Source organism: Microbacterium sp. ZW T5_45, assembly GCF_044987415.1.
In the GTDB taxonomy this organism is placed as follows: domain Bacteria; phylum Actinomycetota; class Actinomycetes; order Actinomycetales; family Microbacteriaceae; genus Microbacterium.
This window is the reverse complement of sequence record NZ_JBJDRJ010000003.1, coordinates 54,279-110,609: the sequence shown is the minus strand read 5'-3', so window position 1 is coordinate 110,609 and position 56,331 is coordinate 54,279. Positions and strand designations below refer to the sequence as shown.

Sequence of the window (56,331 nt, the reverse complement as noted above, 5' to 3'; positions counted from 1 at the left end):
GTCGTCGTGCCGCGGGTGATCGAGGTCGAGATCGCCGTGCTCAAGGGCATCATGGGGCAGGCGATCGTCACGATAGACGCCCGCAAGGGCGTCTATAAGGAGCAGCGTCGAGTCCTCACCCGCCTCGCCGATGCGCTGTGGTCGACCGACGCGATGTGGTCGGCCGGTGCCGATGTGCTCGAGCCCGCCTTCGCCGCCGACTTCGTCGCGTCCGAGACGGATGCCGAGCGCGCCAGGGTCGTCGTCGATCAGATCGCCAGCCTCACAGACCAGAGCGCCATCGACTGGCACAACCGCCTCGTCGGGGAGATCGATCCGGCAGAGGTCGGCATCTGGACGCCGCGCCATGCTCGTCCCGGTGCCCGCCGCGCCGTCGGCGCGGATCGGCAGGCGGCCGCCGTCGAGGTGGGCTGAATGCCCCGCATCCGTCAGGCCGATGTCGATGAGGTCAAGGCGCGAACGAACATCGCCGACATCGTGGGAGAGCGCGTCGCGCTGAAGTCCGCCGGCGTCGGATCGTTGAAGGGCCTCTGCCCCTTCCATGACGAGAAGAGCCCGAGCTTCCACGTCCGGCCGCAGGTCGGTTACTACCACTGCTTCGGCTGCGGCGAGTCCGGCGACGTGTACTCGTTCCTCCGCGAGATGGACCACGTGAGCTTCACCGAGGCCGTCGAACGCCTCGCCGGCCGCATCGGCTACACACTGCACTACGAAGACGGGGGAGCAGCGCCGGAGACCAGCGGACGCACCCGCCTGTACGCCGCGAACACCGCTGCGGCCGAGTTCTTCCGTTCGCAGCTGCTCTCGCCGGATGCGGAGATCGGCCGACGCTTCCTCGGCGAGCGGGGCTTCGATGCGGGGGCCGCAGCGCATTTCGGTGTGGGGTTCGCGCCCCGCGGCTGGGACGGCATGCTCAAGGCGCTGACCGCACAGGGCTTCACCCGGGAGGAGCTCGCCACCGCCGGACTCGTGTCCACGGGGCAGCGCGGCGTCTACGACCGCTTCCGCGGACGTCTCGTGTGGCCGATCCGTGACGTCTCCGGTCAGACGATCGGCTTCGGCGCCCGCAAGCTCTTCGACGAAGATCAGGGCCCCAAATACCTGAACACCCCGGAGACGCCGATCTACAAGAAGGCGCAGGTGCTGTACGGCCTCGACCTCGCGAAGAAGGACATCGCGCGCGGGGACCCCCGTCGCGTCGTCGTGGTCGAGGGGTACACCGACGTCATGGCGTGCCACCTGGCAGGGCTCACGACCGCGATCGCGACCTGCGGCACCGCATTCGGCACCGACCACATCAAGGTGCTCCGCCGGGTCATGGGCGACGACAACGCCTCCGGCGAGGTCGTGTTCACCTTCGACGGCGATGAAGCCGGGCAGAAGGCCGCGCTGCGGGCGTTCACGGAGGACGATCGCTTCAACGCGCAGACATTCGTCGCCGTGGCTCCTGATGGGCTGGACCCCTGCGATCTGCGTCTGCAGCGCGGGGATGCCGCCGTCCGCGGTCTGATGGACGGCAAGGTCCCGATGTTCGAGTTCGCCCTCGACCGGAAGATCTCGGGCTTCGATCTGGCGACCGTCGAGGGCCGGGTCGGGGCGCTGCGCGCCGCGGCTCCGATCGTCGCCGAGATCCGTGACACCCTGCTCCGCCCTGGCTACGAGCGCGTGCTCGCACGTCGCCTGGGGATGGACCCCACCGAGGTGCACGGCGAGGTCGAGCGCGCGGCGCGGCGCGGCGCTCAGGCTGCGACTCCCTTCCGTTCCGAGCCGACCCCGGTTCCTGACGAGGGAGGAGCGCTCGCACCGGTGACGCTGGCCGGGCTTCCGCGCACGGCCGATGTCGCGATCGAGCGGGACGCTCTGATGGGAGCCCTGCAGTACGGGCACCGCATAGATCAGGCGCTCCTCGAACGCGCACTCAGCGCAGCGTTCCGCACGCCGGCGCTCGACGCGGTGCGCGAGGCGGTCGCGGCATCCGCGGACCGCACCCGCGCCGGGTGGGCGACGGATGCCGTCAACGCGGTGCGTGAGCCGTACCGTGGCGTCGCGGGGGAGCTGCTGATGATGCCGTTCCCCGCACGCGATGAGGCCGGAGCCGTCGCGTCGGCCACGGACCTCGCCCGCCGTCTGGTGCTGCGCGGGATCGAGCACGAGAAACAGGAGTTGCTCAGCGCCGTGCAGCGCGTGCCGGCGGACTCGCCGGGAGGACGGGCGCTGCGCATGCGATTGCGGGATCTCGACGCCGAACGGCAGCGATTCTCGGCCGAGTCGTAACCGCCCGGCCGTCGGTGGCCGGGAGAGGATGGATTCATGTCCCGTAGGCACGACCCCCATACCGCGATCGATTGCTCCGACCTCGTGATCGACCGCGTCGGTCACGGCGGGGCGACCCGTGCGGTGGACGGAGTGACGTTCGCACTCTCGCCGGGCGGGCTGATCTGCGTCGCCGGCCCCACAGGATCGGGAAAGTCCTCGCTGGTGCTCGCGCTCGCAGGATCCACCGATCCGTCGGTCAAGGTCTCGGGCGGAAGTGCGCACGTGTGCGGAGTCGACGTCCGGCGGCCCGGGCGCAAACATCGACTGCTGACCTACCGCACGGGTTTCGTGCCGCAGGGGGCAGGTGCAGACCTTCCACCCCGCCTGACCGTGCAGGAGGTCATCGCCGAGCCGATCCTGCTGCGCGAGAAGCGCGTGAACACCAAGGCGCTGTCGATCCGCGTGGCGACGCTGCTCGACGAGCTGCACCTCCCGCTCGGCACCGCTGATCGATTCCCCTACGAGCTCAGCGCCGGCATGCGGCAGAGAGTCGCGATCGCCCGTTCCTTCGTACTGGAGCCTCGCGTTCTCATCGCCGATGAGATCCTCGCGAACCTCGACCTCGAGGTTCGCCCCGTCGTGTTCGATGCGATCACCCGTCGGCGCAAGGAGGACGGGATGGGGGCGCTGCTCGTCACGAACGACGCCGACTTCATCCGCGAGCTGAATGCTGAGACCTTGATGCTCAAAGGCGGTCACGTGGTCGCTCGCGGCGTCGGCAAGGACCTCCTCTGGGCGCCGAACGCCGAGGCCGACTCCCAGCCGTGAGGGAGTGCCGGATCGACACGCCCGAGGGGCGGCTCGTGTCACGAGCAGGGCTCCGAGTTTGCTAAGGTTGAGGAGTTGCCCGCGCAGCGGAGCACATTCCTCGGTAGCTCAATTGGCAGAGCAGCCGGCTGTTAACCGGCAGGTTCTTGGTTCGAGTCCAAGCCGGGGAGCCAACGTGTGGCCCCCGATCCCAGTATTTTCAAGGGATCGGGGGCCATTTGGCTATTCCGAACACTCGTGTGAAAGTCGCTCCAACTCACCTTAAACTCACCGAAAACAGCCGGTTCCTGAGTGGTCTACGCGTTGATACGCGTTAACACTATGCCGTGTGCGGCCTGCCTGATTAGGTGGCCTCATGACTGTGCATGATGTGTCCGATTCAGGCCGCACCGACCGGCTCGCGGCGGCTGATCTTCCGACGTTGCTGACCAAGGAGGACGTGGCGGAGTACTTCGGCGTTTCGCCTCGAACGATCGAGGCGTGGCGTCAGGCTGATACCGGGCCGGCTCCGATCAAGATCGGCAAGCATCTTCGGTGGACAGCTACGTCCGTCCGGGAGTTCGTCTTGAGCCAAGGCCAGAGCGTCGAGTAGTGCCGCCGGGCATGGCGTACGCAGAGTCCGCAGCTCACCGCTCCGGCGAATCATGCCGATTCGAGTTCGCCGGCTTCGATGAGAACGCCTCGGCGGCGCAGCGGCTCGGGCACCTTGTCGACATCGACGAGGTCTATCAGTTCCGTCGCCCAGGGGTCCCATCGGGCGGTCGGATCCCCGGAGGTTTCGGTTACCCAATGTGGCGTCGGGATGCCACGACGGGCGGTCACATACTCGACGAGGCCGGCTACCGCCCACGTCCATCCGTCTTCTTGCGGTTCTGGCTCGTCGACAGTCAGGGCAGCTAGAGTGAGGACGTCGCTGGCGCGGAGAGTGCTCGCAAGCTGGAGGAGCGCCTGTGCGGCCGCGTTGCGGTCGCCGTCCCTGAGGTGGTGCCGGATCTGGGCTGCTGTCTCTGCCGCGCTCGTGCGGCCATGTGTCTCCACCACAAGGAGCCGGGCGCCGAGTCCGCGCGCCCATGCCTCGGCTGTCGATACTCGGGGGTCCCGACGACCATGCTCGTATGCGTAGATGGCGCTTGCGTCGATACCCGTGCGGGCGCCAAGGATCGTCGCGGGAAGACATCGATGATGTCGAAGCCGGATCAGCTGATCGATTAGCATCGCCCAAGTGTAGGGCGAATTCGCCCTACGAGATCGTGCTGCACGGGGGCCGATTCTCCTGACAACACCTGACTGGGGACTCACCTGACCCGCACCGTACGTCCGAAGAGCCCCTTTCGGCTCTGGCTACTTCGCGCTCTGCTCGGGCAACGTCCTCGGCGTGCTGGCGTCTGACGTCCGCGGTATGGGCCCCCGTGACGAACTTCTCGGAGGTGACCACGTCGCGGTGGTTGTACTCTTCGCACCGCTCGGCTGACGGGCGCGGCTTGCCGCTCCAGTTGTGCACGCTGATCTCGATGATGTCCCGTGGCGATGTCTGCAGCCCCGCGTAGCATCGCGGCACAGCACCCGAGCCCGGAGGAACCAATGTCATCCAACACCAGCAAGTACCCGGTCGCGATCTCACGAATCTCTGAAGACGACACCCGCGAAGCCCAGAATCTACGTGCGCTCCGGTGGCTCGACGCCCAGGAGGGTGGGCCGGTGATCGTCGTGACGCCGAAGAAGGAGTTCGACGGCGACAGCCTGAAGGGCCTCATCAAACAGCCAGGGGTCAACCAGCACACCTGGCGCGGGCTCTCGGTCGGCTCGCTCCGAGGCCGGCGAGTCGTGTACTGCTGGCCGGACCGCGAGCACCTTAACCAGTTGTGGGATGCCGAACCAGACGCCCTCGTCGTAATCGAGCACGGCGGGACGGAAGCTTACGAATGGATCGAGGACGCCAACCCAGTCCAGCTTCTCAATGACGCGACAGTACCGCCTCGAGTCGGGACAGAGAACCCAGCCCCGAGTGAGCCGCTACCGAACGGAGTCGAAGGGATCCTCGAGTACGTCGCTTCGATGGCGGCCGGGTACTCGTCCGGGCTCAAATGGAACGAGGAGGACAAGCTCAGGGCGGACATGATGAACTGCCCCGAGCGTTGGACGCCGATCACGGTCGAGCAGGTGCGCGCCAAATGCCGAGAGCTCGGGATGCGACCCAAAGACGCCGATACCGTCGCCGGATTCCTGCAGAGGCGCAAGGACGGACGGCGCTTCAACGTACGGAGCTCGTACAAGGACTTTCGATTCAACGGGTGAGTCACCGCCGAACGTTTCAAAGGTGCTCCTCGAAAAGGCGAAAGGAACGGAAGCAGTCGGGGTGAGTATTGGCTCTACAGTGAGACGGGTGAGAGACCTTCCGCTTTCTGCTACCAGCGATTTTGTCACGCGTCACGCCCGTCAGCGCGACCCTGTCCGCGCAGTTGTGGAATTGGTGTGGAACGCAATCGATGCTGAAGCGGATTCCGTGCGCATCGACCTCACGCTGTCCGACATGGACGCCATCGAGAGCGTGACGGTCACGGACGACGGCCACGGCATCTCGTCGGACGAGGTCCAGTCAACGTTCGGGCGCATCGGTGGCTCGTGGAAAGCCCTCGCAACACGATCTAAGAACGACAAGCGTGGCCTTCACGGCAAGCTCGGCGAAGGGCGTCTCCGGGCGTTCGCGCTCGGCTCGCGCGTGACCTGGGTGAGTGAGAGCATCAATGCCATCGGCGAACGCGAGCGGGTCGTGATCGTCGGCTCCACAGAGCAGGCTGATCCATTTGGCTGGGAAGTATCGCCGTCGACCGCGCAGAAGACGGGCACGGTCGTCACCGCTCTCAACGAACAAGACCGTAGTTTGAACCTGCTTCAGAGTGAATCGACGCTGACGACCCTTACTTCGCATTTCGCACCAGTGCTTCTCAACGATGAGCACCTGTCGATTTCGTTCGACGGAGCGGTGCTCAACCCGTCGGACGAGATACTCGACGACACCACGATGCAGGCGACGCTCGATTGCGATCCCGCCACGAGTATCCGGATCCGAATCATCGAGTGGCGCACGGGCAAGCACCGTGCTGTGTACTTCGGCGAAGACGACGAACGATTCGCCGTCGAGGTTTCCGGTGCGGAGCTTGAGAACCAGGCCGCCTTCTCCGCCTACGTCACATGGCCTGGGTTTGACGTCGAGTCGTTGGCGGCGCTGAGCCTCTCGGACATGGCCCCAGATCCCGCAGGCGCGGTGTGGCGTGCCACGAAGGCGGCGATCCGTGACCACTTCGCCTCTCGTCGTCGATCGAGACGACGTGATCAGATCGAGGAGTGGAAGACCAAGGGGATCTATCCCTATGCGGACGAGCCGGTGACGGAAGTTGACAAGGCGGAGCGTGCAGTGTTCGACATCGTGTCCAGCGCGATCGTTCCGCAGATCCCGAAACGCAAGGACGGCGCGCAGCTCACGCTCAATCTGCTGCGAGATGCTCTCCGGACAGACCCTGAGAACCTCGCAATTCTAGTGAGCGAGTACGTAGCGCTCACTGAACAGGATCGCCAGGCGCTCACGAAACTCCTCAGCGAGACAACACTGGCTGGCGTGATACGAAGCGCGAACCTCGTCACGAGTCGTAGCAAGTTTCTGGCTGGACTGGAACATCTTCTCTTCGACCCAGCGGACTCGAAGCAGCTCGGCGAGCGTGATCACCTTCACAAGATCTTGGAGAATGAGCTCTGGATCTTCGGTGAGGAATACCACCTCATGAACAGTGAGCGCGGACTCACCCAGGTGCTCCGTACTCACCTGAAGCTCGAGGGACTTCCCGACGGAGCTGTCGAACCGGTTAAGCGATGGGACGGCAAGTCGGGGCGAGTCGACCTGCATCTTGCGGCCAGAGCCCAACAGCACGATCGCGTGCGGCACCTGGTGATTGAGCTGAAGGCACCGGGGATCACGGCTGGTCGGGTGGAACGCGACCAGATCGAGGACTATGTCAACGTGGTGCTGGCTAATTCCGCATTCGCTAGCGATCGCGCCGTGTGGGACTTCATCTTGGTCGTCACTGACTACGACGACTTGATGGACAACTCGATCAAGCAGCCCAACCGTGAGGTCGGTCTGCTCCTCGAACCAGAGAAGAAGCAGGGCAAGCCCCTCGTGCGGGCGTACGTTCGTCGCTGGCGGGACATCATCGACGAGAACAAGCGGAGGCTCGAGTTCGCAACGAGCTCTCTCCAGTTCGATCCATCACTTGCCGAAGGCTTGGCTTTCATTCGGGAGGAGTACGGGGAGATGCTTCCTGACTCAGTTGTCGCTGCCGACGAGTTGCAGGACGGGGCCCGTGGCGTCGAGGCAACCGAGGATGCACCGCAGGACTCGTCGGGCAATACGACGCCGTAAGACGCCTGTCCGCATAGGGATCTTGTGATCCGGCAAAGCCGAGCCTCGCAAGAATCCTTCCGGACGGAATGTTCCATCCGAGGCGCTCCTGCTCGGTGTCGGCATCGACCGATACCTTGGGTGTGAGCGTGACTACTACGAATCGCGCCACGCTGCGCAGGAGACGATACACATGGCACCGACCACCAAAGAGGGGCAGCGCGCCGAGCTGCACAAGACCATCTGGCGCATCGCGAACGATCTGCGCGGATCCGTTGATGGATGGGACTTCAAGTCCTACGTGCTCGGCATGCTCTTCTACCGGTTCGTCTCCGAGAACCTGACGGCGTACATCAACAAGGGTGAGCGTGATACGGGCGATGCCGAGTTCGACTATGCCCGCCTTCCAGACGCTGCCGCAGAGTTCGGTCGCCGGGAGACAGTCGCCGAGAAGGGCTTCTACATCCTGCCGTCGGAGCTCTTCGCTAACGTACGGCGGCGCGCACCCAGCGACGAGAACCTCAATGAGACGCTCGAGCGAGTCTTCAAGAACATCGAAGGCTCAGCGCTTGGCACGGACAGCGAGGACGACCTCAAGGGTCTTTTCGATGATCTCGATGTCAACAGCAACAAGCTCGGCGCAACGGTCGCGAAGCGCAATGAGAAGCTCGTGAAGCTGCTTGATGCGATCGGCGATTTGCCGCTTGGCGACCTGCAGGACAACTCGATCGACCTCTTCGGCGACGCCTACGAGTACCTGATGCAGATGTACGCGGCGAACGCAGGTAAGTCCGGTGGCGAGTACTACACCCCACAGGAAGTCTCTGAACTCCTCGCGCGCATCACGGTCATTGGCAAGACGGCCGTCAACAAGGTCTACGACCCGGCCGCCGGTTCGGGCTCGCTGCTCTTGAAGTTCGCCAAGGTGCTCGGCAAGGAGAACGTCCGTCAGGGCTTCTACGGCCAGGAAATCAACCTGACCACCTACAACCTCGCGCGGATCAACATGTTCCTGCACGACATCAACTATGAGAAGTTCAATCTCGCGCATGGCGACACGCTTATCGACCCGGCGCACTGGGACGATGAGCCGTTCGAGGCGATCGTCTCCAACCCGCCGTACTCGATTAAGTGGGATGGCGATGCCAACCCGCTCCTGATCAACGATGAGCGTTTCGCGCCGGCCGGCGTCCTCGCGCCGAAGTCGAAGGCTGATCTCGCCTTCACGATGCACATCCTGAGCTGGCTCGCCGTGAACGGCACGGCTGCCATTGTCGAGTTCCCTGGCGTGCTGTACCGCGGGGGAGCGGAGCAGAAGATCCGCCAGTACCTCATCGACAACAACTACGTCGACGCCGTCATCCAGCTACCACCGGACCTCTTCTTCGGTACGACGATCGCGACGTGCATCATCGTGCTCAAGAAGTCAAAGACAGACAACTCCGTCCTGTTCATCGATGCGTCGTCTGAGTTCAAGCGCGTCGGTAATCAGAACAAGCTGACGGCTGACCACCAGCAGAACGTCCTGATGACTCTCGAAGGGCGCGTTGAAGAAGCTCACTACTCCGCGCTGGTCTCGAACGCGGACATCGCAGCCAATAACTACAACATCGCCGTTTCTTCGTACGTCGAGGCCGAGGACACCCGCGAGGTAGTCGACATCGCCGCGCTGAACGCCGAGATCTCCCAGATCGTCGCACGTCAGGCGGAGCTGCGGGTCTCGATTGACGACATCGTTGCGGATCTGGAGGGCGCCCGGTGAGCCGCATTGATGACCTGATCCGCGAGCATTGCCCCAATGGTGTGCCGCACCTGGAGTTGCAGGCGCTCTTCACCACGCGCAATGGCTATACGCCCTCCAAGTCGGTCGCTGCGAATTGGGTCGGCGGAACCATCCCCTGGTTCCGCATGGAAGACATTCGAGAGAACGGCCAGGTGCTCGGGGACTCGATCCAGCACATTGCCGAAACGGCTGTGAAGAGCGGCAAACTGTTTCCAGCAAACTCGATCATCGTCGCGACGTCGGCAACGATTGGCGAGCACGCGCTGATCACCGTGCCGCACCTGTCGAACCAGAGGTTCACGTCTCTCGCGCTAAAGGACGAGTTCGCGGGTCAGTTCGACATCAAGTTCATCTACTACTACTGTTTCGTGCTCGATGAGTGGTGCAAGAACAACACCACCGTTTCGAGCTTCGCGTCCGTCGACATGGCGGGCTTCAAGAAGTTTAGATTCCCGGTCCCGCCTCTCGAGATACAACGTGAGATCGTGGGAGTATTGGATAAGTTCACACAGCTGGAGGCGGAGCTGGAGGCGGAGCTGGAGGCTCGTCGGCACCAATACGACTATTATGCTGGAGTTCTCCTCGACAACGCTTCTAATGCCTCGCGAGTTCGTCTGGGTGATATTGCATCTATCGTTCGCGGCGCATCACCTCGTCCCATTCAGGAATTCATTACAAGCGCCTCTGACGGCGTTCCCTGGATCAAGATCGGCGATGTGCCCGCGGGGGGTAAATACATCACTGGAACTGCTCAACGCGTTTCTCCGGCTGGAGCGGCGAAGTCCCGTCGCGTACAGCCCGGTGACTTCGTGCTGTCGAACTCGATGAGCTTTGGACGTCCTTACATCTCGAAGATCGAGGGGTGCATCCACGACGGCTGGCTTGCAATCAGTGGATTCAGCGATGCGTTCGTCCCGGACTATCTTTACTACCTCTTGCGCTCAGCGCCAGTCCAAGCAGAGTTCGAGCGGCGCGCAGGAGCGGGTACGGTCAAGAACTTGAACGCCGATATCGTCAAGTCAGTCGAGTTACCGCTGCCCTCCCGACATGAACAGGGGCGAGTGGTCGAACTTCTCGACCGGTTCGATGCGCTGGTCAACGACCTGAGCATCGGTCTTCCCGCCGAGCTTGCTGCCCGCCGCCAGCAGTACGAGTACTACCGTGACAAGCTACTGACCTTTGAAGAGGCTGTTTAGATGACCGGCCTTCATGAAACAGTCACGAGCTTGGCGGACGACGTATTGCAAGGCCTTGCCGATTCGCGCAGCGCATTGATTTACGCCCCAAACACAATCGGCAAGACTCGACTAGCTCAGCATCTTAAGGATCGTGATCCAGGTAGCGTCGTTCTCTACAACTCCTTCGTTGAGGACGTATTTACCTGGGACAACGAGCGAGTCGTCCTTAAGATCAATCCAGAGTCAGAGCTATTGGAAACTATCGTGACCCAAGGTCTTGACAGTGCCATCATCGACAATTTCCAAGCTTTTACCAACGGCAGAATTGAACCAAGACTCGACTTCGAGAGCGGCGAGATTAGCTTTGGGATACACAAGGGTGACGATAGCGCGACGGACGGCATCAAGATATCTCGAGCCGAGGAGAGCATATTCGTTTGGAGCGTCTACTACTCTGTGTTGAGCGAAGCGATTGAGACGCTTAGCGACAGTCCTGAGCTGCGTTCTACGGCTAGCTATGACCAGCTAACGCTTGCAGTCATAGACGATCCTGTGTCATCCATGGATGATGTCCGTATTGTATCAGTGGCGCTCGCGTTGTCGGACCTTGTTAAGCGAGCGTCAGCGATCGACTTAAAATTCGTGATTGCCACTCACCACGCCCTCTTCTTTAACGTGCTGTTCAACTCGCTCCGTCGGAAGAGTGACCGAGCGTACGTTCTCGCGAGAGGATCAGCCGCCGGATGGACGCTTGCCAAGCAGTCTAAGGACTCTCCTTTCAGCTATCACCTTGGCATTGTGGAGGATATTCAGGGCGCAATCTCGACGAATGCGATCGAGCGAGTCCACTTCAATCAGTTTCGAGCTCTGCTCGAAAAGACGGCGAACTTCCTCGGGCACACGGGAGGGTGGGGTGACCTGCTAGTCGGGCCAAATGCAGCGCTGGTGACGAAGGTTCTCAATCTGTACAGCCATGACCGATTTGCTGATATCGATTCTTTTGATGTCGCCGACGAATACAAGGAAGCATTTAAGGGCGAGTTTCAGGAGTTTCTTAAGGCGTTCAGATGGGCGGCCGCGGCATGAGCGACCCGACCCCACGCAAGTATGAACCGATCGCCGTCTCAGCCGAGAGCACGGTCGTTGCGGAGTATGTCCCCGACTCCGCTCAGGCGACGGCGTACCAGTCTGAGGCTGACCTTGAGCGTGAGATGATCCGCCAACTGCAGTCGCAGGCACACGAGTACCTTCCGATCACGACTGAGGCGCAACTGGTCGCGAACCTACGCACCCAGTTGGAGGCGCTGAACAGCATCAGGTTCAGCGATGCGGAGTGGGATGACTTCTTCAAGAACAAGGTCGCGAGTCAGAACGACGGCATCGTCGAGAAGACGATCCGCGTTCAGGAGGATCACGTTCAGATGCTGACGCGCGATGACGGTTCTACGAAGAACGTGATGCTGATCGATAAGAAGAACATCCACAACAACCGCCTGCAGGTCATTAACCAGTACGAGATCGGCCAGGACGAGGGCGGGGCGAAGTACGCCAACCGCTACGACGTGACCGTGCTCGTGAACGGCCTGCCGATGGTGCACATCGAACTCAAGCGCCGCGGCGTCGACATCCGCGAGGCGTTCAACCAGATCAACCGCTATCAGCGCAACAGCTTCTGGGCAGGCTCCGGCCTGTTCGAGTACGTCCAGCTCTTCGTGATCAGTAACGGCACGCTGACTAAGTACTACTCCAACACGACGCGTAACCGTCACCTAGACGAGAGCAAGAAGAGCTCCGGGACCAAGAAGAAGACCAGCAACAGCTTCGAGTTCACCTCGTGGTGGGCGGACGCGCATAACAAGCCGATCCAGGAGCTGACCGCGTTCGTGAAGACCTTCTTCGCGAAGCACACGCTGCTCAACATCCTCACCAAGTACTGCGTGCTCACGGTCGACCGCGACCTGCTCGTCATGCGGCCGTACCAGATCGTCGCGACCGAGCGGATCCTTCAGCGTATCGACATCGCGACCAACTACAAGCGACTCGGCAGCGTAGATGCCGGCGGGTACGTCTGGCACACGACAGGATCGGGGAAGACCCTGACCTCCTTCAAGACCGCCCAGCTGGCGTCGAAGCTTTCTACCGTCGATAAGGTGCTGTTCGTTGTGGACCGTAAGGATCTCGACTACCAGACGATGCGGGAGTACGACCGCTTCGAGAAGGGTGCCGCGAACTCCAACGCCTCGACGGCGGTGCTCAAGAAACAGCTCGAAGATCCGAACGCACGGATCATCATCACGACGATCCAGAAGCTCTCGAACTTCATCCGCGCCAACAAGGGGCACGAAATCTACTCGGGCCACGTCGTGATCATCTTCGATGAGTGCCACCGTTCCCAGTTCGGTGACATGCACACTGACATCACGAGGGCGTTCAAACGATACAACCTCTTTGGTTTTACCGGCACCCCGATCTTCGCGGCGAACGCCGGGAGCGGCGGCAACCCGCGGCTGAAGACAACGGAGCAGGCGTTCGGCGACAAGCTGCACACCTACACGATCGTCGACGCGATTACCGACAAGAACGTCCTGCCGTTCCGGATTGACTACATCAACACAGTCAAGGTCGGGAACCCTGATGACAAGCAGGTGTCGTCGATCGATGCCGAAAAGGCGTTGCTCGATCCTCGTCGCATCAGTGAGATTGTCAAGTACACGGTGGAGCATTTCGACCAGAAGACCAAACGTGCATCCAGCTACGAGCATTCGGTCGTGACCAACGTTACCGAGTCTGTTCGCAGCCGCCGTAGGGCTGAGGCACTCCGCGAGAAGAAGCGCGTCCGCGGCTTCAACGCGTTGTTCGCCACCGCCTCGATTGATGCGGCGCGCCGGTACTACAACCACTTCCAGATTCAGCAACAACATCTGGCACCGGACCGGCGTCTGAAGGTCGGCGTCATCTTCTCTTACGGTGCCAACGAGGCGCCAGATGAGGACATCCTCGATGATGAGGCGTTCGATACCGAGGCGCTGTCGGCGGACAACCGTGAGTTCTTGGAAGATGCGATCCAGGACTACAACGACATGTTCGGCACGAGCTACGACACCAGCGCCGACAAGTTCCAGAACTACTACAAGGACTTGTCCCAGCGGATGAAGAACCGCCAGATCGACCTGGTCATCGTGGTCAACATGTTCCTGACTGGTTTCGACGCCACCACTATGAACACGCTGTTCGTGGACAAGAACCTGAGATCGCACGGGCTCGTCCAGGCGTACTCACGCACCAACCGCATCCTGAACTCCGTCAAGACGTACGGGAACATCGTGTCCTTCCGAAACCTCGAGGACGCGACCAACGCGGCCCTCGAACTGTTCGGCAACAGGGACGCCCGTGGAGTCGTACTGCTGAAGCCGTTCCAGGACTATTACGGCGACTACCTCGAAAAGGTCACGGAACTCCTCCAGCACTACCCGCTCGGCCAGCAGATCATCGGCGAATCGGCGCAGAAAGACTTCATCGCGTTGTTCGGTGCCATCCTGCGGCTCCAGAACATCCTGACGTCCTTCGACGACTTCGATGGCCAGGATCCGTTGACGGACGGCCAGGCACAGGACTACCGGAGCCTCTATCTCGACTTCTACGCGGAATTCCGCAAGAACCGCGACACGGACAAGGAACTGATCAACGACGACGTTGTGTTCGAGATCGAGCTGATCAAGCAGGTCGAGATCAACGTCGATTACATCTTGATGCTAGTGGAGAAATACCGCGCTAGCTTCGGCGACGGCAACGACAAGGAGATCCGGGCAGAGATCGCGCGCGCCGTCGATGCCAGCCCGAGTCTTCGCAGCAAGCGGGACTTGGTCGAGGACTTCGTGGACTCCGTCTCCGTGACCGGAGCGGTCGATGAGCAGTGGCAGGCGTTCGTCGCGGCGAAGCGCATGGCGGAGCTCGACGCGCTGATCACTCAACAGAAACTGCGCCCAGAAGAGACGCGCTCGTTCATCGAATCGGCCTTCCGGGATGGGCAGCTTCGAACCACAGGCACAGCAATCACCAAGATCCTCCCGCCAGTGTCGCGCTTCGCTGCCGACGGCGGGCATGGCGAAACCAAGCGGGCGGCCGTGGAGGCGCTCACGCGCTTCTTCGAGCGCTTCTACGGACTCGGAGCCGGAGGGAGCGATTGATGTCCGGCACGGCCAAGAATGAGGCGAACGCGACGTTGATCAAGATTGTCTACTTCGATGAGGAGTCAGCATCGGACCTGCTGGATATCGTTGCGGGCGGCAAAGAGACGTCCTCGAAGGAACTGACCAAGGAACGGGCCGCGCAGGTGGAAGCCGAGGCTCGCGCGAAGGCCGCTGCAAAGTTCAACTGGCTGCCCTTCTTTGGGGGATCCGCCGAAGCTGGCGTCGCCGCGAGTGCATCTGCGGTCGGACGTAGCATCCTCAACAAGACACTCTCCAACACCATCCTGACCGATTACCTCAGCAAGCTCGGTGAGTTGGAGGGCATCGAGCGACTCGACGGGCTGTCGGTCACTGCGCGTAGCGATTCCGCGGCGTACATGAAGATGTACACGCCATACTTGGCGATGCTCAAGATCGATGAATTGCCCGTCAATCTTGCTGAGCTGGATAGCGCGTTACTGTCGGCGAAGGGCTATTACGAGCTTCTTGGGCAGGGCGCGGACGGCAAGAAGCGTATCTTGCGGTTCAACATCCGAGCGTTCCGTAACAACTATGGCCTGGTCGATCTCGGTCGAATGGAACTGGTGTTTCACGGGTTGAGAGTCGGCCGGGCGATGGAGTCGAGCCTCACCATGGAAGCGGAGATGTCGCCGAGTAACTCCGCGCCTGTAACGGCGAAGGAGCTTCTTAGGGGAATGAGCGGTGACGGCGACGAAGCGGGGCTACTGGACGTATACGACGTCCTGCTCGCAGGGGTAGAGCATGTCGAGTGAGACCAAGATAGTGGTCTACTACGGGCCGCTGTCATGGTTCCAGACGCAAGCGAGGAAGAAGAACTCCGAGGGGCTTCTCGAGTCTGTTTTTGCTCACGACGAGCTACTGCGCGAACTCCGAGTTGTTATGCCGCCGCAGGAGGGCGAGACACCGCGAGAGAAGGCCCGCTGGAAGCGTCCGAAGCGTTTGATCGCGGAGTCGGGAGATTACGCAAGCCTCAACGAGCACGTCATCACCAACTTCCCCGGCCTTGTCCGAGCCCTGAAGCCGAAGGAGCTGCACCTTCACAATCCTCCTGCCCAGGTGCACGCCCATCTCGAACGGACGTTCGTCAACGACGGCGCCTTCTCTGTAAGGACCTATGATTATCCGGCTGTAACTCGTGACACGCTGGTGAAGTTCAACGATGGTTTCGAAGAACATCTGGTCGGGCAACCTGGCGTCAGGGAGTCGCTACTCGCTGCTCTCTACCCGCTGACCCGCGCGAGCAATGACAAGCCGACTGTCGTCATGTTCTACGGTCCGTCGGGCGTCGGCAAGACGGAGACAGCTCAGTTCATCAACGGACTCCTCGGCGGAACGCTGATGCGCAAACAGTTCTCGATGTTTCACAACGACAAGTTCGCGTCGTATGTGTTCGGAGGCGGTCACGCGGAGGCTTCTTTCGCTCGTGATCTGCTGGACCGCGAGTCCGGCGTGATCCTGATTGACGAGTTCGACAAGGCCAACTCGGTGTTCCACAGCGCGTTCTACCAGCTTTTCGACGGCGGCACGTTCGAGGACAAGAACTACCGCGTGGACGTCGGTCGGGCGCTCATCGTATGCACATCGAACTACGCATCGGAGAAGGAGATCCGCGACGCGCTCGGTGATGCCCTCTATTCGAGGTTCGATGCATTGGTGGGGTTCGAGCCACTCACCAAGGATGAGGTCACGACGATCATCGGACGCCTGGTTGACGACCGGGTCGAAGCTCTCGAGGCCGATGAGAAGGGCGTCATCGATGCCGGATTCGTCAAGCAGCGGTTAGAGCCGGTGGCCGGAGGTCTTGGGAACATTCGCAAACTCGGCAAGCTTGCTGACGAGATGATCTCGATGCTTCTCGTTGGGGCGCTATTGTCCGACCGCGCGTCCACGCCAGATCAAGGACGCGGCGATGCCGACGTCGGAGACGCGACCACGAAGCGGAGTCAGTCAGATGAGTAACCTGAGCGTTGCACACAAGACGTTCCTTGAGCCGGTGTTGACCATGACTGGCGGATACGTCCTGGACTTCAGCAATGCCTCGTTCGCCAACTTCTTCCGCGACCTCAGTGTCGACATCTACGACGCGGAACGATACCCCGGCTTCGGCGACTCAAAAGCCAACAGGCTTCGCGCCTTCTGGAAAAATGCCGACGACAACGAGGTGGCCACGTCACTCATCGCTCTCGCTGACTACGTCGAGGCAAAGCAACTGGCGGGCAACTCCGGAATCGAGATGAGCGCCGACCAGCTCGCTCGGCTACGCTCGATCGCGGTTGAGTTGGCACCTACGCCAGATCCTGTCGCCAACGCTGAGACTGCCGCCAGCTTCACGACCGAAGCGACAGTCAACGCGAACCGGATCCAAATAGAGATCCACGAGGACATCTACTCGCACATCGAGCGATACCTCGCGACGGGGGACTACTTCCATGCCGTCGAAGAGTCCTACAAGCTGGTGCGCGAGAAGCTGCGAGACATCACCGGCAAAGAGAAGGCCACTGACGTCTTCAACAACAGCGCTCAGAACGAGGGGCACTGGAATGCGCTGTTCGGCAAGGCCACGGCGTCAAGCGATGCCGAGAAGGACTTCTTCCGGGGAATCGGATACTTGCACCTCGGAGTCCAACACCTTCGCAACGAGAAGGCCCATACGCCCGCGTCGCCGATCGATACGAATCTCGCAATCCACTACATCGCACTGGCGAGTCTTGCCTACGACCTGATCACCAAGTACGTCAGTGAGGAGCTGATCCAGGAGATCGAGGAGCTCGTCACTGCCACGCGCCGCGGCTACTCGGCGACCCGCTTCTACCGCGCATTCGAAGGCGGCAAGTGGATCGACGCGCTGACGCTTCCTGCGGGGCTAGCATCGTCATCGGTGCGGAAGGTGCTGAAGGCGAAGTGGCTCCAAGAGGCCGACTTCACCCGTTCCTACGACCACAGCAATGTCATGCTAATGCGGCTCGAGCTGGTCGCTGGCGAACTGACACAGGCGGACATCGATGCGCTCCTGGAGTATCCAACGACGGACAACTACGGCAACAATCAGGAGGCCGGCATGCTTGAGTTCCTTGAGTACATCCAGCAACTCGACGCGACCAAGATCTCAAGCAGTGCAAGCGATTGGATGGCAAACAAGCGGCGAGAGTGGGACGAGAACTGATGGCCTTGACGCTCGGACCGATCCTGCTCGACGCAGGCATCGATCTGTCGGATGCGCTAGTGATCCGCCATGCCTATGTGCGTGAGCACGAGGACAGCGGTATCTCAGGCATCCATGCGGACTCGACCGACGGGGAGATCCTGGAGTACACGCGGAATCAGTCGGCGGACCCACGGCGCTTCCCGGCTGACCCGCCTCGCTTCTGGACGGTCTTTATCCGCGAGGGTGGCGACCAAGCGCGCCTGTGGGGTGTTGTCGAGAACCGCGGCGAGGTCGCCAACGACGGCGTGCGCCGAGTCTTCGACATGGTCGTGTCCGAGCACATGGCAGATCTCCGCGGGCGTCTGGTCATCGGATGGCGTTCGCCGCGGACCTGGTGGATGCGCGCCAGTACGGCAGGCAGCTACCCGGTAATGGGTATCGCTGATGCCGAGCCGATGCCGTTCCCGGGTTTCGACAGACTCGTCCTCGATTACGCGCAGCTCCAGGCCGTCATGCGCGAGCACCGCTACGCCTCGTGGCGAACCGCGCTTTCATCCGTGGTTGGCATCTACTTGATCACTGACACTCGCGACGGGCGTCACTACGTGGGCAAGGCGGATGGCGAAGAGAACATCCGCCAGCGATGGACTGTGTACGCGACGAACAGCCATGGTGGCAACGTCGAACTGCGCGGCCTTGATCCTTCAACCTTCCGGTATTCGCTTCTGCGTGTGTTCGACCCGTCAACGCCAACGTCGGCAATCGATGCGGCAGAGAGCCACTTCAAGATTGCGCTCGACAGCAGGAGACATGGTCTGAACCGAAACTGACCGACGACAACCTGGCGGCCAGTTGCGACACTGGAGGAGGGGACGACTGCGGTACCCGCAGAATCGTTCAACTCACGCGAATCAACCCGAAACATCGCCGGGGAACTCGTCCCAACGAGTATTGTGATTCTTGCGGAGTGCTCCGGGCGTGTCGAAAGCTATTACTAGCTGACCTGGTATTTCCGCACTGAAACTATCCATGATGTGGCGTCCCTCGGTGCAGGCCTCGGTCGTGTGCTTCCTGAACGGCAGGTTCTTGGTTCGAGTCCAAGCCGGGGAGCCAATAAGCCCCTGGACTTCTCAGAAGTCCAGGGGCTTCCCTTTTCTCTGCGCATCAGAGCAACTGCTCCACGCGATAGGGGACCATCTCCCGCATCACCAGACCGGTCGTCGTGCGCTTGACTCCGTCGATGTCGAGGATCCGACCTGCGATGCGGTACAGGTCGTCCGCATCGTGCGCGACGACGTGGATCATCAGGTCCGTGATGCCCGACAGGCCGAGGACCTCGACGACCTCGGGGATGTTGCGCAGAGCCACGCCGACGTCGTCCAGTCTGCGCTGGGTCACCTTCGTCAGCACGTACGCGCTCAGCGGGTATCCGAGGAAGGCGGGGTCGACCCGGCGCTGGAACGAGCGCAGCGCTCCGTCCTCGTAGCGCGCGAGCCTCGCACGCACGGTGTTGCGTGCGAGGCCGGCCCGCTCGGCAAGGGCGACGATCGTGGCCGCCGGGGAGCGGATGAGTTCCAGAATCAGGCGGCGATCGGTTCGATCTGCAGTGGTCGAGGAAGTCATGGTGCGCAGGCTCCTTCGCGAGGCACAGGCCCAAATGGGCGTTCTGATCAATCTGAGGCAAGTGTATTGCCCGTTCCGGACGTGAGTGGTGCACTGGTCGCACCTACTGCTTCATCTGCTCACACCGTTGGAGACCACGACGTCTGCAGCGCATCGCCCCAGAAGGGCCGGAGCATCGAGGATCCGGCATCGTGGCCGGGTCCCTCCTCGAGGATCGCCATGACACTCCCCATCACTCTTGCCGCCACGTCCCGTCCCGACTCCGAAGAACTGACCGCTCTCGCCGCCATCGAGCAGCGCGTCCTCTGGTTGTCGACGTCGATGATCCACCATGCCAACCGGGTTCGGCCGAATCCTTCGGGCGTCAAGGTCGGAGGCCATCAGGCATCCAGCGCCTCCATCGCCACGATCATGACTGCGCTGTGGTTCGGCGAGCTCAGAGCCGAGGACCGCGTCTCGGTCAAGCCGCACGCGTCGCCCGTGCTCCACAGCATCCACTACCTCCTCGGCGAACTCGACGAGACGCACATGACGTCGCTCCGCGCGCTCGGCGGGCTGCAGAGCTACCCGAGCAGGGCGAAGGATCCCGACACGGTCGACTACTCCACCGGCTCGGTGGGAATCGGAGCGACCGCACCCATCTGGGGCGCCATCTCGCGTCGTTACGCCTCGTCCATCGCCGGCACGTCTGCGAGAGGACGCCAGTACTCCCTGGTGGGAGATGCCGAACTCGACGAGGGCGCGATCTGGGAAGCCGTGCTCGACCCGCACGTTCCGGATCTCGGCGAGATCGTCTGGATCGTCGACCTCAACCGCCAGTCGCTCGACAGGGTCGTGCCGAACATCGCGGCAGGCAAGATCGAGCGGATGTTCGGCGCCGCCGGATGGCAGGTCCTCACCGTGCCGTTCGGCCATCGCCTGGAGGCGCTGTTCTCCCGGCCGGGCGGAGAAGCACTGCGCGCGCGGATCCTCGAGATGCCGAACCCCGAGTACCAACGGTTGCTGCGATGCACCGCGGGGGAGCTGCGACACCGACTGCCGGGAGCGGGAGCATCTGCTGCGGCGATCCGGTCGCTCGTCGATCAGATCGACGATGCCGACCTCGTCACCACGATCCGGAATCTCGGCGGCCATGACATCGCCGCGCTGCGCGCAGCGTTCGCGGACATCGACGACTCGCGTCCGACCGTGATCATCGCCTACACGATCAAGGGGAACGGCCTGCCGACCGCCGGGCACCCACAGAACCACTCGTCGTTGCTCACGGTCGAGCAGTACGAGCAACTCGCGACGGAGCTCGGCACCGACCCGGCGGCACCGTGGCAGCGGTTCGCTCCCGACTCTCCGGAGGGCGTCCTCTGCGCGCAGACCGCCGATCGGCTGCAGCGGGAGCCCATGTCGATCGAGGCTCCTCCCGCCGTGCCCGCGGACTTCGGCCGTACACCATCGGGCACCGGGGCGACACAGGCTGCTCTCGGACGAGTCCTGATGGATCTCACCCGATCGGCACCCGAGGTCGCGCGACGTGTGGTGACGGCGAGTCCCGACGTCAGTTCGAGCACGAACCTCGCCGGGTGGGTCAACAAGGTCGGCGTCTGGTCGACCAGCGATCGCCAGGACTGGTTCGATGACGACCCCGAGACGATCATGCACTGGCGGGAGCGCCCGAGCGGCCAGCACATCGAACTGGGCATCGCCGAGGTCAACCTGGTGAGCCTCATCGGCGAGCTGGGCACGACCTGGAGCAGGTGGGGGCAGACGCTGTACCCGATCGGCGTGCTGTACGACCCGTTCGTCGAACGCGCGCTGGAACCGTGGTCGTACGGCATCTACGCGGGTGGTCAGTCCATCCTCATCGGCACGCCGTCCGGCGTCTCCCTCGCCGCCGAAGGGGGAGCGCACCAGTCGATCAAGACGCCGTCGATCGGCGCGGAGCAACCGGGATGCCTGAGCTTCGAGCCCGCGTTCGTGCAGGAGGTCGAATGGCTCCTGCTCGCCGCGATGGCGCAGATGGGACGCCCTGGGGGCAAGTCCGCGTATCTGCGCCTGTCGACCAAGCCGGTCGACCAGAGCCTCGCCGCGATACCCGCGGACCCGGCCGCGCGCGAACGTCGTCGTCGCCAGGCGGTGGCAGGGGGATACCGTCTGCGCACCGCGGCGGACCCGGTCGCCACCCTCGTCGCGATGGGCGCGATGGTCCCGGACGCCCTCCGGGCCGCCGAGAGACTCGGGGATCTCGGACACGAGGTCGATGTCGTCTGCGTGACGAGCGCCGGGCTGCTGTTCGACGCTCTCCAGGCCCGCAACGGGCAGGCGGCGGGGGAGAGCTGGATCCTCGACCGGATGCTCCCCGTCGAGCGCGCCCGCCCGATGGTCACAGTGCTCGACGGTCACCCGCACGCGCTCGCCTTCCTCGCGAGCGTGCACGGGGTACCTGCCCGCCACCTGGGCGTCAGCTCCTTCGGTCAGTCCGGAGGGATCGATGACGTGTACCGGCTGCACGGCATCGACACCGAGAGCATGGTGCGCGCGGTCCTCGACCTCGTCGACTGACATCGGTCGCGGCGATCGAGCGGACTGAACGGCGGCCGTCCTCCTCACAGGGAGGACGGCCGCCATCATGTCGGTGCCGGAGTCGACGTCTCGTCAGCGAGCGGGCACCGAGGCGGCTGCGGTGACGAAGGCCGCGACCGCATCGAGGTCCTTCTCGAAACGGCCCTCGCCGAGCGGGCGATTGGTGCGGGTGAGGGAGTCGACGCCCCAAGGGCGTACGGCGTCGATCGCGGCGGCGACGTTCTCCGCCGAGAGGCCGCCGGCGAGGATGACGGGAACGTCGACGGTCGCCACGATCTCCGCACTGCGGCTCCAGTCGTGCGTGATCCCGGCGGCACCCACTCCCTGGACATCGGGAGTGTACGAGTCGAGGATGAGGAAGTCGGCGACCTCGGCGTATGCCCTGGCCAGCAGCAGATCGCCCTCGGCGCCGACGGCGATCGCCTGCATGACCTGCATTCCCGCGGGCAGGAGAGCACGCAGCTCGCGAACCGCGGCGACATCGACCGCGCCGACCTCACCGCAGAGATGCAGGATGTCGGGCCGGACGGCATCCGCCATGCGGGCGATCTCCTGGATGTCGGTCTCGACGCTCAGTGCGACCGAGGTCCCACGACCGTGCAGTGCGGCGACGGCCTCGGCGGCGACGGTCTCGCTGATCTGACCTGGTAGTCCGATCGTGGTCGGGGTGAGACCGACGTGGTCGACGCCGCGCTCCACGAGCGCGATCGCCTCCTGCGCCGACTGGGCGGTGTAGATCTGGACGATCATGGGGCTCCTCGATGGGGATGGGGACAGCGGATCAGAATGAGCTCTCGACGATGGACTGTCCTGCGCGCCGGTCGCGCGTCAGCACCTCGTCGAGGTGGCGGTGGCTGTAGGCGACGCACAGGGCGTCGAGCAGCGCGAGCTGGCACAGCCGGGCCGCCAGTGGCTCGTTGCGTGTCTCGTGCGAGACGCTCTGGAGCACGACATCGGCGGTCTTCGCGAGATGGGACTCCCGATTGCCGGTGACCACGAGCACGTCGGCGCCGGCGAGTCGAGCGCCCTCGGCCATGCGGACGACCGATTTCGTCTCTCCGGAGAAGGAGATCGCGACGACGAGATCACCGGGCCCCAGAAGCGCGGCATGGATGTTCTGCACCTGGGAGTCCTGGGGCGCATCGCAGCTGATCCCCAGACGCCGGCAGCGCTGGTAGAAGGACTGGCCGACCACACCCGAGGTGCCGACGCCGCCGACCAGGACGTTGCGCGCACCGTCGAGCAGGTCGAGGGCCGCATCGAAGTCGTCGGAGTCGATCACGTTCACCGTGTCCTGCAGCGACAGGGCTGCGCGCGCGAACACCTTGCGGGCGATCGTCATCGGATCGTCGCCATCGGCGATGTCGTCGTGGATGAGCTGCATCGGGGTCGCGAGGTCGCGGGCGAGGGCCAGCTTGAGATCGGTGAATCCGGCGAAGCCGGCGTTGCGGCACATGCGCAGCACGGTGGTGTCGCTCACGTCGCAGGCCTGGGCGACGTCGAGCATCGAGGCCTCGAGGAGGTGTTCGGGTCGCGTGAGTATCCAGTCCGCGACGCGCCGCTCGGTCGCGGACAGCGCCGGCGAGGCGGCGCGCAGAAGCGTGAGGGCTCCGGGTCTCTCCTGGGGGGCCATGCGTTCCTCCGATGATCGATACCGATCTGAAGTGGTGCTACCACAACTATGTGGATCACTATATAGTGATACCACTCTTACCAACAGTGTCGTTCAAAGGAGTCGTCATGCGAAGTCATCTCCGCACCATCACCGCAGCCGCGATCGCGGTGGGCGTCGTCGCCGCACTCACCGGCTGCGTCGGCAGCGGCGGGTCCTCCTCGTCCGGCGGCGGTGACGACGACAGCCTCACGATCTGGCACGCGTATGCGGGGCAGGACGACAAGGTCGAGTTCATCAACTGGGCGCTCGACGGGTTCAAGAAGGAGCACCCCGAGGCGAACATCAAGGAGGTGTCCGCCGAGCAGTCGTCCTACAAGACGAAGCTGCAGACAGCGATGTCGACGGGGGACGTCCCCGACGTCTTCTACACCCTGCCGGGCGGCTTCCTCGACGCCTTCGTCCAGAGCGGCCAGGTGGCATCCCTCGACGACGCTCTCGCCGAAGACGGCTGGGGCGACGGATTCATCCCGGCCGCGATGGACTCGGTGAGCTTCGACGGTTCCACCTACGCCGTCCCGATCGACATCGACGCAGCGGTCGTCTGGTACAACACCGCGCTCTTCGAGGAGAAGGGGTGGAAGGTTCCGACGACATGGGACGACTTCATGGCCCTGAGTGAGACCATCGCCGCCGACGGAATCGTGCCCGTCGCGCTCGGCAACAAGGACAGCTGGCCCGCCACGTTCTGGTTCCAGTACGGCCAGATGCGCACCAAGGGCAGCGGTCAGGTCACCGACGTCCTCAGCGGCGACGCCGAGATCGCTTTCGACCCCGCGGGCGCGCAGCCCCTGCAGAGCCTCGCGCAGAACGGGTTCCTCCCCACCGGCGCGAACGGCATGTCGGACCAGGAGGCGAATCTCCTCTTCCTCAACGGGCAGGCGGCGATGGTCCTCAACGGGACCTGGCAGATCGGGATGTCCGCGGATGCCCCCGAAGGCTTCGAGCTCGGTTACTTCCCCTTCCCGACCATCGAGGGCGGAACGGGCGACCCGTCAGACACCCTCGCCGGCGTCGCCGCCGCCTTCGCCGTCTCGGAGAAGGCGAAGGACAAGGAGCTCGCGATCGAGTTCCTCAAGTACATGACGAGCCCCGACGTGATGAAGAAGTACGTCGAACTGCGCAAGACCATGGTGACGCTGCAGGGCGCGACCACCCCCGATGTCGCCGGCCCCGTCCTCTCCGGCATCGTCACCGACATCATCGAGCCGTCCGCCCACCTCGATGCGTTCTACGACACGGCGCTTCCGCCCAAGGCGACGACGGTCTACTACTCCACGCTCCAGGGACTCATCGAAGGATCGATCGACGCGCAGCAGGCCGTCGACGCGATCGACGAGGCCGTCAGCGCCGGGGAGTGACCCGTGGCGAATGATGTCCGAACCGAGGGGGTGCTCGTGAAGAGCATCCCCTCGGGGACTCCCCGTCGAGGCGGGCTGCACCGTGCGAAGCGCCGTGAATCGGTGATCGCGTTGATCTTCCTGGTTCCCGCGCTGGCATTCCTCGGTCTGTTCGTCGCCTACCCTCTCGCGAATGCCGGGATGCTGTCCTTCTACAAGTGGGACGGTTTCTCGCCCAGGGAGTGGATCGGCCTCGACAACTTCAGTCGGCTGCTCGGCGATGCCGTGTTCTGGTCGTCTCTGAAGAACAACGCGCTGATCGCGGTCGCAGCCATCGTCTTCCAGGTCGGCCTGGGGATGGTGATCGCCTACTGGCTGGTGCGCGTGATCCCGCGGTTCAAGCGCACGGCGATGTTCCTCTACGTGATCCCCGTGGTCATCAGCGAGATCTGCATCGGTCTGCTCTGGCAGTTCGTCTACAACCCGTACTTCGGGCTCCTCAACGGCTTCCTCCGTGTGATCGGTCTCGGAGATCTCGCGCAGGGATGGCTCGGCGACAAGAACCTCGCGATGCCGGCCGTTCTCGTGGTGATGAACCTCACCTACCTCGGGCTCTACATCCTGCTCTTCGTCGCGGCGTTCCAGGACGTCGACGAATCGGTCTACGAAGCGGCGTCCCTGGACGGAGCCGGCCACTTCCGCACGTTCTTCGGCATCAGCGTGCCGATGATCCGCTCCAATGTGCAGGCGACGGTGCTGCTCGCGGTGGTCACCTCATTCAAGACGTTCTCGCTCGTGTTCGTCATGACGAGGGGTGGCCCCAGCAATGCCACTGATGTCGTGTCCACTTACCTCTTCAAGACCGGATTCGGCAACTTCGAAGCCGGCTACGCCTCGGCCATCGGGATCGCGCAGCTCCTGATCACCGTGATCGTCGGAGTGTTCGTACTGACTGCATCCCGGCAGCGAACGCCGCGTGCGATGAAGGGAGCGTCCCGATGAGCCAGGCGACGATGGCCGTCACGGTGCCGGTCGACGAGAGACTCACACCCCGGCAGGAGCGCAGGCGCGAGCGCGAGCAGCTGCCACGCACCCGCCTCGGCTGGGGAGCGATCACGGTGCTGGTGCTGCTGGCCCTGCACCTCATCGTCGTCCTGTTCCCCTTCCTGTGGATGGTGTACAGCTCGTTCAAGACCAACCCGGAGTTCCAGGAATCCGTCTGGAGCCTGCCCACGGCTCTGCAGTGGGACAACTATGCGACGGCGCTCGCCGATGGATCGCTGGCGCTGTACGCGGGGAATTCGCTGATCGTCACGCTGGCGTCTGTGCTGATCACCGTCGCGATCGCGACGGCCGCCGGATACGCCTTCGTCGTGTATCGGACGCGATGGATGCCGGCGGTCGAGCTGATCATGCTCGTCGCGATGGCGATCCCCGCATACATCGCGCTGGTGCCCCTGGTCGCGATCATCCGGGAGCTCGGGATGCTGGACACCCTGGCCGGCGTCATCCTGCCGACCGTCGCATTCAACCTGCCGATCTCGGTGCTCATCATGCGCGGCTTCTTCGCCACGGTTCCCCGTGACCTCATCGAGGCGGCACGGATCGACGGTGCGTCCGAGTTCGCGGTCTTCACTCGCGTCATGGTGCCCATCGCGAAGCCCGCGATGTTCACCACGGGCATCGTGAACGTGATCTGGGTGTGGAACGACTTCCTGTTCCCGCTGGTGATCCTCAACAGCCCCGAGCACAAGACTCTGCCCCTCGGTCTCACCGACTTCGTGGGGGAGCGGACCACGAACTACCCTGTCCTCCTCGCCGCGATCCTCCTCGCCGCGCTCGGATCATTCCTCGTGTACCTGGTGTTCCAGCGACATGTGATCGGCGGACTCACCAGCGGCGCGCTCAAGCAGTGAGCCGCACCCCAGCCGGATCTCCCCATCCCGAACAGAAAGGACGCCCCGTGGACAACCCGCAGGAGCTCAGCCTCGCCAGTCGTGCCGTCTTCTACTCCCCGGAGGAGAGCACGCAGTCGATCAGCTACCCCATCTTCATGTCGGCCAATTATCAGTACGACGGCGACGCCTACGACCAGGTGGTCGACGGCGCACGTCGCAGCGTGAACATCTACAGCCGGTGCGGCAACCCCAACGAGTACAAGCTCGACGACCAGATGGCGCTGCTCGCCGGCGCGACGGATGCGCTCTCCGTCGCCTCAGGGATGGCGGCGATCTCGCACGCGGTCCTTGGGCTGCTGAAGGTCGGCGACCACATCGTCGTCGACCTGACCACGTACAGCTCGACGCATGAGTTCTTCGATCACCGCATCCAGGACTTCGGCATCGAGGTGACGTTCGTCGACTCCTCCGACGTCGATGCCGTGCGCGCGGCGATCCGGCCCGAGACCAAGGCGGTCTACGTCGAGACGATCGCGAACCCGACCATGAAGGTCGCGCCGCTGCGCGCGATCGCCGACGTCGCCCATGAGCACGGCGTCGTCGTGATCTGCGACAACACCTTCGCCAGCCCGGTCGTCTGTCGTCCCCACGAGCACGGCGTGGACATCGTCCTCGAGAGCGCCACGAAGTTCATCGGCGGGCACAACGACGCCGTCGGCGGCATCATCAGCATCAACTCCGAGATCCTGCCGGCCGACTGGATCGAGCAGATCCGCTGGAACACCCTCACCAAGCTCGGCGGTGCGCTCTCCCCGTTCAACGCCTGGCTGCTCCTGCGCGGCATCCAGACGCTGCCCCTGCGCGTCGAAAAGATGACCGAGAACGCGGGACGCTTCGTGGAGTGGCTCTCGGCGCACCCGAAGGTGCGCCGAGTGTACTATCCGGGTCACCCCTCACACCCGCAGTACGACGCCGCCCGCGAGCAGTTGGATTCGCCAGGGGCGATGCTGGCCTTCAGCGTGGACACCGAGGAGCAGGCGGCGCAGGTGTGCAAGAACCTGAAGCTCGCCTCGTTCGCGGCGAGCCTCGGCGGCGTGCGCACGGTCACCCAGCTGCCCGCGACCATGGCCTTCCTCGACATCCCCGAGGAGGAGCGTCAGCAGATGGGCATCACCCAGGGCATGATCCGCGTGTCGGTCGGCATCGAGAAGGTGGACGACCTCATCGCCGACTTCGCCCAGGCGCTCGGGGACTGAGTCGCATGACAGCGTTCGCCGCCGAGGTCGTGCTGCTCGGAGATCTCAACGTGGACCTCCACCTCGACATCCCGGTCTACCCGGCTCCGGGAGGAGACGGTGTGGCGACCCGGCAGCGGATGGGTTTCGGGGGCTCGGCGGCGAACACCGCGGTCATGCTCTCCCGGCTCCGAGTGCGCGCGGGCATGATCGCGTGCATCGGCGACGACGAGTGGGGCGAACAGGCCTTCGCCGGTCTCGCCCAGCAGGGCGTGGACACGAGGCTGGTGATGCGCAGTGCGGTCGAAGGCACGTCGCTCAACGTGATCACGGTGACACCCGACGGCGAACGGACCATGTTCGCGTATCGCGGCGCCAGCGCGCATCTGCGTGAGGAGAGCCTTCCCGAGTCGTTCGACGGCGCGTCCCTCCTCCACATCTCCGGTTATGCGCTCCTCGCCGAGCCGCAGCGGTCTGCGGCGGTCGCCGCAGCCGCATCGGCGCGGCGATCCGGGCTCACGGTGTCTCTCGATGTTCCCGTCGATCCCGTGGCCGCGGTGCCCGAGGCGCTCCTCGCGTTCCTCACTTCCGTGGACGCGGTCGTCATCGGCGCAGCCGAGGCGAGAAGGCTCACCGGTGCGGACGAAGACGAGGACGCGCTGCAGCGGATCGCCGACCACGGCCCCTCGGTCGTCGCGCTCACCGGCGGAGCCGCCGGCTCGCTCGTGCGGATCGGCGCGGCGATCGTGCGAGCGCCCGTCCCGACCGTCCGGGCCGTCGACACGACCGGAGCGGGAGACTCCTTCTGCGCGGGGCTGATCTTCGGGCTCCTGCGTGGTATTGCGGACCCCGAGCTGGTGGCATCCATGGCCAACGCGTGCGGAGCAGCGGCTGTGGGCGTCGCGGGTGCCGGGGCTCAGCTGCCGGACCTGGGGCGCATCGTCTCGGCGATCCGCGCCCTTCCCGCTCCGATCGCGGAGAGGCTCCTCGAGGCGATCGACCGGAGAGAAGGAGCACTCGGATGACGACTCGGGTGATCCTCGACTGCGATCCCGGCCACGACGACGTCTTCGCGATCTGGTTGGCCGCAGCGCACCCTGGCATCGATCTGCGCGCGATCACGACCGTGGCAGGCAACGGCCGGCTCTCCGACACGACGCACAACGCCCTCGTCGCGTGCACGGTGGCCGGCATCCGCGATGTTCCGGTCGCCGCCGGTGCGGCAGGGCCTCTGGCCGGCGAGTTGCACACGGCGGAATGGATTCACGGCCCCAATGCGCTCGGCGGCCCGCACCTGCCGGAGCCGGACATCACGGTGGATCCGCGCAGCGCCGTCGAGCTCATGGCCGACACCCTCGGCTCCTCAGATCACGCGACGATCGTCGCGACCGGTCCGCTGACGAACGTCGCCGCCCTCATCCGTGAGCGGCCGGATGCCGTGCGGCACATCGACCGCGTGGTGTGGATGGGTGGTTCCACCTCCCGGGGGAATGTGACCCCCTACGCCGAGTTCAACGCCTGGACCGACCCCGAGGCGGTCGACGTCGTGCTCTCGAGCGGTGCGGACCTCACCATGGTCGGTCTGAACATCACCCACCAGGCGCGCATCACCCCCGCGGTTCGCAGCCGGGTCGGTGCGGGCGGTACGAGGACGGCGGCTTTCGGTCGAGAACTGCTGGACTTCTTCTGCGGGACGTACGCAGAAGCGGAGGGGATGCCGGACGCGCCGATGCACGACCCGATCACGGTGGCGCTGCTGGCCGACCCGTCCGTCGTCACGTCCGTGCGGTCGAGGATCGACGTGGAGCTGCACGGAACCGAGATCCGCGGCGCGACGAGCGTCGACCTGCTCGGGTCGCTCGGGCGACCCGCGAACGCGACCATCGCCATGGATCTCGACGTAGAGCGCTTCTGGCGCATGATCGAGGACGCGGTGGCCGCGCTGGCCTGATGCGTCTCGGTCGACAACGCAGAAGGCCCCGTCGGAGTCGACGGGGCCTTCAGGTACGGTTCTGGTGTCAGCGGGCTGCGCCCGCGAGAGACGTCGAGACGGAGCCGGCCGGATCGACGACCACGCACTGGACGACCCGGTCGTTGAACTCGTCCCACGTCTGCTGGGTCGGGCTGATGGTCGTGACCTCGAGGACGGACTCCTGATAGCCGATACCCACGAACGACGTGAACGGGTCGCCGACGCACTCCTGTCCCGCCGCATCGACGTCGTCGGCAGAGAACTCGCCGTCGGGCAGGGTGATCTCGTAGAAGACCTCCTGGTCGTGCGGCTGATCGCACGGAACGAGGTCCGCGTCCTGGAGCAGCCCGGTCGACGTCTCCAGCATGCAGTCGCCGACGTCCACGGAGAAGATGCCGACGTTCGCGCTCTCGGTGACGTTGCCATCCTCGTCGCGCTGCGCGTCGCCCGAGCCACTGCCGAGGATGCCGTCGAGTACGCTGCAACCGGTGAGGGCGAGCGAGAGCACCGCCGCCGATCCGATGAGTGCGAGTGCGCGTCGCGTGCGCAGTTCCATGTGGGTACCCCTCCAAGAGCAATGGTGTGCGGGCACGAGAAAGCGGCCCTCCGAGGAAACGGTATCCGCGCCATCACCTGTGACGCAACTCGGAGAACTCTGTGCGCGGGCTGGGAAGCTCAGCCCTCGAGATCGTCCACACCGGGCAGCCAGCTGGCCCCCGGTCGACCCCAGCCCCGCTTCTTCGCGATCTTCTGGACGGTCTTCCAGTCTCGATCGTCGAGACGGTCGACATAGAGGATGCCGTCCAGGTGATCGAACTCATGCTGCATGATCCGCGCGCGCCAGCCGTCGACCGAGATGCTCACGGGCGCACCGTCGAGATCGATACCGGTGACTCGCGCCTTCTCGGAGCGGCGGAGTGCGAACCGTTCACCGGGGAACGACAGGCAGCCTTCGGACTCGAGATCCTCGTCGGGAGCACCCGGCTCGAGGGGCACCATCCACAGCTCGGGGTTGATGATGACGCCGCGCCAGGGCTGGTCGTCGTCGTCCACGTACGAGTACGTGTAGATCCGCAGCGGCACGCCCACCTGAGGGGCGGCGAGGCCGACCCCGGGGGCGGCATCCATCGTCTCGTACATGTCGGCGACGAGGGTCCGCACCTCGTCGGTGATCTCATCGACGGGTGAGGCGGGCGAGTGCAGGACGGGATCGCCCATGATGCGAATCGGAAGTACAGCCACGCCATAACCCTAGTGCGCACGGGGCGGCAGGTAGGCTCGAGGAGTGAGCATGACCGTATGGATGAGTGAGCCCGACGTCGGCGAACAGCTCGTCGGCGTCTTCCAGAACCCGCGGCTCCTCCTCGGCATCCCGCTCGCCATCGCGGGCGCGGTGTTCATGTCGCTCGGGGCGCAATACCAGCACCGCGGCGTCGAGAAGGTCGAGCAGCTCAGCGGCTCGGACGGAGCATCCGGACTCAGCATCGATCAGATCAAGAGACTTCTCACCAGGCCATCATGGATCGCGGGAACTCTCATGCTCGGCCTCGCCATCGTCTGCCAGCTGGCGGCGCTGTCTCAGGCGCCGCTCATCGTCGTGCAGCCGCTGGGAGCCATCGCGCTCGTCATGACGACACTGCTGAACGCACGGGTCTCAGGGCATTCGCCGACCAAGCAGTCGATCAGGGCGATCATCGCCTGCGTCGGCGGCATCTTCCTCTTCGTCACGTTCGCCGCGATCTATGCCGCGGAGAAGAAGATCACCGACATCGAGCTTTTCACGATCCTCGCGATCCTGCTGGTCGTGATCATCGTGCTCGGCGGCGGCTGGCTCATCCTGCGCCACCGCATGCGCGCGCTCTTCTATGTGATCGGCGCGGGTATCCTCTACGGATTCGTCGCGACGCTCGCCAAGGCCGTCATCAATCGCATCGAGGCCGGCAACTTCGAGTGGATCACGCTGGTCTGCGTCATCGCTCTCGTTGCGGCATCCGCCGTCGGCGGCTACTTCGTGCAGACGGCCTACAGCTCCGGCCCGCCCGACCTCGTGATCGCCGGCCTCACGGTCGTCGATCCGCTGATCGCCGTCCTCATCGGAATGGTCGTGCTCGGCGAGGCCACGGCCGCGCCGCCGTGGGTACTCGTGATCTTCGGCGTGGCCGGAGCGATCGCCGTCTGGGGCGTCGTCGGTCTGGCGCGCTACCATCCGCAGGTGATCAGCGAGAGCCAGGATCTCGGCATCACGCGCGGCAGCGACGGCGGGACGCAGAACGACCCGGCCGGAGGTTCCGACCGGGCCGAATGAGCGCTCCGGGAGCGAAGGCGCGTCAGTAGGCGGGATCGATGAGATCCGGCGACACCTCGGACGCTGCGGCCTCGTCGACGAAGAAGATCGTCCGCTTGCGGCCCTTGGCCCCGGCAGCCGGAACGCTCGTGTAGCTCGCTCCGGCGAGGGCGAGTCCCAGGGCGGACGCCTTGTTGGCGCCCGTGAGGACCAGCCAGACGCGCTTCGACGAGTTCAGCACCGGTCGAGTCAGCGTGACGCGCTCGGGCGGCGGCTTCGGGGAGTTCCGCACGGGAAGAGCAGCGGCATCGGTGACCGTGACCTCCGGGCGATCCGGGAAGAGCGACGCGATGTGCCCGTCGGGTCCGACCCCGAGGAAGCACACGGCGAACGACGGCCACGGATGCTCGTCCGTGCCGTACCGCGCCAGCTCGGCCGCGTATGCCGCAGCCGCGGCGTCGAGATCGAGCTCGCCGTCGCTCGAGGCGACCTCGTGCACGTTCTCGGCGGGGACGTCGATGTGGTCGAGCAGCGCCTGACGCGACTGCAGGGCGTTGCGATCGGCGTCGTCACGGGCGACGAAGCGCTCGTCGCCCCACCAGAAGTGCACCAGCGACCAGTCGATCTCGCTCGCACGCGGATGCTCGGCCGTGGCCCGCAGGACCGCACCGCCCATGGAACCGCCGGTGAGGGCGATGTGGGCGATGCGGCCGTTGCGGGTGCGGGCACGCAGGCGTGTGAGGAATCGGTCGGCCACCCTGACCGCCAGAGCGGCCGGGGTGGCTTCGACGACCACGCGCTTCTCGGCGGACGACGCCTGCATCGACATCACGCGTCCGTCTCGGGTGGGCCGAGCCTTTCCCAGCCCTCGGTGATGACACGTCCGTACAGCACATCGGCGTCGAGGCGGCGGAGCTCCTCGGCGAGGCACTCGCGCAGCGTTCGGCGGGGGAGATGCAGGTCGTGGTTCGGCTGATCGGGCTGCGTGAGCACCGCGACGCCTGCCTCCGGACGCTCGAGCAGGATGTCTCCGGCCTCACGGGTGAGACGGACGGACTTGATGCCCTCCTGCCAGTGCTCCGGGTCTTCGTAGGACCACCGAACGGGAACGTCGAGGGCCAGCTGCAGCCAGGCGGCGAGCAGGGCGGTCGACGGCGATGCGGCGGCGCCACGGACCTCGACCGCGGTGACCTCCTGGAACGGAGGCTGATCGAGGACAGCCGCGAGCTGCTCACGCCAGTGGGTGAGACGCGTCCACGCGAGGTCGGTGTCACCGGGTGCGTGGGTCTCGCCGAGCGAGGCGAGGCGGGCTCGGACGTCGGATGCCGTCGCCGCATCCGTGATGCGGCGCTGGGCGATCCTTCCGAGCGGCGAGGAGGCGGGCGATTCCGGGGCGTCCTCGGGCCACCAGGCCACGACGGGCGCGTCGGGCAGCAGGAGACCGGTGATCAGGCTCTCCTCGTTGCTCGCGGCCTCGCCGAACGCGTGGAGCACGACGACCTCGCTCGCGCCGGCGTCGCCGCCCACACGGATCTGTGCGTCGAGACGAGACTCGCCGTCACCCGTGGTGAGCACGATGACGCGCATCGGGTGCTCGCGGGAGGCATCGTTGGCTGCGTCGATCGCGGCCTCCGCCACGCCGTTGCGGGCGGAGATCACGAGAGTGAGGACGCGACCGAGGGCGACGGCACCGCCCTCCTCGCGCACCTTGACGAGCTGCTTGGCGACCTGGCTGACGGTCGTGTCGGGAAGGTCGATGATCACGGGCGTCTCCAGACTCGTCCGTCGCGGGCAAGGAGGTCGTCGGCGGATGCCGGACCCCACGAGCCGGGTGCGTACTGGTCGACCGGACCGCCTTCGGCGGCCCAGTACTTCTCCACGGGGTCGAGGATCTTCCAGGAGAGCTCGACCTCCTCGTGCCGCGGGAACAGCGGCGGGTCGCCCAGGAGGACGTCGAGGATCAGGCGCTCGTAGGCCTCGGGGCTCGCCTCGGTGAAGGCGTGGCCATAGCCGAAGTCCATCGTGACGTCGCGCACGTTCGTGCCGTTGCCCGGGACCTTCGAGCCGAAGCGGAGCGTGACTCCCTCATCGGGCTGCACACGGATCACGAGGGCGTTCTGCCCGAGCTCCGCGGTGTTGCTGCGGCCGAACAGGTGCTCGGGCGCGCGCTTGAACACGACGGCGACCTCGGTGACACGGCGGCCGAGTCGCTTCCCTGTGCGCAGGTAGAACGGCACGCCCGACCAGCGACGAGTGTCGATCTCGAGCTTGATGGCGGCGTACGTCTCGGTCGCGGACTGCGGGTCCATGCCCTCCTCGTCGAGGAAGCCGGTGACCTGCTCGCCGCCCTGCCAGCCGCCGGCGTACTGACCGCGCGCGGTCGCCTGCGACAGATCGTCCGGCACGTGCACGGCCGCGAGGACCTTCTCCTTCTCGGCGCGGAGATGCTCCGCCGAGAGGCTGATCGGCTCCTCCATCGCGGTGAGCGCGAGCAGCTGCAGCAGGTGGTTCTGGATGACGTCGCGCGCGGCGCCGACACCGTCGTAGTATCCGGCACGGCCGCCGACGCCGATGTCCTCGGCCATCGTGATCTGCACGTGGTCGACGTAGTTGCGGTTCCAGATCGGCTCGTAGAGCTCGTTCGCGAAGCGCAGTGCGAGGATGTTCTGCACCGTCTCCTTGCCGAGGTAGTGGTCGATGCGGAAGATCGAGTCGGCGGAGAACGCGACCTCGAGGGCCTCGTTCAGCTCGCGGGCGGACTCGAGGTCGTGGCCGAACGGCTTCTCGATGACGACGCGACGCCAGTGGTCGGAGTCGTCGTGTTCGGCGCCCACCAGACCGGAGTCCTTGAGCTGCTGCGCCACCACGGCGAACGACTTGGGCGGGATCGACAGATAGAACGCATGGTTGCCCATGGTTCCGCGCTCGGTGTCGAGCTGGTCGATCGTCTCGCGAAGCTTCTGGAACGACTCGGGATTGTCGAACTCACCCGAGACGAAGCGGATGCCCTGCAGGAGTTGGGTCCAGGTCTCCTCGCGGAACGGCGTGCGGGCGTGCTGCTTGACGGCGTCGTAGACGACCTTCGCGAAGTCCTGGTCCTCCCAGTCGCGTCGGGCGAAGCCGACGAGGGCGAAGCCAGGGGGGAGGAGGCCGCGATTGGCGAGGTCGTAGACCGCGGGCATGAGCTTCTTGCGCGAGAGGTCGCCGGTCACACCGAAGATCACGAGGGCGCTGGGCCCCGCGATCCGGTTCAGACGACGGTCGTCGGGGTCGCGCAGCGGATTGTGGCCGCGCGAGATGGGAACGGACATCGGTGGGGGATTCTCCTGGCTGCTTACTTCTGTGCTGCTTCGAAAAGGGTGAGGACGTCCGCTGACGAATCGGTGATCGTCAGCGAGACGACCGGACGGCCGTGGTCGGCGAGGACGCCGGCGTCGCCGGCGGCCTGGGCCGAGATCAACTGACCGAACGTGTAGGGGCGCTCCGGGATCTCGAGGTCGACATCCGTGCGCTCCAGGATCTGCAGGAACACGCCCTGCTCCGGTCCGCCCTTGTGGTACTGACCGGTGGAGTGCAGGAACCGCGGCCCCCACCCGAAGGTGGTCGGACGCCCCGAGTCGGCGGCGACGAGCTCGCGAAGGCCCTCGAGCTGCGGCAGGTCGAGACGGTTGACGTAGGCCTGGATGGCCACGTAGCCGTCGTCACCGAGACGCGACCAGAGGGCGTCGAGCGTGCCCTCTATCGTGCCGGAGTCGGCGAGTGCAGGATCTGACACGCGCACCTCGACTCCATGCTCGACGAAGACCGGCTCAGTCGGAGTGGGACGCTGATCGAGCAGCCCCCGTGCGGCGGCTTTCGCCGACTCGACGTCGGGCTGGTCGAACGGGTTGATGCCGAGCAGATGTCCGGCGATCGCGGTGGCGTACTCCCACACGATGAACTGCGCGCCGAGGGTGCCGGAGACGAGGATCTCGCCCTCGTGGCGCTCGCGGAGGTGGAATGCGGCGGCGTCGTCGACGAGACGGACGATCTGCAGGTCCTCCGGACGGCTCTCCAGTTCGGGGGAGACGGGCAGCAGGACGACAGGAAGGATGCCGGTGCCGTCCTTGCCCGTCGACTCGGCGATCAGCTGCTCGATCCAGTCCGGCAGGCCCTTGATGTGCGTGCCGTCGGTGACCAGACCCAGCTTGTCGCGGCGGGGCTCCGTTCGCGCGATGGCGGCTGCGAGTCGCAGAGCGGGGTTCTCCGCCGAATCGATCGCGACCTCGAGGAGCGAGGCCTCGGCCTCGTCCAGCAGTTCATCGAGATCGACGCCCGCGAGTCCACTGGGCACCAGGCCGAAAGCGGTGAGCGCGGAGTACCGACCCCCGACATTCGGGTCCGCGGTGAAGACGCGGTAACCCGCGGCGCGAGCCGACTCCTCGAGCGGAGATCCCGGATCGGTGACGACGACGATGCGCTCGGCCGGGTCGATTCCGAGATCGCGGAAGGCCGCCTCGAACGTGCGACGCTGCGAATCGGTCTCGACGGTCGAGCCGGACTTGGAGGAGACGACGAGCACGGTCCGCTCGAGGCCCTCATCGAGAGCCGCGAGGACCTGCGCGGGGGCTGTGGAGTCGAGGATCGTGAGATCGACCCCTGCCGTCGCCGTGATCACCTCGGGCGCGAGCGATGAACCGCCCATGCCGGCGAGCACCACACGGTCGACACCGCGAGAGGCGAGCTCGCGGCGGAGGCCGTCGATCTCCGCCACCAATGGTCGCGAGACCGAGACGGCCTCCACCCAGCCGAGCCGGATCGACGCCTCGGGTACGGCATCCGAACCCCACAGGGTGGCGTCACCACCCGTGATCCGGGAGGCCACCAGGTCGTGCACGAGAGCCGGCACGGTTCCGTCGATGGCGGCCTTCGCCGCGCCCGAGGCGTGGAGCGCGAATGTCATCGCTGGGCCTTGAGCCCTTCCTCGACGGTCGCGAGCAGGTCGTGCCAGGAGTCGATGAACTTCGCGACGCCCTCGTCCTCCAGGACCTGGGTGACGTCGGCGAAGTCGATGCCGACCTCGGCGAGACCCGCGAACACCTCATGAGCCTCGGCGTAGCCGCCGGTGATGGTGTCGCCGGTCACGACGCCGTGGTCGAACGTCGCCTCGAGCGTCTTCTCGGGCATCGTGTTGACGACACCCGCGGCGACGAGCTCGGTCACGTAGAGCGTGTCGGGCAGCTCGGGGTCCTTGACACCGGTCGAGGCCCAGAGCGGCCGCTGCAGGTTCGCGCCGGCCGCGAGAAGCTCCTGTGCACGGGCATCCGCGAACTTCTTCTCGAAGAGCTCGTAGGCGAGGCGGGCATTGGCGAGGCCGGCCTTGCTCTTGAGAGCGTTCGCAGCATCCGTGCCGATGGCCGTGAGGCGCTTGTCGGTCTCGGTGTCGACACGCGACACGAAGAACGAGGCGACCGAGTGGATGCCGGAGAGGTCGATCCCGGCAGCCTTGGCGGTCTCGAGACCGGTCAGGTACGCGTCGATGACCTCTTCGTAGCGCTCGAGGCTGAAGATCAGTGTGACGTTGACGCTGATGCCCGCACCGATCGCCTCGGCGATCGCGGGAAGACCGGCCTTGGTCGCCGGGATCTTCACGAGCAGGTTCGGACGATCGATCTTCGCCCACAGCTGCTTGGCGGAGGCGACGGTGCCCTCGGTGTCGTGCGCGAGGTCGGGGGAGACCTCGATCGAGACACGGCCGTCGACGTGGTTCGAGGCTTCCCAGACGGGACGGAAGACGTCGAGCGCGGCGGCGACGTCCTGCGTGGTCGCCGCGAAGACGGCCTCCTCGGCGGTCGCACCGGATGCGGCGAGCTCGGTGACCTGCGCGTCGTACGAGGTGTCGTTCGCGTTGGTGATCGCGTTCGCGAAGATCGTCGGGTTCGTCGTGACGCCCGTGACGTTGCGCGTGGCGATGAGCTCGGCGATGTTGCCCGAGTTGATGCGGGTGCGAGACAGGTCGTCGAGCCAGATGCTGACGCCTGCGGCCGCGAGGTCTGCGGTGGGGGTGCTCATTGCGTGCTCCTAGATCAGTTGGCGTTCTCGGCCAGGGTCTCGCGGGCCGCCTGGATGACGGCCTCGGTGGTGATCCCGAACTTCTCGAACAGGGTCTTGTAGTCGGCGGATGCGCCGAAGTGGTCGATGCCGACGGAACGGCCGCGGTCGCCGACGATGCCGCGCCAGCTGAGCACGGAGCCCGCCTCGACGGACACACGGGCGGTGACGGACTTCGGCAGGACCGACTCGCGGTAGGTCTCGTCCTGCTCGGCGAACCACTCCAGCGACGGAGCGGAGACGACGCGCACGTTCACGCCCTCGGCTGCGAGCGTCTCGCGGGCGTTGACCGCGAGCTGGACCTCGGATCCGGTCGCGACGATGATCACGTCCGGGGTACCGTTCGGCGCCTCTGCCAGCACGTATGCGCCCTTCGCGACGTTCGAGGCGGAGGCGAACGTGTCGCCGGATGCTGCACCCTCTCCGCGCGGGAACACCGGGATGTTCTGGCGGGTCAGCGCGATACCGGCCGGACCCTCCTGGCGGCGGAGGATCTCGAGCCATGCGGCGGCCGTCTCGTTGGCGTCCGCCGGGCGGACGAGAGCGAAGTTCGGGATGGCACGCAGGGTCGCGATCTGCTCGATCGGCTGGTGCGTCGGGCCGTCCTCGCCGAGCGCGACGGAGTCGTGGGTCCAGACGAAGATGCTGGGCACGTTCATGAGCGCGGCCAGACGAACCGGCGGGCGCATGTAGTCGCTGAAGATGAGGAAGGTGCCGCCGAACGCGCGGGTCTTGCCGTGCAGGACGATGCCGTTGACGATCGAGCCCATGGCGTGCTCGCGGATGCCGAAGTGGAGGACGCGGCCATAGGGGCTGCCCGACCACTCGTGCGTCGACCACTCGGCGGGGATGAACGACTTCGCGTCCTTGATGGTGGTGAGGTTCGACTCGGCGAGGTCGGCCGATCCGCCCCAGAGCTCGGGGAGCTCGGCGGCGAGGGCGTTGATGACCTGGCCGGATGCCGCGCGCGTCGAGACGTCCTTGCCCGCCTCGAAGACCGGGAGGGCGGAGTCGATGTCGGCGGGCAGCTCGCCGGCCTCGAGCCGGTCGAGGAGCGCCTTGCGCTCGGGGTTCGCGGCTGCCCACGCGTCGAAGGACTTCTGCCACTCGGCACGCTGCTCGGCGGCGCGGGCTGCGAGACCGCGGGTGTGCGCGATGACGTCGTCGGCGACGGCGAAGTGCTCCTCGGGGTCGAAGCCGAGGACCTTCTTGGTCGCGGCGAGCTCGTCCGCGCCGAGGGCCGAACCGTGGATCTTGCCGGTGTTCTGCTTGCCGGGGGCCGGCCAGCCGATGATCGTCTTGAGGATGATGAGCGAGGGCTTGTCGGTCTCGCCCTTCGCAGCCTCGATCGCGGCGTAGAGCTCGGCGACGTCCTCGACGTACTCGCCGGTCTTCTTCCAGTCGACGGTCTGGACGTGCCAGCCGTAGGCCTCGTAGCGCTTCGCGACGTCTTCGGTGAACGCGACGTTCGTGTCGTCCTCAATGGAGATCTGGTTGGAGTCGTAGATCGCGATGAGGTTGCCGAGCTGCTGGTGACCCGCGAGCGAGCCGGCCTCGGCGGTGACGCCCTCCTGCAGGTCGCCGTCACCGGCGATGACGTACACGAAGTGGTCGAAGGGGCTGGTGCCCTCGGCAGCCTCGGGGTCGAACAGACCGCGCTCGTAGCGGGCGGCATAGGCGAAGCCCACGGCCGAGGCGAGACCCTGACCGAGAGGGCCGGTGGTGATCTCGACGCCCTTGGTGTGGCCGTACTCCGGGTGGCCCGGGGTCAGCGAGCCCCACGTGCGCAGCGCCTTGAGGTCGTCGAGCTCGAGACCGAAGCCGCCGAGGTACAGCTCGACGTACTGGGTGAGGGAGGAGTGACCAGCCGAGAGGATGAAGCGGTCGCGGCCCAGCCAGTCGGTGTCGGTCGGGTCGTGGCGCAGGACGCGCTGGTAGAGGAGGTACGCCGCCGGGGCGAGGCTCATCGCGGTGCCGGGGTGGCCGTTGCCCACCTTCTCCACGGCATCCGCAGCCAGAAGGCGAGCGGTGTCCACCGCTCGACGATCGATCTCATCCCACTGCAATTCCGACACGGTGAAGCCCTTCTCAGGTGAATAGAGAGCGCCCGGTAGTGCACTGTCGCGGTCCGCAACGATACGGAGGGGGGACTTGGCGCCGGGCGCGCGAGTGTTTCCAGCATAGACCCGGAGGGGAAGGCGTTACCTCGCCTTACGGTCGCCGGTGACGAGACCCGCGCGCACGGTGCCATAGACTGGAAGGGCTGTCTACGCGTGCCCGGAGGAGGCGATCGAGATCTCGACGATGTCTGATCAGACCGTTGTGAAGAAGTCCGTCGGTCGCACGGTGAAGGCCTATGTGGCCCTCACCAAGCCGCGTGTCCTCGAGCTGCTGCTGGTCTCCACAGTGCCGGTGATGTTCCTCGCTCACGGCGGGATGCCCGATCTCTGGCTCGTGCTCGCCACCGTCATCGGCGGCTCCATGAGCGCGGGTTCTGCCGCGGCGTTCAACATGTACCTCGACCGCGACATCGACGCGCACATGCACCGCACAGAGAACCGCCCGCTGGTCACGGGCGAGATCACGCCCCGCGGTGCGTTGATCTTCTCGTGGACGCTCGCGGTGCTCTCGACCGTGTGGCTCTGGTACACCACGAACTGGCTGGCAGCGGTGCTGTCGGCATCCGCCATCTTCTTCTACGTCGTGATCTACACGATCATCCTCAAGCGACGCACCGAGCAGAACATCGTCTGGGGCGGCATCGCCGGCTGCTTCCCGGTGCTCATCGGGTGGGCCGCCGTCACCGGTTCGCTGGACTGGCCGGCCTTCATCCTGTTCGGACTCATCTTCCTGTGGACGCCGCCGCACTACTGGCCGCTGTCGATGAAGTACAAGGACGACTACGACGATGTCGACGTGCCGATGCTCGGCGTGACGCGCAACGCCTCGCAGGTCGGCCTCCAGGTGATCCTGTACGCGTGGGCCACGGTGGCCTGCTCGCTGCTGCTCGTTCCGATCGCCGGCATGGGGCTGGTCTACACGGTCTCGGCCCTCGTCTTCGGCGGCTGGTTCATCTACGAGTCGCACCGCCTGTACAACCAGGCGGTACGCGGGACCGAGGCGCGGCCGATGCGGGTCTTCCACGCCTCGATCACCTACTTGACGTTGATCTTCGTCGCGGTCGCGATCGATCCGCTGCTCCCGTTCTGATCCTCGTCCGCCGCGCCACCTTCTGGGGAGACGTGCTCGGCATCCGGGGTTGACACCGTCTCACCGGTTTCGCGGTGCGTCGCCGCCTCGTCGGCTTCCGCCGTGTCGGATGCTGCGTGCTCGGGTGTTTCGTTCTCGGGCGCGCTGCCATCGGCAGCGGAGGTCCAGTCGATGGCCTCGACCGTGACGGGCTTCGCCGCCGCGACGAGTGACTGCACGGCGACGAGGGCCACCGCGATCAGTAGTCCCAGCACCCCGGCGCCGACGAGTGCGGCACCGAAGACCACCAGCGATTGGCCGACGTAGACCTCGACTCCTGTGGCCGTGCCGTCGAGCAGTGTCGTCGTCATGGTGCTCAGCTGTCCCGAGATGATCCATCCTCCGACGCCCGCGGAGGCGAGGGAGAGGACCAGGAGGAGCCAGAAGGCGATGCTGCGCGTGAGTGACTTGTTCATGATCGCCACGATCACGCAGCAACCGATGAGTCGCCGATGCGCGACCTATGCGTGGGCTGAGCCTGCGCGCGTCGAGCGCTTCAGGCGTCGACCGTAGCCCGCGGCTTCTTGAGGTGCAGGACGACGACTGTGTACGCGGCCGCCGAGAGCGACGCGAGGACCATGTGGATGCCGACGAGGATCTCCGGCAGCCCCTCGCGCGCCTGCCAGATCCCGACACCCACCTGCACGGCGATCGCCACGGCCAGCGCGAGCAACCACCGTCGCGGCTCGAGCCGGAGGACCCAGGCCGACACGGCGAGGGTGACGACGAGCGCAGCGAGGACGTATCCCGGCCACGCGTGCACGTGCGCGAGCACGGTGGCATCGAACCCGTCGCGGACGACGTTCGCGTCACCCGAATGCGGTCCGTTGCCCGTCGTCAGCACGCCGAAGGCGATGGTGACCGCGAGCGCGAGCCCCGTGATGTGCGAGAGACCCGAGAACCACGCGGGGACGGCGCGCTCGCGAGGACCCTCCGTGGCGTACATACGCGCCACGTATGCCGCGGTGACGCACACGAGAAGCAGCGAGGAGACGTAGTGGAAGCCGACGATGAGCGGATTCAGATCCGTGACGACCGCGAGGCCGCCGACGACAGCCTGCGCCATGACGCCGAACAGGACGATCCACGCCAAGGCGGCGAGATCGCGGCGGCGCGACGAGCGACGGAGCGAGTCGACGCCACCGATCACGACGGCGAGCAGGAGACCGCCGGAGAAGTACCCGAACGGGCCGGGAAGCCCGATGAGCTGCGCGGTGCCCAGCGCGAGCGCGCCGAGGGCGACGCCGCCGAGCGCGAACCAGAGTGCGCGCTTCATGAGTGCGGCCCCGCCGATCGCGAAGAGCGTGAGCAGCAGCACGGCCAGAGCGAGCAACCCGACGACCCCGGTCATCGTGCGGTTGCCGAACTCGATGATCCCGTGGATGCCCTGCTCGGCGTGCGGCACGAGCGATTCCGGCGTGCAGAGCGGCCATTCCGAGCATCCGAGGCCGGAACCGGTGAGCCGAACCGCGCCGCCGGTGCCGATGATGATCACCTCGGCGAGGAAGGACAGCCAGGCGAGCACCCGCAGCGGCTTCACGATGCGGATCGGAGTGGTCGTCGCCGGCGGGGCGGAAGTCGCGGTCATGGGGTCCTCCGGTTCCCTCGGCACGCGGGAGCGACGGCCCGCGAGGGGGAGGGAGCCTGTAGAATCGGGATGTAGGGGATGAGCGCGCGAGCGCAGAACTCATCTCTGACAGTTTAGGCGCGATGCCAGCGCCCGTGATGAGGGTCCCTCCCAGATCACCAGGTCCGGCGGGTTCGTCGGATTCCGGTGTGCGGGCGCGGATGACACCGTGAGCGGCCCAAAAGGAGAGTGTGATGTCGGATGTGCTGATCGACCGCCCGGAACTCGAAGGCCTGGGGGTGTACGAGTTCGGATGGCACGACGAGGACGCCGCGGGCGCCGTCGCCAAACGCGGCATCTCCGAAGAGGTCGTCCGCGGGATCTCCGCGCTCAAGAGCGAACCCGAATGGATGCTGAAGACCCGGCTCAAGGGATATCAGCTCTTCGGACGCAAGCCGATGCCGACGTGGGGTGCAGACCTCAGTGACATCGACTTCGACAACATCAAGTACTTCGTCCGCTCGACCGAGAAGCAGGCGCAGTCGTGGGAGGACCTCCCGGCCGAGATCCGCGAGACCTACGAGCGCCTCGGCATCCCCGAGGCCGAGCGTCAGCGTCTCGTCGCCGGCGTCGCCGCGCAGTATGAGTCGGAGGTCGTGTACCACCAGATCCGCGAGGATCTCGAGGAGCAGGGCGTCATCTTCATGGACACCGACACGGCGCTGCGCGAGCACCCGGAGTTCTTCGAGGAGTACTTCGGCACGGTCATCCCCGCCGGCGACAACAAGTTCGCCGCGCTGAACACCGCGGTGTGGTCGGGCGGCTCGTTCGTCTACGTGCCCAAGGGCGTCCACGTCGAGATCCCGCTGCAGGCGTACTTCCGCATCAACACCGAGAACATGGGCCAGTTCGAGCGGACTCTGATCATCGCCGACGAGGACAGCTACGTCCACTACATCGAGGGCTGCACGGCTCCGATCTACAAGTCGGACTCGCTGCACTCCGCCGTCGTCGAGATCATCGTGAAGAAGAACGCCCGCGTGCGCTACACGACGATCCAGAACTGGTCGAACAACGTCTACAACCTCGTCACCAAGCGCGCCGTCGCCTATGAGGGCGCGACGATGGAGTGGGTCGACGGCAACATCGGTTCCAAGGTGACGATGAAGTACCCGTCGATCTACCTCATGGGCGAGCACGCCAAGGGCGAGACCCTGTCGGTCGCCTTCGCCGGACCCGGCCAGCACCAGGACGCCGGCGCCAAGATGATCCACATGGCGCCGTACACGCAGTCGTCGATCGTCTCGAAGTCGATCGCCCGGGGCGGCGGTCGCGCCGGTTACCGCGGCGAGGTGCGAGTGGATGCTGCGGCGCACCACTCCGCGAACACCGTCCGCTGCGACGCGCTGCTCGTCGACACGAAGTCGCGCAGCGACACCTACCCGGCGATCGACATCCGCGTCGACGACGTGCAGCTCGGCCACGAGGCTACCGTCTCGAAGGTCAGCGAGGAGCAGCTCTTCTACCTGCAGTCGCGCGGAATGCCCGAGGACGAGGCGATGGCCATGATCGTGCGAGGGTTCATTGAGCCGATCGCGCGCGAGCTGCCGATGGAATACGCAATGGAGTTGAACAAGCTCATCGAGATGGGCATGGAAGGATCGGTCGGCTGAGATGACCTCCCCGACGACGACGCCCACGGCGTCGCACTATTCGAGCGCGCACGTGGACCCCGCCGCCCAGGTGGCCGACGCCGGCTTCGTGCCCGTGCAGACCCGTTCCGAGCGGCCGAGCTCTTTCGAGCCGGCCGACTTTGACGCCCCCACCGGGCGAGAGGTCAATTGGAAGCACACCCCCGTGGCCAAGCTCGCCGGGCTCCTCTCCGATGAGGTCGGCGACGAGTTCGCCGTGACTGTCGACCTCGACGGCGTCGAGTCGCACCTCGTGCCCGAGGAGGACGTGTACGGCGAGTTCTTCCGTCCGGAAGACCTGCCCTCCGCTCTCGCGTGGAAGCACGCGCCGCGTGGTCTGCACCTGCGCATCGACGCCGAGGACGAGGTCCAGGAACCGCTGGTGCTGCGTTTCGACGGCTCCTCGGCCGAGAAGCGCGCGTTCGGTCAGATCCTCATCGAGGCCATGCCGCACTCGCGCGCGACGGTCGTGCTCGACCATCACGGTTCGGCGCAGTACGCGCAGAACGTCGAGATCATCGTCCGCGACGGTGCCGCACTGACCGTCGTGAGCCTGCAGCGCTGGGCCGACGACGCCGTGCATGCCGCAGCGCACCAGGCCCGCGTCGATGCGAACGCCACGCTCAAGCACTTCGTCGTCAGCTTCGGCGGCGGCGTCGTGCGGGTGAACCCGAACGTCGAGCTCGCCGGGGCCGGTTCCGAGGGCTACCTCTACGGGCTCTCCTACGCCGACGCCGGCCAGCATCTCGAGAGCCAGGTCTACCTGCACCACAAGGGGCCGCACACGAAGGGCGACGTGCTCTACAAGGGTGCGCTCCAGGGCGACAACGCCCACAGCGTGTGGATCGGCGATGTCCTGATCGGTCCGGATGCAACCGGCACCGACTCGTACGAGGCGAACCGCAATCTCGTGCTCACAGAGGGGGCGCGCGCCGACTCGATCCCGAACCTCGAGATCGAGACCGGTGACATCGTCGGTGCCGGCCACGCGAGTGCGACCGGACGCTTCGACGACGAGCAGCTCTTCTACCTGCAGGCCCGCGGCATCTCCGAGGAGGAGGCCCGACGCCTCGTCGTGCTCGGCTTCCTCAGCGATGTCGTGCAGCGTCTCGGCATCCCCGCGCTCGAGGCCGAACTCCTCGAGGCCATCGAGACCGAGCTCGCGGCGGTCGACGCGTGAGCGCCGAGCGCGTCTGCAGCGTCGCCGATCTCGAGCAGGACACGCCGCTGCGCGTCGAGCCGAACGGCATTCCGATCACCGTGATCAAGGACGGCGAGGGCGTGATCCACGCGATCGGCGACACCTGCACCCACGGCGACATCTCCCTCTCCGAGGGCTTCGTCGAGGGTGACACGGTCGAGTGCTGGGCGCACGGCTCCGCATTCTCGCTGCTCACCGGCAAGCCCCAGAATCTCCCCGCTTATGAGCCCGTCCCGGTCTACGTCGTCGAGATCGACGGCGACGACGTGCTCATCGACCCGACCGTGACGAAGGAAGTCTGACATGTCTGTTCTCGAAATCCGCGACCTCCACGTGACGGTCGAGACCGAGGCGGGGACCACCCCGATCCTCAACGGCATCACCCTCACCATGAACACTGGTGAGACCCACGCCATCATGGGCCCGAACGGCTCGGGCAAGTCCACGCTCGCGTACACGATCGCCGGTCACCCGAAGTACACCGTGACCTCGGGGTCGATCACGTTCGACGGTGAAGACGTCCTCGAGATGAGCGTCGACGAGCGCGCTCGCGCCGGCCTGTTCCTGGCGATGCAGTACCCCGTCGAGATCCCCGGCGTCACCGTGACGAACTTCCTCCGCACGGCCAAGACCGCGCTCGACGGCGAAGCGCCGTCGATCCGTTCCTGGACCAAGGAGGTCAAGGACGCGATGGGCAACCTGCGCATGGACCCGAAGTTCGCGCAGCGCAACGTCAACGAGGGCTTCTCCGGCGGTGAGAAGAAGCGTCACGAGATCCTTCAGCTCGAGGTGCTCAAGCCGAAGTTCGCCGTGCTCGACGAGACCGACTCGGGCCTCGATGTCGACGCGCTGAAGATCGTGTCCGAGGGCGTCAACCGTGCCAAGGAGGCCACCGGCCTCGGCGTGCTGCTCATCACCCACTACACCCGCATCCTCCGCTACATCCGTCCCGACTTCGTGCACGTTGTCGTCGCGGGCAAGATCGTGGAAGAGGGCGGCCCCGAGCTCGCCGACCGTCTCGAGGAAGAGGGTTACGACCGCTTCCTCGACCCTGCGGCTCCCATCGAAGCGTAGGCTGGCCGCATGACTGCGACGCTGACCGACGAGAAGTACGACCAGGTCACCGAGGCCCTCAAGGACGTGATGGATCCCGAGCTCGGGATCAACGTCGTCGACCTCGGCCTGATCTACGATCTCGCGTGGGATGACGAGAACGACGCTCTCGTGATCCACATGACGCTGACCAGCGCGGGATGCCCGCTCACCGACGTGCTCGAGGAGCAGACGGCCCAGGCACTGGACAACGTCGTCGACCGCTTCCGCATCAACTGGGTGTGGATGCCGCCGTGGGGTCCGGAGCGGATCACCGACGACGGGCGCGACATGATGCGCGCCCTCGGCTTCGCGATCTGACGAAGGACTGCAGAGCCCTTGACCGGCATCACAGCTGGTCAAGGGCTCTTTGCTGTTCCCCGCTGATCCCCGTGAGAAGGCGATGCGACCGCTGAGTCATCGAGGGGTGTCGTTCCCGAGATTGATGAAAGTCATCGCGAGCGCGAGCGAAGACGTGCGTCAAGCGACCGCGGCAGGGTACTTTCAGAAGGCGCGAGAGCTCGACTCAAGAGTTGATGGGGGAACTGGTGATGGCGTTCTGGAATCGAAAGCGCGGCAGGTCCGCCGAGTCGGAGACGCCGCAGCCCGCCCCGAGTGAGCAGTTGAGTGCGGCGCCTGCGCCCACGTGGAAGACGATTCCTCCTACAGACGCGTGCGACATCGTGGACTTCTGGTTCCGTCAGGCCTGGCCGTTGACCGAGTCCGAGGTGACGGAGTTGGCAGTTGCTCAGCTCGGCTGGACCACGGTCGAGGAAGACGGTGAGTCCTTCCTCAACAACACTGTGCATGCTTTGTCGATGCCGGACGTGACCGTCATCGAGACGCGATCCGGAACGAGTTCGATCGAGTTCCGCGCATGCGACGTACTGCAGGAGATGGACGGCACTTCCGAGGCAGACCTCGGAGACTGTTTCACTCTTCTGGTGCGCGAAGCCGAGTCCCGATGGGGTGCTGCGCTCCTCGAACGGCGCGGAGCATGGGAGACAGCGAGTTGGGTGACCGAGTCTCGAGGAGGCGTCGAACTTCGACGGAGCCGACGTTCGGTCAGCGTGGCATATGCAACGCCGCAACGCGTCGAATTCGATCGGAAGGCTGCTCGTCTTGGACTCTGAAGCTGGGGCCTGGCAGTCGTTTACCGAGCGGCTCGTCAGCACGTTCCGCGGCCTGTCCGCGCGGTCGTTGCTCATCATCAGCGCCCGCGAGGATCAACTGAGGTACGTGCAGTTCGCGGGTGACAATGACCGTATCTATGCGGAAGCCTCCGGCGCGTACGCGCACACGCCTGAGAGCGCGTCTCGGCTGCTCGCTGTGGGGTGGACGTCACCGACGATCGCCGCGCCGAACTGGTCCACCACCCTTCGGCTGCCTGCGCTGACGACCGAGTACACAGCGTTCGCCGAGAAGAACGTCCTCGCGCTGGCGAGCGCTTTCGACGTCGTGTCTCCTGACGAAGTCGTGTACAAGGCGTGGCGTGAGCCGGAGCCTTTCCCTCGCGGGGTGACGCTGTCGGACGCGCAGATCGCAGAGCTCGACCCTGGTGAGAACCCTCTCCTGATCCCCTCATTGGGCCTCGCCACGCAAGCCTGAATCATGAGAAGCAGGTTCTTGCGCCCCGTGATCGGGAGTGCCGTGTTCGTCGTCCTGGCAGTCGGGCTCACGAGCTGCAGGCCGCCCGCCACAACAGGCGAAGAGCTGTTCGATCAGGCACGCGCGGTGTACCTGGACTACCGGTCAGCGGTCGCCGAGGCGCAGCTCGAGATCTTCGACGGCGAGTGGTTGGTCGACAAATACGGGGACTCTCCTGACGAGTGCGGCGCCGCCGGTTACGAGTTCTCGTTCGGGCGGTCCACGCCTCCGGAGTGGAAGATCGACGGCACGCCTGCAGAGGCGGCCCGGCGTCTCGCGGACTGGCTGAACGACAACGGATGGTCGGAGATCACGACCCGCACGTACAGTGAGGGGATCGCCGATGTCGTCGTGGAAGCAGAAAAGCCGGACTCGCACGTCGGACACATCACGGTGGACATCAGCCCCGGCGAGTTCTACGACATAACCACGATCTACCTCGACTCGACCTGCGAGCCCGGCGACTGGGCGGTGATCTACGATCTCCAGAACCCCGGGGATCCGAACTGGCGGGACATCGAGCCCCATGCACGCACAGAGCATCCCCTTGCAGACTCCAGCTTCGGATACACACAGGAAGGTAGGCCGAGGTTCTGGACGGGCGACGCGGACTGAGAGTCAGCCCGGGCCGGCCGTGCCACCTGTCGCTCACACACGCGCTTCCGGGCGCGAACGCGGATGCATCTGGCCATACGATGCAGCAGTGAGGAAAGACACGGGGGACGCGCCCGGCGCCGATTGGTGGTGGGTCGGGCCTGCTGTGGGCTGGCTCGCCGCGCAGTTCATCCTCACCGTGCTCGCATGTGTCCATACGTTCTTCTCGACATTCAGCGTCGCGAGCTGCACCGCCACGTCCTGCGATTACGCGGCCTTCACCGCATCGATCCATGCGCTGTACGGTGGCGCCACCGCCCTGCTGATCGCAAGCTCGTTCGCGATCGTCCTCTTGCGCAAGCGAGGTCGCGTGGTGATCTGGCCGCCGATCGTGGGGAGTGCAGCACTCATCGTCCTCTTCGTCGTGACCTATGTCGCGGGACGTGCTGCACTCACACTGCCGCTCTTCGGCAATCGCCTTCCGGAGTGACCTCGGCGCCCGCGCGCATCCTGCGTCGGGTCGTCGTCGCGATCGTCCGCGCACTTTTCTCGGTGTGACCCCGCCGGCCGCGCCTCACGCCGAGGAGCACCCGCTCAGTCCGCAGGGTTCCGTGTGTACTCGTACATCGGCACGTCTTCCCAGTCGAGGTAGTCGTCACGGATCGGCGCGCAGTCGCCGGGCAGCCGCACCGTGTCGTACAGCGCGGCGTTGACGAGGTCGAGCCAGGACTCCGCCGCGACGGGGAATCCCGCCTCGAAGGATTCGGGATCGCCGTCGTCCCGCCACACGCCGACGTTCGCGTTCACGCTGAACGACCGCACGTACTCACGGTCGATCCAATGTCCGTAGGCCGCCATGTCGTAGATCGATCGTGACGTGATGAGGCGGACATCCCGCCAGGGGTGGAGCGCGGTGTACCGGCGATGCAGGATGGGCGGGTCGTGGAGGTGGGCATCGCGCGTCGCGATCAGCGCTCCGTCCTCGAACACGCCGACCAGAGGCAAAGGGCGCTCGGGGAAGCAGTGGTCGAGCAGGCGGCGACGTGCGGTGCGCCGATACGGCGTGCGCGGGAAGAGCCCGCGCATCACGTCGTCCGACGCCGTCGGCGGCAGCGGTCGGCTGAGGTCGATCCGCCCGTCGTTCGAACAGACGAGCAGCGAGAGATTCAGGCCCATTCCTACCTCCGCATCGTGCGCTCAGCCCGGAACCACCATGCCAGAACCTATGCTGATCGGGTGACTCTTTTCCACAGGCGCGAGAACCGATCGTGATCCAGGTCGACGCGCTCCCTCTGCACGAGCTCCGTGAGCGCACCAGCGAGAAGTGGCAGGAGTATCCGGCCGATGTGCTTCCCCTGTTCGTCGCGGAGACGGACTTCGCGATGGCTCCCACGGTGAAGGCGGCGCTGCAGAAGGCGCTGGATGCCGGTGACACTGGCTACATCGCTTCTCGCAGTCCGCTCGCCGAGGCCTACGCCCGGTTCGCTGAACGACGCTTCGGGTGGCAGGTGGACCTCGCCATGACGCGGTCGACCGCGGACGTGAGCATGGGCATCGTCGAGATCCTGCGGCGCGTGGTGCAACCGGGGGAGCGCGTCGTGGTGACGCCGCCCGTCTACCCGCCCTTCTACGACCTCGTGGAGGAAGCCGGAGCGGAGGTCGAACGCGTGCCGCTCCGCGACACCGGCACGGCCTGGGAGCTCGATCTCGACGGCATCCGTGCGGCGTTCGACGGGGGAGCGCGGGCGATTCTCCTCTGCAACCCGCACAACCCCACCGGCACCGTCCACGCCAGGGACTCGCTCGCGGCGCTGGCCGAACTCGCCGACGAGTACGGCGTCGCCGTCATCTCGGACGAGATCCACGCGCCGCTTGCGCAGCCCTCCGCCGACTTCACGCCGTTCCTCTCGGTGAGCCCGGCAGCCCGGCGAGCCGGCTATGCGATCGTCAGCGCCAGCAAGGCGTTCAACCTCGCGGGACTCAAGTGCGCGCTCATGGTCGCCGCTGACGACGCGACCGCGAGAGTGCTGCGCGGTCTCCCCGTCGAGGTCGTCTGGCGCACGGGGCAGTTCGGCCTGATCGCCGCGGTGGCCGCCTTCCACGAGGACAGCGACCCGTGGCTCGACGGTCTGCTGCGCACGCTCGACCGCAACCGCGTGCTTCTCGAGGATCTGCTCGCCCGCCATCTGCCCGGCGCCCGCTATCGGATCCCCGATGCGGGCTACCTCGCCTGGATCGACGTGTCCGCGCTCGGTCTGGGAGACAGCCCCGCACGTCGCATCCTCAAGGAGGCGAAGGTCGCTCTGAACGCGGGTGGCGCGTTCGGCGCCGAGGGCGAGGGCTTCGTGCGACTGAACTTCGGCACCAGCCGCGAGATCCTCACCGACGCCGTCGAGCGCATCGCCGCGCTCGTCGCACGATGACGGGCGCATCGGCCGACAGCTCGATCTGGGACCGTAGCAGGGTCTGGGTGACGGGCGGAGCCGTCGCGCTGATCTTCCTCGCCGCGATCGAGTCGCTGGCGGTCACCACCGTGATGCCCATCGTCAGCGAGGCGCTCGACGGGCAGGCGCTCTACGCCGTGGCCTTCGCCGGGACGTTGGCGACGAGCGTGATCGGAATGGTCGCCGCCGGGGCCTGGTCGGATGCGCGAGGACCTCGAGGTGCGCTCTACGCCGCCGTCACGCTGTTCATCGTCGGCCTGCTGCTGTCCGGGTTCGCGCACACGATGCCGCAGTTCCTCGCCGGACGCCTCGTACAGGGGCTCGGTACAGGCGGCCAGACCGTCGCCCTCTATGTGGTGGTCGCGCGCCTGTATCCTCCGCACCTGCATGGCAAGGTCTTCGCCGCCTTCGCCGCCGCCTGGGTGGTGCCGTCGATGGTCGGACCGTTCCTCGCCGGAGCGGTCGCCGAGTACCTCGACTGGCGCTGGGCGTTCCTGGGTGTCGCCGTTCTCACCGCCGCGGCGTTCATGGCGATCGCGATCCGCCTGCGCGGCCACGACCTCGGGCACGGCGAGCCGCAGGACCGGCGCGTGCTCACCCGGCGACTCCTGCTCGCGGTCGTCGTCGCCGTCCTCGCGGTCGTGATCGGACTCTCGGCGGAGATCGAGGCGACGTGGCGCTGGCAGGTGGCCCTCGTCGCGATCATCGCGATCGGCATCGCGATCGTGCCGCTCCTCCCGCGGGGTGCACTCCGCGCAGCCACGGGACTTCCGAGCGTCGTCCTCATGCGCGGGCTCGCCGCAGGGGCGTTCTTCGCGTCCGAGGCGTACATCCCCTATCTGCTCATGGAGAGGTTCGACTTCTCGGCCACCTGGGCCGGCATCGCCCTGATGCTCGCGGCGCTCGGATGGGCGGGGGCATCCGATCTGCAGGGACGCTATGGCGAGCGTCTGGGCAACCGCCGGATCACCCTCATCAGCGTCTCGGCGATCATCTTCGCCCTGCTGTGCGTGCTCGCATCGGCCGCGTTCGGAGCGCATCCCGCGGTCGCCATCGTCGGATGGGGATTCGCCGGGGCGGGGATGGGCCTGCTCTATCCGAGACTCACGGTCCTCACGCTCGCGTACTCCGGAGCATCCGACCAGGGCTTCAACTCCTCAGCGCTGTCGATCTCCGACTCGACCGGATCCGCTGTGGCGATCGCCGTCGCAGGGATCGGGGTCGCCTCACTCGGGGGAGGAGCGTCCGCGTTCCCCGTGGTATTCGTGTTCGGGATCGTGCTGGTGCTCCTCGCCGCTGTGCCCGGGCTCAGGCTCGGTCACGCGGCGGAGTCGACGGCGTCCTGAGCGCTGTGGCGAGGGCACGCACTCCCAGGTCGAACACCTGATCGAGCCCCTGCGTCGTGTCATCGAGCCCGTCGGTTCGGGCTGCGCCGTGGCTGTCGGCGTGCATCCGCTGCTGGATGAGCACGGTGTGTCCGAGAGCGAAGTGCAGCAGCGCGGTCGCGCGGAGAGGGGCGTCCTCGAGGTCGCCCAGTGCGCGGACGAATGCCGCATGCGCGCCGGAGGACCCGAGGCGCAGTGCGTAGGTGCTGAGGACGAGCTCTGCGCCGTCACGATGGGCGAGGAGCGCGTCGCGCACGCTGTGCGCCGTCGTCAGGATGTCGCCGTCGGGCGCCGCAGCGATCTGCGAGGTGATCCGATCCGCGAGCTCGGCGAACAGCTCCTGCTTGCTGGCGAAGTGCCAGTAGAGCGCGCTCGGCTGGATGTCGAGTCGCGCAGCGATGCGGCGCATCGACAGGTCTGCAAGTCCGACCTCGTCGAGAAGTGCGAGAGCGACGCTCGCGACGCTGTCGCGGTCGTGCCTGGTCGGGTTGCGTTCCGGAGTCACCCTGGCAGTATAGTGAACACCGTTCACGTGAACACTGTTCAGGAGGATGTCGTGACACACCACTTCGAGCCGGGACGCGACCTCGCCCGCATCGCTCTGTTCGCCGCCCTCATCGCCGCACTCGGCATGGTGACGATTCCCCTTCCCACCGGGGTGCCGCTCACGGCGCAGACTCTCGGGGTCATGCTGGCCGGCACCGTGCTCGGCCCGAGGAAGGCACCGTTGGCCGCCCTCCTGCTCCTCGCTCTCGCGGCGGTCGGTCTTCCGGTGCTCGCCGGCGGACGAGGAGGCATCGGCGTGTTCGTGGGCCCTACAGCCGGCTACCTCCTCGGATGGGTCGTCGGGGTCGTCGTGATCGGCCTCATCGCCCGATCGGGGCGGCTCAGCTGGTGGCGCACGGGGCTGGCGTCGGTGATCGGCGGAATCGCGGTGATCTACCTCTGCGGAATCCCGATCCAGGCCCTGGTGCTTGGGATGGATCTCCGCGCCGCGGCTCTCTCGAGCGTCGTCTTCCTTCCCGGTGACCTGCTGAAGGCGGTCGCGGCCACGATGCTCACACTCGCCGTGCACCGCGCCTATCCTGCGGCGTTCGGCCGTGGCCGGGCATCGGTCGCCCCCGGCCCCGCGCATGCGGTCTGAGACGGCGACGACCGCGATCGCGCTCGACGAGGTGAGCGTCGAACGGGGAGGCCGGCGCATCCTTCGCGATGTCTCGCTGAGCGTCGAGGGCGGCACGACCGCGGTGATCGGCGCGAACGGATCGGGAAAGTCCACGTTCGCACGCCTCCTCAACGGGCTCGTGCAGACGTCTTCGGGACGGGTGCGGGTCTTCGGCCTGGATCCGGCGCACGACACACGGGCGCTCCGCGGTCGCGTCGGGTTCGTGTTCACCGATCCGCAGGCGCAGATCCTCATGCCCACCCCTGCCGAGGATCTCGCGCTCTCGCTGCGAGGGCGACCCCGCTCCGAGATCGGACTCCGTGTCGCTGCCATCCTCGACGCCTACGGGCTGACCGCTCAGGCGGATACTCCGGCGTTCGAGCTGTCCGGCGGGCAGAAGCAGCTGCTCGCCCTTGCCGCGGTGCTCGCGACCGAGCCCGACCTGCTCGTGGCCGACGAACCGACCACCCTGCTCGATCTGAGAAATGCTCGTCGCATCGCCGATGTCCTGCTGGCGCAGACCGTGCCGCGCGTCATCGTCACGCACGACCTCGAGCTTGCCGCCCGCTGCGACCGCGCCGTGCTGTTCGACGACGGGCGCGTGGTCGCGGTCGACGAACCGCATGCTGTCGTCGCCGCCTACCGACGGATGTGCGCGTGATCCAGCTGTATCGACCGGGAGCGAGTCGGGTGCACCTCATGCCCGCGACGGTGAAGCTCGCGATCTTCGTGGTGCTCACGATCGGAGCGTCGCTTCTGCCACAGCATCCGGCCGCCGCCGCGGGCATGCTCGGCACGGCGGTCGCGCTGTTCCTCGCCGCACGGCTGCCCGTGGCATTCCTCGTGGCGGAGGTCTGGCGGCTCCGCGGGCTGATCCTCGTGCTCCTTCTCATCGTCGGCGTCTTCGTCTCGCCGCTCGCCGCGGCGACGACGACGGCGCGCGTGGTCGCGATCCTGCTGCTCGCGTCGTTGCTCACGGCCACGACGCGGATGAGCGATCTCGTCGCCGTGCTGCATCGGATGCTGGGGCCGCTGCGCCGTTTCGGCGTCGACCCCGACGCCGTCGCGCTGGCGATCTCGCTGAGCCTCACGATGATCCCGGTCATCTCGGGGTTCGCTGCGCAGATCGGGGACGCCCAGCGCGCCCGCGGTCTGCGCCCCGGGATACGAGGCACCGTGCCATTGCTCGTCCGTACGCTCCGGCACGCCGACATCGTCGGAGACGCCCTCGTCGCTCGCGGGCTGGTGGGCGTCCGATGAATCCGATCGACGTCGGCGGGGTGAGGGTCGGAGGGCTGGTCGTCGACTCACAGACCCGCTGCGCGCACTATCGCGGTCCGCTCGATGTGATCGCGATACGCTTCGCCTGCTGCGGGGACTGGTTGCCGTGCCACCTCTGCCACGAGGCCGTCGCCGACCATCGGGCGACCCCCTGGCCGGCGAGCAGCCGAGCCGAGGAGGCCGTGCTGTGCGGAGTGTGCGGCACGCGGATACGGATCGACTCCTACCTCGACGCGTCGAGCTGCGCCGCGTGCCGGGCCGAGTTCAACCCCGGATGCCGCCTGCACCACGATCTCTACTTCGCCTGAGCCCTGAGCGCAGAGGGCTCACTCCTGAGCGCGGAGGCTTGCGCCAGCCGCCGGGCGACGAACATCGCCAGGACAGCGGAGGCCGCCGTCAGCACAGATGTCCCCGCCACCAGCAGCATCACGACGGCGCTGATCCCGAGCATGGTGCCGAGGGCGATCCTGCGCGGGGATCCGATGTCCGCGGGTGCCGGTGCCGCCTCGACCCGGGAGAGGGGCACCGCG

The 56,331-nt window shown here is 65.7% G+C and carries 55 protein-coding genes and 1 tRNA gene (2 of these 56 running past the window's edge); 39 read left to right on the top strand and 17 right to left on the bottom strand.

Features of this window, described 5'->3' with window-relative positions; all coding sequences use genetic code 11:
• The 5 genes from ACI3KS_RS02375 to ACI3KS_RS02355 all read left to right on the top strand — a co-directional run.
• Positions 1-414 carry the 3' portion of a deoxyguanosinetriphosphate triphosphohydrolase gene (locus ACI3KS_RS02375; RefSeq protein WP_404914905.1) on the top strand. 969 nt of this gene lie to the left of the window's left edge, so 414 of the gene's 1,383 nt are visible here — the last part of the coding sequence; its start codon lies off the left edge, out of view; it ends in the stop codon at positions 412-414.
• The gene (dnaG, locus tag ACI3KS_RS02370; RefSeq protein WP_404914802.1) at positions 415-2,274 is read left to right on the top strand and encodes a DNA primase; all 1,860 of its coding nucleotides are present in this window, start codon (positions 415-417) and stop codon (positions 2,272-2,274) included.
• Positions 2,275-2,310: 36 nt separating this feature from the next.
• On the top strand, positions 2,311-3,084 hold the full coding sequence (locus ACI3KS_RS02365; RefSeq protein ID WP_404914801.1) for an ATP-binding cassette domain-containing protein: 774 nt from the start codon (positions 2,311-2,313) through the stop codon (positions 3,082-3,084).
• A gap of 97 nt (positions 3,085-3,181) precedes the next feature.
• A tRNA-Asn gene (locus ACI3KS_RS02360) sits at positions 3,182-3,257 on the top strand.
• A gap of 182 nt (positions 3,258-3,439) precedes the next feature.
• Positions 3,440-3,676 (top strand): helix-turn-helix transcriptional regulator, encoded by a 237-nt coding sequence (locus ACI3KS_RS02355; protein WP_404914799.1) that lies wholly within the window; start codon positions 3,440-3,442, stop codon positions 3,674-3,676.
• A gap of 50 nt (positions 3,677-3,726) precedes the next feature.
• On the opposite strand, the gene ACI3KS_RS02350 is transcribed toward ACI3KS_RS02355, so the two are convergent.
• Positions 3,727-4,299: a helix-turn-helix domain-containing protein gene (locus ACI3KS_RS02350; RefSeq protein WP_404914797.1), complete on the bottom strand. Its 573-nt coding sequence runs from the start codon at positions 4,297-4,299 to the stop codon at positions 3,727-3,729.
• 366 nt (positions 4,300-4,665) lie between these two features.
• On the opposite strand from ACI3KS_RS02350, the gene ACI3KS_RS02345 reads away from it, so the two are divergent.
• The 10 genes from ACI3KS_RS02345 (at position 4,666) to ACI3KS_RS02300 (ending at position 18,627) form a co-directional block, all read left to right on the top strand.
• Positions 4,666-5,379: a hypothetical protein gene (locus ACI3KS_RS02345; RefSeq protein ID WP_404914795.1), complete on the top strand. Its 714-nt coding sequence runs from the start codon at positions 4,666-4,668 to the stop codon at positions 5,377-5,379.
• A gap of 88 nt (positions 5,380-5,467) precedes the next feature.
• Positions 5,468-7,501: an ATP-binding protein gene (locus ACI3KS_RS02340; RefSeq protein ID WP_404914793.1), complete on the top strand. Its 2,034-nt coding sequence runs from the start codon at positions 5,468-5,470 to the stop codon at positions 7,499-7,501.
• Positions 7,502-7,673: 172 nt separating this feature from the next.
• Positions 7,674-9,242: a type I restriction-modification system subunit M gene (locus ACI3KS_RS02335; protein ID WP_404914791.1), complete on the top strand. Its 1,569-nt coding sequence runs from the start codon at positions 7,674-7,676 to the stop codon at positions 9,240-9,242.
• Positions 9,239-10,459 (top strand): restriction endonuclease subunit S, encoded by a 1,221-nt coding sequence (locus ACI3KS_RS02330; RefSeq protein WP_404914789.1) that lies wholly within the window; start codon positions 9,239-9,241, stop codon positions 10,457-10,459. The genes ACI3KS_RS02335 and ACI3KS_RS02330 overlap by 4 nt, the downstream gene beginning before the upstream one ends.
• A complete protein-coding gene (locus ACI3KS_RS02325; RefSeq protein WP_404914787.1) occupies positions 10,460-11,527 on the top strand; it encodes a hypothetical protein in 1,068 nt (355 codons plus the stop codon).
• Positions 11,524-14,628 carry a type I restriction endonuclease subunit R gene (locus ACI3KS_RS02320; RefSeq protein WP_404914785.1) on the top strand — a complete coding sequence of 1,035 codons (3,105 nt, stop codon included), beginning with the start codon at positions 11,524-11,526 and terminating at the stop codon, positions 14,626-14,628. The genes ACI3KS_RS02325 and ACI3KS_RS02320 overlap by 4 nt, the downstream gene beginning before the upstream one ends.
• On the top strand, positions 14,628-15,404 hold the full coding sequence (locus ACI3KS_RS02315) for a DUF6414 family protein (protein WP_404914783.1): 777 nt from the start codon (positions 14,628-14,630) through the stop codon (positions 15,402-15,404). Before ACI3KS_RS02320 ends, ACI3KS_RS02315 begins: the two co-directional genes overlap by 1 nt.
• Positions 15,394-16,611, top strand: a complete 1,218-nt coding sequence (locus tag ACI3KS_RS02310) for an AAA family ATPase (RefSeq protein ID WP_404914781.1) — start codon at positions 15,394-15,396, stop codon at positions 16,609-16,611. Before ACI3KS_RS02315 ends, ACI3KS_RS02310 begins: the two co-directional genes overlap by 11 nt.
• The gene (locus ACI3KS_RS02305) at positions 16,604-17,815 is read left to right on the top strand and encodes a TIGR02391 family protein (RefSeq protein WP_404914779.1); all 1,212 of its coding nucleotides are present in this window, start codon (positions 16,604-16,606) and stop codon (positions 17,813-17,815) included. Before ACI3KS_RS02310 ends, ACI3KS_RS02305 begins: the two co-directional genes overlap by 8 nt.
• On the top strand, positions 17,815-18,627 hold the full coding sequence (locus ACI3KS_RS02300) for a GIY-YIG nuclease family protein (protein ID WP_404914777.1): 813 nt from the start codon (positions 17,815-17,817) through the stop codon (positions 18,625-18,627). The genes ACI3KS_RS02305 and ACI3KS_RS02300 overlap by 1 nt, the downstream gene beginning before the upstream one ends.
• Positions 18,628-18,961: 334 nt before the next feature.
• Here the strand turns inward: ACI3KS_RS02300 and ACI3KS_RS02295 are convergent, their stop codons facing one another.
• Positions 18,962-19,420 (bottom strand): Lrp/AsnC family transcriptional regulator, encoded by a 459-nt coding sequence (locus ACI3KS_RS02295; RefSeq protein ID WP_404914775.1) that lies wholly within the window; start codon positions 19,418-19,420, stop codon positions 18,962-18,964.
• 219 nt (positions 19,421-19,639) lie between these two features.
• Between ACI3KS_RS02295 and ACI3KS_RS02290 the strand changes: the two genes are divergently transcribed.
• The gene (locus ACI3KS_RS02290) at positions 19,640-21,973 is read left to right on the top strand and encodes a transketolase-like TK C-terminal-containing protein (RefSeq protein ID WP_404914773.1); all 2,334 of its coding nucleotides are present in this window, start codon (positions 19,640-19,642) and stop codon (positions 21,971-21,973) included.
• 93 nt (positions 21,974-22,066) lie between these two features.
• Here ACI3KS_RS02290 and ACI3KS_RS02285 read toward each other — a convergent pair whose 3' ends face one another.
• Both ACI3KS_RS02285 and ACI3KS_RS02280 read right to left on the bottom strand, forming a co-directional pair.
• Complete coding sequence (locus tag ACI3KS_RS02285; protein WP_404914771.1) at positions 22,067-22,744, bottom strand: phosphoribosylanthranilate isomerase; 678 nt, start codon at positions 22,742-22,744, stop codon at positions 22,067-22,069.
• A 31-nt stretch (positions 22,745-22,775) separates the two neighbouring features.
• The gene (locus tag ACI3KS_RS02280; protein ID WP_404914769.1) at positions 22,776-23,627 is read right to left on the bottom strand and encodes a MurR/RpiR family transcriptional regulator; all 852 of its coding nucleotides are present in this window, start codon (positions 23,625-23,627) and stop codon (positions 22,776-22,778) included.
• A gap of 107 nt (positions 23,628-23,734) precedes the next feature.
• On the opposite strand from ACI3KS_RS02280, the gene ACI3KS_RS02275 reads away from it, so the two are divergent.
• The 6 genes from ACI3KS_RS02275 to ACI3KS_RS02250 are packed head-to-tail and all read left to right on the top strand — an operon-like array spanning position 23,735 to position 30,090.
• Positions 23,735-25,027, top strand: a complete 1,293-nt coding sequence (locus tag ACI3KS_RS02275; RefSeq protein WP_404914767.1) for an ABC transporter substrate-binding protein — start codon at positions 23,735-23,737, stop codon at positions 25,025-25,027.
• 3 nt (positions 25,028-25,030) lie between these two features.
• Positions 25,031-26,008, top strand: a complete 978-nt coding sequence (locus ACI3KS_RS02270; RefSeq protein WP_404914765.1) for a carbohydrate ABC transporter permease — start codon at positions 25,031-25,033, stop codon at positions 26,006-26,008.
• Positions 26,005-26,922 (top strand): carbohydrate ABC transporter permease, encoded by a 918-nt coding sequence (locus ACI3KS_RS02265; RefSeq protein ID WP_404914763.1) that lies wholly within the window; start codon positions 26,005-26,007, stop codon positions 26,920-26,922. The genes ACI3KS_RS02270 and ACI3KS_RS02265 overlap by 4 nt, the downstream gene beginning before the upstream one ends.
• 47 nt (positions 26,923-26,969) lie before the next feature.
• On the top strand, positions 26,970-28,160 hold the full coding sequence (locus tag ACI3KS_RS02260) for a trans-sulfuration enzyme family protein (RefSeq protein ID WP_404914761.1): 1,191 nt from the start codon (positions 26,970-26,972) through the stop codon (positions 28,158-28,160).
• A gap of 5 nt (positions 28,161-28,165) precedes the next feature.
• Positions 28,166-29,164 (top strand): carbohydrate kinase family protein, encoded by a 999-nt coding sequence (locus ACI3KS_RS02255; RefSeq protein ID WP_404914759.1) that lies wholly within the window; start codon positions 28,166-28,168, stop codon positions 29,162-29,164.
• Positions 29,161-30,090, top strand: coding sequence for a nucleoside hydrolase (locus tag ACI3KS_RS02250; RefSeq protein WP_404914757.1), 930 nt, complete (start codon positions 29,161-29,163; stop codon positions 30,088-30,090). Before ACI3KS_RS02255 ends, ACI3KS_RS02250 begins: the two co-directional genes overlap by 4 nt.
• Positions 30,091-30,157: 67 nt before the next feature.
• On the opposite strand, the gene ACI3KS_RS02245 is transcribed toward ACI3KS_RS02250, so the two are convergent.
• Together ACI3KS_RS02245 and def are read right to left on the bottom strand one after the other, a co-directional pair.
• Positions 30,158-30,667: a hypothetical protein gene (locus tag ACI3KS_RS02245; RefSeq protein WP_404914755.1), complete on the bottom strand. Its 510-nt coding sequence runs from the start codon at positions 30,665-30,667 to the stop codon at positions 30,158-30,160.
• A 119-nt stretch (positions 30,668-30,786) separates the two neighbouring features.
• Positions 30,787-31,353 (bottom strand): peptide deformylase, encoded by a 567-nt coding sequence (def, locus tag ACI3KS_RS02240; protein ID WP_404914753.1) that lies wholly within the window; start codon positions 31,351-31,353, stop codon positions 30,787-30,789.
• A 49-nt stretch (positions 31,354-31,402) separates the two neighbouring features.
• Here def and ACI3KS_RS02235 point away from each other — a divergent pair, with 49 nt between their 5' ends.
• A complete protein-coding gene (locus ACI3KS_RS02235) occupies positions 31,403-32,416 on the top strand; it encodes a DMT family transporter (protein ID WP_404914903.1) in 1,014 nt (337 codons plus the stop codon).
• Positions 32,417-32,438: 22 nt separating this feature from the next.
• Here the strand turns inward: ACI3KS_RS02235 and pgl are convergent, their stop codons facing one another.
• Genes pgl through tkt form a run of 6 tightly spaced genes read right to left on the bottom strand, consistent with a single transcriptional unit; the run spans position 32,439 to position 40,560 of the window.
• Positions 32,439-33,218 (bottom strand): 6-phosphogluconolactonase, encoded by a 780-nt coding sequence (gene pgl / locus ACI3KS_RS02230; protein WP_404914902.1) that lies wholly within the window; start codon positions 33,216-33,218, stop codon positions 32,439-32,441.
• A 5-nt stretch (positions 33,219-33,223) separates the two neighbouring features.
• On the bottom strand, positions 33,224-34,159 hold the full coding sequence (locus ACI3KS_RS02225; protein ID WP_404914751.1) for a glucose-6-phosphate dehydrogenase assembly protein OpcA: 936 nt from the start codon (positions 34,157-34,159) through the stop codon (positions 33,224-33,226).
• Positions 34,156-35,706: a glucose-6-phosphate dehydrogenase gene (zwf, locus tag ACI3KS_RS02220; protein ID WP_404914749.1), complete on the bottom strand. Its 1,551-nt coding sequence runs from the start codon at positions 35,704-35,706 to the stop codon at positions 34,156-34,158. Before zwf ends, ACI3KS_RS02225 begins: the two co-directional genes overlap by 4 nt.
• A gap of 23 nt (positions 35,707-35,729) precedes the next feature.
• On the bottom strand, positions 35,730-37,337 hold the full coding sequence (locus ACI3KS_RS02215; protein ID WP_404914747.1) for a glucose-6-phosphate isomerase: 1,608 nt from the start codon (positions 37,335-37,337) through the stop codon (positions 35,730-35,732).
• Positions 37,334-38,446: a transaldolase gene (gene tal, locus ACI3KS_RS02210; protein WP_404914745.1), complete on the bottom strand. Its 1,113-nt coding sequence runs from the start codon at positions 38,444-38,446 to the stop codon at positions 37,334-37,336. Before tal ends, ACI3KS_RS02215 begins: the two co-directional genes overlap by 4 nt.
• A 14-nt stretch (positions 38,447-38,460) precedes the next feature.
• Entirely contained in the window at positions 38,461-40,560 is a 2,100-nt protein-coding gene (gene tkt, locus ACI3KS_RS02205) for a transketolase (protein ID WP_404914743.1), read from the bottom strand.
• 229 nt (positions 40,561-40,789) lie between these two features.
• Between tkt and ACI3KS_RS02200 the strand changes: the two genes are divergently transcribed.
• A complete protein-coding gene (locus tag ACI3KS_RS02200) occupies positions 40,790-41,695 on the top strand; it encodes a heme o synthase (RefSeq protein ID WP_404914741.1) in 906 nt (301 codons plus the stop codon).
• Here the strand turns inward: ACI3KS_RS02200 and ACI3KS_RS02195 are convergent.
• Positions 41,641-42,150 (bottom strand): hypothetical protein, encoded by a 510-nt coding sequence (locus ACI3KS_RS02195; protein ID WP_404914739.1) that lies wholly within the window; start codon positions 42,148-42,150, stop codon positions 41,641-41,643. The two genes, ACI3KS_RS02200 and ACI3KS_RS02195, sit on opposite strands and share 55 nt — an antisense overlap.
• A gap of 80 nt (positions 42,151-42,230) precedes the next feature.
• Positions 42,231-43,322, bottom strand: coding sequence for a COX15/CtaA family protein (locus tag ACI3KS_RS02190; RefSeq protein WP_404914737.1), 1,092 nt, complete (start codon positions 43,320-43,322; stop codon positions 42,231-42,233).
• A 233-nt stretch (positions 43,323-43,555) separates the two neighbouring features.
• Here ACI3KS_RS02190 and sufB point away from each other — a divergent pair, with 233 nt between their 5' ends.
• From sufB to ACI3KS_RS02145, 9 genes are all read left to right on the top strand, one after another.
• Positions 43,556-44,974, top strand: coding sequence for a Fe-S cluster assembly protein SufB (gene sufB, locus ACI3KS_RS02185; RefSeq protein ID WP_404914735.1), 1,419 nt, complete (start codon positions 43,556-43,558; stop codon positions 44,972-44,974).
• Position 44,975: 1 nt separating this feature from the next.
• On the top strand, positions 44,976-46,172 hold the full coding sequence (gene sufD, locus ACI3KS_RS02180; protein ID WP_404914733.1) for a Fe-S cluster assembly protein SufD: 1,197 nt from the start codon (positions 44,976-44,978) through the stop codon (positions 46,170-46,172).
• Positions 46,169-46,495 (top strand): non-heme iron oxygenase ferredoxin subunit, encoded by a 327-nt coding sequence (locus ACI3KS_RS02175; RefSeq protein ID WP_404914731.1) that lies wholly within the window; start codon positions 46,169-46,171, stop codon positions 46,493-46,495. The genes sufD and ACI3KS_RS02175 overlap by 4 nt, the downstream gene beginning before the upstream one ends.
• 1 nt (position 46,496) lies before the next feature.
• Positions 46,497-47,267, top strand: coding sequence for a Fe-S cluster assembly ATPase SufC (gene sufC / locus ACI3KS_RS02170; RefSeq protein WP_404914729.1), 771 nt, complete (start codon positions 46,497-46,499; stop codon positions 47,265-47,267).
• 9 nt (positions 47,268-47,276) lie between these two features.
• Positions 47,277-47,606: a metal-sulfur cluster assembly factor gene (locus ACI3KS_RS02165; protein ID WP_404914727.1), complete on the top strand. Its 330-nt coding sequence runs from the start codon at positions 47,277-47,279 to the stop codon at positions 47,604-47,606.
• A gap of 230 nt (positions 47,607-47,836) precedes the next feature.
• Positions 47,837-48,418 carry a DUF6301 family protein gene (locus tag ACI3KS_RS02160; protein ID WP_404914900.1) on the top strand — a complete coding sequence of 194 codons (582 nt, stop codon included), beginning with the start codon at positions 47,837-47,839 and terminating at the stop codon, positions 48,416-48,418.
• Positions 48,408-48,893, top strand: coding sequence for a TY-Chap domain-containing protein (locus tag ACI3KS_RS02155; RefSeq protein ID WP_404914725.1), 486 nt, complete (start codon positions 48,408-48,410; stop codon positions 48,891-48,893). The genes ACI3KS_RS02160 and ACI3KS_RS02155 overlap by 11 nt, the downstream gene beginning before the upstream one ends.
• A gap of 3 nt (positions 48,894-48,896) precedes the next feature.
• Positions 48,897-49,547, top strand: coding sequence for a hypothetical protein (locus tag ACI3KS_RS02150; RefSeq protein ID WP_404914723.1), 651 nt, complete (start codon positions 48,897-48,899; stop codon positions 49,545-49,547).
• An 88-nt stretch (positions 49,548-49,635) separates the two neighbouring features.
• Positions 49,636-50,016, top strand: coding sequence for a hypothetical protein (locus ACI3KS_RS02145; protein WP_404914721.1), 381 nt, complete (start codon positions 49,636-49,638; stop codon positions 50,014-50,016).
• A 104-nt stretch (positions 50,017-50,120) separates the two neighbouring features.
• On the opposite strand, the gene ACI3KS_RS02140 is transcribed toward ACI3KS_RS02145, so the two are convergent.
• The gene (locus ACI3KS_RS02140) at positions 50,121-50,702 is read right to left on the bottom strand and encodes a DUF6928 family protein (protein ID WP_404914719.1); all 582 of its coding nucleotides are present in this window, start codon (positions 50,700-50,702) and stop codon (positions 50,121-50,123) included.
• Positions 50,703-50,794: 92 nt separating this feature from the next.
• On the opposite strand from ACI3KS_RS02140, the gene ACI3KS_RS02135 reads away from it, so the two are divergent.
• Positions 50,795-51,949: a MalY/PatB family protein gene (locus ACI3KS_RS02135; protein ID WP_404914717.1), complete on the top strand. Its 1,155-nt coding sequence runs from the start codon at positions 50,795-50,797 to the stop codon at positions 51,947-51,949.
• Positions 51,946-53,316, top strand: a complete 1,371-nt coding sequence (locus ACI3KS_RS02130; RefSeq protein WP_404914715.1) for an MFS transporter — start codon at positions 51,946-51,948, stop codon at positions 53,314-53,316. The genes ACI3KS_RS02135 and ACI3KS_RS02130 overlap by 4 nt, the downstream gene beginning before the upstream one ends.
• Here the strand turns inward: ACI3KS_RS02130 and ACI3KS_RS02125 are convergent.
• On the bottom strand, positions 53,279-53,860 hold the full coding sequence (locus tag ACI3KS_RS02125; RefSeq protein WP_404914713.1) for a TetR family transcriptional regulator: 582 nt from the start codon (positions 53,858-53,860) through the stop codon (positions 53,279-53,281). The genes ACI3KS_RS02130 and ACI3KS_RS02125 overlap by 38 nt on opposite strands.
• Before the next feature lie 51 nt (positions 53,861-53,911).
• On the opposite strand from ACI3KS_RS02125, the gene ACI3KS_RS02120 reads away from it, so the two are divergent.
• From ACI3KS_RS02120 to ACI3KS_RS02105, 4 genes are read left to right on the top strand one after another with little or no spacing between them, the layout of a single operon-like run.
• Positions 53,912-54,499, top strand: coding sequence for a biotin transporter BioY (locus tag ACI3KS_RS02120; protein WP_404914711.1), 588 nt, complete (start codon positions 53,912-53,914; stop codon positions 54,497-54,499).
• Entirely contained in the window at positions 54,489-55,181 is a 693-nt protein-coding gene (locus tag ACI3KS_RS02115) for an energy-coupling factor ABC transporter ATP-binding protein (protein WP_404914710.1), read from the top strand. The genes ACI3KS_RS02120 and ACI3KS_RS02115 overlap by 11 nt, the downstream gene beginning before the upstream one ends.
• Positions 55,178-55,780 carry an energy-coupling factor transporter transmembrane component T family protein gene (locus ACI3KS_RS02110; RefSeq protein WP_404914709.1) on the top strand — a complete coding sequence of 201 codons (603 nt, stop codon included), beginning with the start codon at positions 55,178-55,180 and terminating at the stop codon, positions 55,778-55,780. The genes ACI3KS_RS02115 and ACI3KS_RS02110 overlap by 4 nt, the downstream gene beginning before the upstream one ends.
• A complete protein-coding gene (locus tag ACI3KS_RS02105) occupies positions 55,777-56,109 on the top strand; it encodes a CHY zinc finger protein (RefSeq protein WP_404914708.1) in 333 nt (110 codons plus the stop codon). Before ACI3KS_RS02110 ends, ACI3KS_RS02105 begins: the two co-directional genes overlap by 4 nt.
• Here the strand turns inward: ACI3KS_RS02105 and ACI3KS_RS02100 are convergent.
• Positions 56,097-56,331 carry the 3' end of an acyltransferase gene (locus tag ACI3KS_RS02100; RefSeq protein ID WP_404914706.1) on the bottom strand. The gene runs 1,076 nt beyond the window's last position, so the window shows 235 of its 1,311 coding nt (coding positions 1,077-1,311); the start codon falls outside the window, past its right edge; it ends in the stop codon at positions 56,097-56,099. The two genes, ACI3KS_RS02105 and ACI3KS_RS02100, sit on opposite strands and share 13 nt — an antisense overlap.

What these genes read in the sequence shown, in the direction of transcription:
- dnaG (WP_404914802.1), top strand. Translation starts at nt 415, where the DNA reads ATGCCCCGCATCCGTCAGGCCGATGTCGATGAGGTCAAGGCGCGAACG.
- ACI3KS_RS02365 (WP_404914801.1), top strand. Translation starts at nt 2,311, where the DNA reads ATGTCCCGTAGGCACGACCCCCATACCGCGATCGATTGCTCCGACCTC.
- ACI3KS_RS02355 (WP_404914799.1), top strand. Translation starts at nt 3,440, where the DNA reads ATGACTGTGCATGATGTGTCCGATTCAGGCCGCACCGACCGGCTCGCG.
- ACI3KS_RS02350 (WP_404914797.1), bottom strand. Translation starts at nt 4,299, where the DNA reads ATGCTAATCGATCAGCTGATCCGGCTTCGACATCATCGATGTCTTCCC.
- ACI3KS_RS02345 (WP_404914795.1), top strand. Translation starts at nt 4,666, where the DNA reads ATGTCATCCAACACCAGCAAGTACCCGGTCGCGATCTCACGAATCTCT.
- ACI3KS_RS02335 (WP_404914791.1), top strand. Translation starts at nt 7,674, where the DNA reads ATGGCACCGACCACCAAAGAGGGGCAGCGCGCCGAGCTGCACAAGACC.
- ACI3KS_RS02325 (WP_404914787.1), top strand. Translation starts at nt 10,460, where the DNA reads ATGACCGGCCTTCATGAAACAGTCACGAGCTTGGCGGACGACGTATTG.
- ACI3KS_RS02320 (WP_404914785.1), top strand. Translation starts at nt 11,524, where the DNA reads ATGAGCGACCCGACCCCACGCAAGTATGAACCGATCGCCGTCTCAGCC.
- ACI3KS_RS02315 (WP_404914783.1), top strand. Translation starts at nt 14,628, where the DNA reads ATGTCCGGCACGGCCAAGAATGAGGCGAACGCGACGTTGATCAAGATT.
- ACI3KS_RS02310 (WP_404914781.1), top strand. Translation starts at nt 15,394, where the DNA reads ATGTCGAGTGAGACCAAGATAGTGGTCTACTACGGGCCGCTGTCATGG.
- ACI3KS_RS02305 (WP_404914779.1), top strand. Translation starts at nt 16,604, where the DNA reads ATGAGTAACCTGAGCGTTGCACACAAGACGTTCCTTGAGCCGGTGTTG.
- ACI3KS_RS02300 (WP_404914777.1), top strand. Translation starts at nt 17,815, where the DNA reads ATGGCCTTGACGCTCGGACCGATCCTGCTCGACGCAGGCATCGATCTG.
- ACI3KS_RS02295 (WP_404914775.1), bottom strand. Translation starts at nt 19,420, where the DNA reads ATGACTTCCTCGACCACTGCAGATCGAACCGATCGCCGCCTGATTCTG.
- ACI3KS_RS02290 (WP_404914773.1), top strand. Translation starts at nt 19,640, where the DNA reads ATGACACTCCCCATCACTCTTGCCGCCACGTCCCGTCCCGACTCCGAA.
- ACI3KS_RS02285 (WP_404914771.1), bottom strand. Translation starts at nt 22,744, where the DNA reads ATGATCGTCCAGATCTACACCGCCCAGTCGGCGCAGGAGGCGATCGCG.
- ACI3KS_RS02280 (WP_404914769.1), bottom strand. Translation starts at nt 23,627, where the DNA reads ATGGCCCCCCAGGAGAGACCCGGAGCCCTCACGCTTCTGCGCGCCGCC.
- ACI3KS_RS02275 (WP_404914767.1), top strand. Translation starts at nt 23,735, where the DNA reads ATGCGAAGTCATCTCCGCACCATCACCGCAGCCGCGATCGCGGTGGGC.
- ACI3KS_RS02265 (WP_404914763.1), top strand. Translation starts at nt 26,005, where the DNA reads ATGAGCCAGGCGACGATGGCCGTCACGGTGCCGGTCGACGAGAGACTC.
- ACI3KS_RS02255 (WP_404914759.1), top strand. Translation starts at nt 28,166, where the DNA reads ATGACAGCGTTCGCCGCCGAGGTCGTGCTGCTCGGAGATCTCAACGTG.
- ACI3KS_RS02250 (WP_404914757.1), top strand. Translation starts at nt 29,161, where the DNA reads ATGACGACTCGGGTGATCCTCGACTGCGATCCCGGCCACGACGACGTC.
- ACI3KS_RS02245 (WP_404914755.1), bottom strand. Translation starts at nt 30,667, where the DNA reads ATGGAACTGCGCACGCGACGCGCACTCGCACTCATCGGATCGGCGGCG.
- ACI3KS_RS02235 (WP_404914903.1), top strand. Translation starts at nt 31,403, where the DNA reads ATGACCGTATGGATGAGTGAGCCCGACGTCGGCGAACAGCTCGTCGGC.
- pgl (WP_404914902.1), bottom strand. Translation starts at nt 33,218, where the DNA reads ATGCAGGCGTCGTCCGCCGAGAAGCGCGTGGTCGTCGAAGCCACCCCG.
- zwf (WP_404914749.1), bottom strand. Translation starts at nt 35,706, where the DNA reads ATGTCCGTTCCCATCTCGCGCGGCCACAATCCGCTGCGCGACCCCGAC.
- ACI3KS_RS02215 (WP_404914747.1), bottom strand. Translation starts at nt 37,337, where the DNA reads ATGACATTCGCGCTCCACGCCTCGGGCGCGGCGAAGGCCGCCATCGAC.
- tal (WP_404914745.1), bottom strand. Translation starts at nt 38,446, where the DNA reads ATGAGCACCCCCACCGCAGACCTCGCGGCCGCAGGCGTCAGCATCTGG.
- ACI3KS_RS02200 (WP_404914741.1), top strand. Translation starts at nt 40,790, where the DNA reads ATGTCTGATCAGACCGTTGTGAAGAAGTCCGTCGGTCGCACGGTGAAG.
- ACI3KS_RS02195 (WP_404914739.1), bottom strand. Translation starts at nt 42,150, where the DNA reads ATGAACAAGTCACTCACGCGCAGCATCGCCTTCTGGCTCCTCCTGGTC.
- ACI3KS_RS02190 (WP_404914737.1), bottom strand. Translation starts at nt 43,322, where the DNA reads ATGACCGCGACTTCCGCCCCGCCGGCGACGACCACTCCGATCCGCATC.
- sufB (WP_404914735.1), top strand. Translation starts at nt 43,556, where the DNA reads ATGTCGGATGTGCTGATCGACCGCCCGGAACTCGAAGGCCTGGGGGTG.
- sufD (WP_404914733.1), top strand. Translation starts at nt 44,976, where the DNA reads ATGACCTCCCCGACGACGACGCCCACGGCGTCGCACTATTCGAGCGCG.
- sufC (WP_404914729.1), top strand. Translation starts at nt 46,497, where the DNA reads ATGTCTGTTCTCGAAATCCGCGACCTCCACGTGACGGTCGAGACCGAG.
- ACI3KS_RS02165 (WP_404914727.1), top strand. Translation starts at nt 47,277, where the DNA reads ATGACTGCGACGCTGACCGACGAGAAGTACGACCAGGTCACCGAGGCC.
- ACI3KS_RS02160 (WP_404914900.1), top strand. Translation starts at nt 47,837, where the DNA reads ATGGCGTTCTGGAATCGAAAGCGCGGCAGGTCCGCCGAGTCGGAGACG.
- ACI3KS_RS02150 (WP_404914723.1), top strand. Translation starts at nt 48,897, where the DNA reads ATGAGAAGCAGGTTCTTGCGCCCCGTGATCGGGAGTGCCGTGTTCGTC.
- ACI3KS_RS02140 (WP_404914719.1), bottom strand. Translation starts at nt 50,702, where the DNA reads ATGGGCCTGAATCTCTCGCTGCTCGTCTGTTCGAACGACGGGCGGATC.
- ACI3KS_RS02130 (WP_404914715.1), top strand. Translation starts at nt 51,946, where the DNA reads ATGACGGGCGCATCGGCCGACAGCTCGATCTGGGACCGTAGCAGGGTC.
- ACI3KS_RS02115 (WP_404914710.1), top strand. Translation starts at nt 54,489, where the DNA reads ATGCGGTCTGAGACGGCGACGACCGCGATCGCGCTCGACGAGGTGAGC.
- ACI3KS_RS02105 (WP_404914708.1), top strand. Translation starts at nt 55,777, where the DNA reads ATGAATCCGATCGACGTCGGCGGGGTGAGGGTCGGAGGGCTGGTCGTC.